This window comes from Microbacterium enclense (assembly GCF_004022425.1).
Lineage (GTDB): Bacteria > Actinomycetota > Actinomycetes > Actinomycetales > Microbacteriaceae > Microbacterium > Microbacterium enclense_A.
Genome location: NZ_RBZY01000022.1, coordinates 1 through 54,165 on the forward strand (window position 1 = coordinate 1; position 54,165 = coordinate 54,165).

At 71.0% G+C, this 54,165-nt stretch carries 55 protein-coding genes; 20 read left to right on the plus strand and 35 right to left on the minus strand.

All coding sequences use genetic code 11. The features are described 5' to 3' along the window. Positions 1-67 precede the first annotated feature (67 nt). Positions 68-1,384 carry an Nramp family divalent metal transporter gene (locus D8Y23_RS07470; RefSeq protein WP_128217534.1) on the plus strand — a complete coding sequence of 439 codons (1,317 nt, stop codon included), beginning with the start codon at positions 68-70 and terminating at the stop codon, positions 1,382-1,384. A 68-nt stretch (positions 1,385-1,452) separates the two neighbouring features. Here D8Y23_RS07470 and D8Y23_RS07475 read toward each other — a convergent pair whose 3' ends face one another. The 9 genes from D8Y23_RS07475 to D8Y23_RS07515 form a co-directional block, all read right to left on the minus strand. After that, positions 1,453-2,409 (minus strand): alpha/beta hydrolase, encoded by a 957-nt coding sequence (locus D8Y23_RS07475; RefSeq protein ID WP_128217535.1) that lies wholly within the window; start codon positions 2,407-2,409, stop codon positions 1,453-1,455. A 23-nt stretch (positions 2,410-2,432) separates the two neighbouring features. Next, positions 2,433-3,695, minus strand: coding sequence for an ABC transporter ATP-binding protein (locus tag D8Y23_RS07480; protein ID WP_128217536.1), 1,263 nt, complete (start codon positions 3,693-3,695; stop codon positions 2,433-2,435). A gap of 12 nt (positions 3,696-3,707) precedes the next feature. Then, positions 3,708-4,556, minus strand: a complete 849-nt coding sequence (locus tag D8Y23_RS07485; protein ID WP_128217537.1) for a carbohydrate ABC transporter permease — start codon at positions 4,554-4,556, stop codon at positions 3,708-3,710. Next, the gene (locus D8Y23_RS07490) at positions 4,556-5,524 is read right to left on the minus strand and encodes a carbohydrate ABC transporter permease (protein WP_128217580.1); all 969 of its coding nucleotides are present in this window, start codon (positions 5,522-5,524) and stop codon (positions 4,556-4,558) included. Before D8Y23_RS07490 ends, D8Y23_RS07485 begins: the two co-directional genes overlap by 1 nt. Before the next feature lie 8 nt (positions 5,525-5,532). After that, the gene (locus D8Y23_RS07495) at positions 5,533-6,798 is read right to left on the minus strand and encodes a sugar ABC transporter substrate-binding protein (protein WP_128217538.1); all 1,266 of its coding nucleotides are present in this window, start codon (positions 6,796-6,798) and stop codon (positions 5,533-5,535) included. A gap of 143 nt (positions 6,799-6,941) precedes the next feature. Further along, a complete protein-coding gene (locus D8Y23_RS07500; RefSeq protein ID WP_128217539.1) occupies positions 6,942-8,315 on the minus strand; it encodes an FAD-dependent oxidoreductase in 1,374 nt (457 codons plus the stop codon). 37 nt (positions 8,316-8,352) lie between these two features. Next, complete coding sequence (locus tag D8Y23_RS07505) at positions 8,353-9,414, minus strand: polyprenyl synthetase family protein (RefSeq protein WP_128217540.1); 1,062 nt, start codon at positions 9,412-9,414, stop codon at positions 8,353-8,355. A 75-nt stretch (positions 9,415-9,489) separates the two neighbouring features. Next, on the minus strand, positions 9,490-10,152 hold the full coding sequence (locus D8Y23_RS07510) for a class I SAM-dependent methyltransferase (RefSeq protein ID WP_240663828.1): 663 nt from the start codon (positions 10,150-10,152) through the stop codon (positions 9,490-9,492). Positions 10,153-10,218: 66 nt separating this feature from the next. Next, positions 10,219-10,782, minus strand: a complete 564-nt coding sequence (locus D8Y23_RS07515; RefSeq protein WP_128217542.1) for a DUF402 domain-containing protein — start codon at positions 10,780-10,782, stop codon at positions 10,219-10,221. 97 nt (positions 10,783-10,879) lie between these two features. On the opposite strand from D8Y23_RS07515, the gene D8Y23_RS07520 reads away from it, so the two are divergent. Further along, positions 10,880-12,094, plus strand: coding sequence for an isochorismate synthase (locus tag D8Y23_RS07520; RefSeq protein ID WP_128217581.1), 1,215 nt, complete (start codon positions 10,880-10,882; stop codon positions 12,092-12,094). Here the strand turns inward: D8Y23_RS07520 and D8Y23_RS07525 are convergent. Genes D8Y23_RS07525 through D8Y23_RS07535 form a run of 3 tightly spaced genes read right to left on the minus strand, consistent with a single transcriptional unit; the run spans position 12,091 to position 15,211 of the window. Continuing rightward, positions 12,091-12,948 (minus strand): polyphosphate kinase 2 family protein, encoded by an 858-nt coding sequence (locus D8Y23_RS07525; RefSeq protein WP_128217543.1) that lies wholly within the window; start codon positions 12,946-12,948, stop codon positions 12,091-12,093. The genes D8Y23_RS07520 and D8Y23_RS07525 overlap by 4 nt on opposite strands. A 53-nt stretch (positions 12,949-13,001) precedes the next feature. After that, on the minus strand, positions 13,002-14,777 hold the full coding sequence (gene menD / locus D8Y23_RS07530) for a 2-succinyl-5-enolpyruvyl-6-hydroxy-3-cyclohexene-1-carboxylic-acid synthase (RefSeq protein WP_128217544.1): 1,776 nt from the start codon (positions 14,775-14,777) through the stop codon (positions 13,002-13,004). A gap of 2 nt (positions 14,778-14,779) precedes the next feature. Beyond that, positions 14,780-15,211, minus strand: a complete 432-nt coding sequence (locus tag D8Y23_RS07535) for a PLD nuclease N-terminal domain-containing protein (RefSeq protein WP_128217545.1) — start codon at positions 15,209-15,211, stop codon at positions 14,780-14,782. Between the two features lie 74 nt (positions 15,212-15,285). On the opposite strand from D8Y23_RS07535, the gene D8Y23_RS07540 reads away from it, so the two are divergent. Beyond that, entirely contained in the window at positions 15,286-15,612 is a 327-nt protein-coding gene (locus tag D8Y23_RS07540; protein WP_128217546.1) for a DUF4229 domain-containing protein, read from the plus strand. A gap of 4 nt (positions 15,613-15,616) precedes the next feature. On the opposite strand, the gene D8Y23_RS07545 is transcribed toward D8Y23_RS07540, so the two are convergent. Genes D8Y23_RS07545 through D8Y23_RS07560 form a run of 4 tightly spaced genes read right to left on the minus strand, consistent with a single transcriptional unit; the run spans position 15,617 to position 19,481 of the window. Further along, positions 15,617-16,588, minus strand: a complete 972-nt coding sequence (locus D8Y23_RS07545; protein WP_128217547.1) for a 1,4-dihydroxy-2-naphthoate polyprenyltransferase — start codon at positions 16,586-16,588, stop codon at positions 15,617-15,619. A gap of 11 nt (positions 16,589-16,599) precedes the next feature. Continuing rightward, entirely contained in the window at positions 16,600-17,748 is a 1,149-nt protein-coding gene (locus D8Y23_RS07550) for an AMP-binding protein (protein ID WP_128217582.1), read from the minus strand. Positions 17,749-17,776: 28 nt separating this feature from the next. Further along, positions 17,777-18,679 carry a 1,4-dihydroxy-2-naphthoyl-CoA synthase gene (locus D8Y23_RS07555; protein WP_128217548.1) on the minus strand — a complete coding sequence of 301 codons (903 nt, stop codon included), beginning with the start codon at positions 18,677-18,679 and terminating at the stop codon, positions 17,777-17,779. Between the two features lie 4 nt (positions 18,680-18,683). After that, entirely contained in the window at positions 18,684-19,481 is a 798-nt protein-coding gene (locus D8Y23_RS07560; RefSeq protein WP_128217549.1) for an LLM class F420-dependent oxidoreductase, read from the minus strand. A gap of 47 nt (positions 19,482-19,528) precedes the next feature. Between D8Y23_RS07560 and D8Y23_RS07565 the strand changes: the two genes are divergently transcribed. Then, positions 19,529-20,530 carry an o-succinylbenzoate synthase gene (locus D8Y23_RS07565; RefSeq protein ID WP_128217550.1) on the plus strand — a complete coding sequence of 334 codons (1,002 nt, stop codon included), beginning with the start codon at positions 19,529-19,531 and terminating at the stop codon, positions 20,528-20,530. Here D8Y23_RS07565 and D8Y23_RS07570 read toward each other — a convergent pair. Further along, positions 20,517-21,143, minus strand: a complete 627-nt coding sequence (locus D8Y23_RS07570; protein ID WP_128217551.1) for a TetR/AcrR family transcriptional regulator — start codon at positions 21,141-21,143, stop codon at positions 20,517-20,519. The genes D8Y23_RS07565 and D8Y23_RS07570 overlap by 14 nt on opposite strands. Positions 21,144-21,266: 123 nt before the next feature. Here D8Y23_RS07570 and D8Y23_RS07575 point away from each other — a divergent pair, with 123 nt between their 5' ends. The 3 genes from D8Y23_RS07575 (at position 21,267) to D8Y23_RS07585 (ending at position 27,068) form a co-directional block, all read left to right on the plus strand. Continuing rightward, complete coding sequence (locus D8Y23_RS07575; RefSeq protein ID WP_128217552.1) at positions 21,267-24,068, plus strand: MMPL family transporter; 2,802 nt, start codon at positions 21,267-21,269, stop codon at positions 24,066-24,068. After that, positions 24,065-26,407: a YhgE/Pip domain-containing protein gene (locus tag D8Y23_RS07580; protein ID WP_128217553.1), complete on the plus strand. Its 2,343-nt coding sequence runs from the start codon at positions 24,065-24,067 to the stop codon at positions 26,405-26,407. The genes D8Y23_RS07575 and D8Y23_RS07580 overlap by 4 nt, the downstream gene beginning before the upstream one ends. 178 nt (positions 26,408-26,585) lie before the next feature. Then, a complete protein-coding gene (locus tag D8Y23_RS07585; RefSeq protein WP_128217554.1) occupies positions 26,586-27,068 on the plus strand; it encodes an endonuclease domain-containing protein in 483 nt (160 codons plus the stop codon). 344 nt (positions 27,069-27,412) lie between these two features. On the opposite strand, the gene ccsB is transcribed toward D8Y23_RS07585, so the two are convergent. The 7 genes from ccsB to D8Y23_RS07620 form a co-directional block, all read right to left on the minus strand. Further along, positions 27,413-28,429, minus strand: coding sequence for a c-type cytochrome biogenesis protein CcsB (gene ccsB / locus D8Y23_RS07590; protein ID WP_128217555.1), 1,017 nt, complete (start codon positions 28,427-28,429; stop codon positions 27,413-27,415). A 4-nt stretch (positions 28,430-28,433) separates the two neighbouring features. Further along, on the minus strand, positions 28,434-30,143 hold the full coding sequence (gene resB, locus D8Y23_RS07595; RefSeq protein ID WP_128217556.1) for a cytochrome c biogenesis protein ResB: 1,710 nt from the start codon (positions 30,141-30,143) through the stop codon (positions 28,434-28,436). A 13-nt stretch (positions 30,144-30,156) separates the two neighbouring features. Further along, positions 30,157-30,906, minus strand: a complete 750-nt coding sequence (locus D8Y23_RS07600) for a cytochrome c biogenesis CcdA family protein (RefSeq protein WP_128217557.1) — start codon at positions 30,904-30,906, stop codon at positions 30,157-30,159. Beyond that, complete coding sequence (locus tag D8Y23_RS07605) at positions 30,903-31,496, minus strand: TlpA family protein disulfide reductase (protein WP_128217558.1); 594 nt, start codon at positions 31,494-31,496, stop codon at positions 30,903-30,905. Before D8Y23_RS07605 ends, D8Y23_RS07600 begins: the two co-directional genes overlap by 4 nt. Beyond that, positions 31,496-32,140 (minus strand): histidine phosphatase family protein, encoded by a 645-nt coding sequence (locus D8Y23_RS07610; RefSeq protein ID WP_128217559.1) that lies wholly within the window; start codon positions 32,138-32,140, stop codon positions 31,496-31,498. Before D8Y23_RS07610 ends, D8Y23_RS07605 begins: the two co-directional genes overlap by 1 nt. An 87-nt stretch (positions 32,141-32,227) precedes the next feature. Continuing rightward, positions 32,228-32,911, minus strand: a complete 684-nt coding sequence (locus tag D8Y23_RS07615) for a DedA family protein (protein ID WP_128217560.1) — start codon at positions 32,909-32,911, stop codon at positions 32,228-32,230. Between the two features lie 112 nt (positions 32,912-33,023). Further along, positions 33,024-33,416: a DUF6264 family protein gene (locus D8Y23_RS07620; RefSeq protein ID WP_128217561.1), complete on the minus strand. Its 393-nt coding sequence runs from the start codon at positions 33,414-33,416 to the stop codon at positions 33,024-33,026. A 68-nt stretch (positions 33,417-33,484) separates the two neighbouring features. Here D8Y23_RS07620 and D8Y23_RS16745 point away from each other — a divergent pair, with 68 nt between their 5' ends. Genes D8Y23_RS16745 through D8Y23_RS07630 form a run of 3 tightly spaced genes read left to right on the plus strand, consistent with a single transcriptional unit; the run spans position 33,485 to position 36,764 of the window. Continuing rightward, positions 33,485-34,228 (plus strand): hypothetical protein, encoded by a 744-nt coding sequence (locus D8Y23_RS16745; RefSeq protein WP_164878161.1) that lies wholly within the window; start codon positions 33,485-33,487, stop codon positions 34,226-34,228. Beyond that, complete coding sequence (locus D8Y23_RS07625; RefSeq protein ID WP_164878162.1) at positions 34,225-35,481, plus strand: adenosylhomocysteinase; 1,257 nt, start codon at positions 34,225-34,227, stop codon at positions 35,479-35,481. The genes D8Y23_RS16745 and D8Y23_RS07625 overlap by 4 nt, the downstream gene beginning before the upstream one ends. Then, positions 35,478-36,764: an amidohydrolase family protein gene (locus tag D8Y23_RS07630; RefSeq protein ID WP_128217563.1), complete on the plus strand. Its 1,287-nt coding sequence runs from the start codon at positions 35,478-35,480 to the stop codon at positions 36,762-36,764. Before D8Y23_RS07625 ends, D8Y23_RS07630 begins: the two co-directional genes overlap by 4 nt. Positions 36,765-36,782: 18 nt before the next feature. Here D8Y23_RS07630 and D8Y23_RS07635 read toward each other — a convergent pair whose 3' ends face one another. Further along, the gene (locus D8Y23_RS07635) at positions 36,783-37,775 is read right to left on the minus strand and encodes a nucleoside hydrolase (RefSeq protein WP_128217564.1); all 993 of its coding nucleotides are present in this window, start codon (positions 37,773-37,775) and stop codon (positions 36,783-36,785) included. A 180-nt stretch (positions 37,776-37,955) separates the two neighbouring features. Here D8Y23_RS07635 and D8Y23_RS07640 point away from each other — a divergent pair, with 180 nt between their 5' ends. The 5 genes from D8Y23_RS07640 (at position 37,956) to D8Y23_RS07660 (ending at position 43,519) form a co-directional block, all read left to right on the plus strand. Further along, positions 37,956-39,194: a sugar ABC transporter substrate-binding protein gene (locus tag D8Y23_RS07640; RefSeq protein ID WP_128217565.1), complete on the plus strand. Its 1,239-nt coding sequence runs from the start codon at positions 37,956-37,958 to the stop codon at positions 39,192-39,194. Beyond that, entirely contained in the window at positions 39,191-40,138 is a 948-nt protein-coding gene (locus D8Y23_RS07645; RefSeq protein ID WP_128217566.1) for a carbohydrate ABC transporter permease, read from the plus strand. The genes D8Y23_RS07640 and D8Y23_RS07645 overlap by 4 nt, the downstream gene beginning before the upstream one ends. Beyond that, positions 40,135-41,013, plus strand: coding sequence for a carbohydrate ABC transporter permease (locus D8Y23_RS07650; protein WP_128217567.1), 879 nt, complete (start codon positions 40,135-40,137; stop codon positions 41,011-41,013). The genes D8Y23_RS07645 and D8Y23_RS07650 overlap by 4 nt, the downstream gene beginning before the upstream one ends. Before the next feature lie 40 nt (positions 41,014-41,053). Next, the gene (gene aspS, locus D8Y23_RS07655) at positions 41,054-42,394 is read left to right on the plus strand and encodes an aspartate--tRNA(Asn) ligase (RefSeq protein WP_128217568.1); all 1,341 of its coding nucleotides are present in this window, start codon (positions 41,054-41,056) and stop codon (positions 42,392-42,394) included. Positions 42,395-42,466: 72 nt separating this feature from the next. Next, complete coding sequence (locus D8Y23_RS07660; protein ID WP_128217569.1) at positions 42,467-43,519, plus strand: ABC transporter ATP-binding protein; 1,053 nt, start codon at positions 42,467-42,469, stop codon at positions 43,517-43,519. 9 nt (positions 43,520-43,528) lie between these two features. On the opposite strand, the gene D8Y23_RS07665 is transcribed toward D8Y23_RS07660, so the two are convergent. The 6 genes from D8Y23_RS07665 to D8Y23_RS07690 form a co-directional block, all read right to left on the minus strand. Next, positions 43,529-43,831: a Dabb family protein gene (locus D8Y23_RS07665; protein WP_128217570.1), complete on the minus strand. Its 303-nt coding sequence runs from the start codon at positions 43,829-43,831 to the stop codon at positions 43,529-43,531. Continuing rightward, on the minus strand, positions 43,828-44,106 hold the full coding sequence (locus tag D8Y23_RS07670; protein WP_128217571.1) for a glutaredoxin family protein: 279 nt from the start codon (positions 44,104-44,106) through the stop codon (positions 43,828-43,830). Before D8Y23_RS07670 ends, D8Y23_RS07665 begins: the two co-directional genes overlap by 4 nt. A 31-nt stretch (positions 44,107-44,137) precedes the next feature. Further along, the gene (locus tag D8Y23_RS07675; protein ID WP_128217572.1) at positions 44,138-44,431 is read right to left on the minus strand and encodes a rhodanese-like domain-containing protein; all 294 of its coding nucleotides are present in this window, start codon (positions 44,429-44,431) and stop codon (positions 44,138-44,140) included. 85 nt (positions 44,432-44,516) lie between these two features. Further along, on the minus strand, positions 44,517-44,615 hold the full coding sequence (locus D8Y23_RS07680; RefSeq protein ID WP_003792170.1) for a 30S ribosomal protein bS22: 99 nt from the start codon (positions 44,613-44,615) through the stop codon (positions 44,517-44,519). Positions 44,616-44,698: 83 nt separating this feature from the next. Then, positions 44,699-44,890 (minus strand): helix-turn-helix domain-containing protein, encoded by a 192-nt coding sequence (locus D8Y23_RS07685; RefSeq protein ID WP_056224003.1) that lies wholly within the window; start codon positions 44,888-44,890, stop codon positions 44,699-44,701. 138 nt (positions 44,891-45,028) lie between these two features. Then, on the minus strand, positions 45,029-45,424 hold the full coding sequence (locus D8Y23_RS07690; protein ID WP_128217573.1) for an ArsR/SmtB family transcription factor: 396 nt from the start codon (positions 45,422-45,424) through the stop codon (positions 45,029-45,031). Positions 45,425-45,518: 94 nt separating this feature from the next. Between D8Y23_RS07690 and D8Y23_RS07695 the strand changes: the two genes are divergently transcribed. Next, the gene (locus D8Y23_RS07695) at positions 45,519-46,934 is read left to right on the plus strand and encodes a TrkH family potassium uptake protein (RefSeq protein WP_164878165.1); all 1,416 of its coding nucleotides are present in this window, start codon (positions 45,519-45,521) and stop codon (positions 46,932-46,934) included. Further along, a complete protein-coding gene (locus tag D8Y23_RS07700) occupies positions 46,927-47,598 on the plus strand; it encodes a potassium channel family protein (protein WP_128217575.1) in 672 nt (223 codons plus the stop codon). Before D8Y23_RS07695 ends, D8Y23_RS07700 begins: the two co-directional genes overlap by 8 nt. A 6-nt stretch (positions 47,599-47,604) precedes the next feature. Here D8Y23_RS07700 and D8Y23_RS07705 read toward each other — a convergent pair whose 3' ends face one another. Both D8Y23_RS07705 and proC read right to left on the minus strand, forming a co-directional pair. After that, on the minus strand, positions 47,605-47,892 hold the full coding sequence (locus D8Y23_RS07705; RefSeq protein ID WP_128217576.1) for a DUF1905 domain-containing protein: 288 nt from the start codon (positions 47,890-47,892) through the stop codon (positions 47,605-47,607). A gap of 1 nt (position 47,893) precedes the next feature. Beyond that, positions 47,894-48,739 carry a pyrroline-5-carboxylate reductase gene (proC, locus tag D8Y23_RS07710; protein ID WP_128217577.1) on the minus strand — a complete coding sequence of 282 codons (846 nt, stop codon included), beginning with the start codon at positions 48,737-48,739 and terminating at the stop codon, positions 47,894-47,896. A gap of 99 nt (positions 48,740-48,838) precedes the next feature. Here proC and D8Y23_RS07715 point away from each other — a divergent pair, with 99 nt between their 5' ends. Together D8Y23_RS07715 and D8Y23_RS07720 are read left to right on the plus strand one after the other, a co-directional pair. Next, positions 48,839-49,951: an alpha/beta fold hydrolase gene (locus D8Y23_RS07715; RefSeq protein WP_128217578.1), complete on the plus strand. Its 1,113-nt coding sequence runs from the start codon at positions 48,839-48,841 to the stop codon at positions 49,949-49,951. A gap of 9 nt (positions 49,952-49,960) precedes the next feature. After that, positions 49,961-50,890 (plus strand): LLM class F420-dependent oxidoreductase, encoded by a 930-nt coding sequence (locus tag D8Y23_RS07720; RefSeq protein ID WP_128217579.1) that lies wholly within the window; start codon positions 49,961-49,963, stop codon positions 50,888-50,890. Between the two features lie 35 nt (positions 50,891-50,925). Here D8Y23_RS07720 and tadA read toward each other — a convergent pair whose 3' ends face one another. Further along, a complete protein-coding gene (tadA, locus tag D8Y23_RS07725) occupies positions 50,926-51,360 on the minus strand; it encodes a tRNA adenosine(34) deaminase TadA (RefSeq protein WP_128217583.1) in 435 nt (144 codons plus the stop codon). Positions 51,361-51,446: 86 nt separating this feature from the next. On the opposite strand from tadA, the gene upp reads away from it, so the two are divergent. Next, on the plus strand, positions 51,447-52,079 hold the full coding sequence (upp, locus tag D8Y23_RS07730) for a uracil phosphoribosyltransferase (RefSeq protein ID WP_076495229.1): 633 nt from the start codon (positions 51,447-51,449) through the stop codon (positions 52,077-52,079). 107 nt (positions 52,080-52,186) lie between these two features. On the opposite strand, the gene D8Y23_RS07735 is transcribed toward upp, so the two are convergent. Continuing rightward, a partial coding sequence (locus D8Y23_RS07735) for a DEAD/DEAH box helicase (RefSeq protein WP_164878164.1) occupies positions 52,187-54,165 on the minus strand: 1,979 nt, incomplete at its 5' end.

Genomic DNA, 54,165 nt, shown 5'->3' on the forward strand with positions numbered 1-54,165 from the left:
CCGGGGGCGGCCCCGGGACGGCCGCCCCTCATGACCCATTACGTCAACGACGACGGAAGGACACCCCATGAGCGATCGCACCACCGCACGGCCCCCCGCGACCCCCGGCACCGGTCACGGCCGCATCTCGACCGAAACCGTGCGCACCCTCGTCGGCTCGCACCGCACGCGCCGCACGTTCTGGCGCCGGCTCGCCCTCATCGGCCCCGCCTTCGTCGCGGGTGCCTGGCAGTTCGGCCCCGGCAACCTGACCACCGCGATGAACGCGGGCGCCCTCTACGGCTATACCCTGATCTGGGTCATCATCGTTTCGACGATCCTGATGATCTTCCTCACCGACATGAGCGTGCGGCTCGGCATCCGCACCCCGGTCTCGCTGATCTCCTCGATCAAGGACACCTTCGGAACCCGGGCGGGAGTCGTCGCCGGCATCGGCGTGTTCCTCATCACGCTGTGCTTCTCCGTCGGCAACGCCGTCGGCTCGGGCGTCGGCCTGGCGATGCTGCTGCCGGGCACGTCACCGGTGATGTGGACGGTCATCTGCACGGTGCTCGTCGGCACCATCCTGCTGCTGAAGAAGATCTACGGCGTCGTCGAGAAGATCCTCATCGCCATCGTGGCGCTCATGGCGTTCTGCTTCATCGCCTCCGCCTTCGCGTCCAACCCCGACTGGGCGGCGGCCGGAGCGGGTCTCATCCCCGTGATCCCCGGCGGTGCGTGGCTGCTCATCATCGGGCTGGTCGGCACCAACTTCTCCATCAACGCCGCGTTCTTCGCGTCCTACGGCACGAAGGCACGCAATCGCGATGAGAGCGAGTACCGCGACATCACGATCGTCGACACGATCCCCGGCATCGTCGCCCCCGGCGTCATGACCGCGCTCGTCATCGTCGTCTCCGCCTCGGTCCTCGGCCAGACGGGTGCCGACACCCCGGGCGCCTTCACCGGTCTCGCCCGCATCTTCGAGCCCGTCGCCGGCCCCGTGGGCGCCTGGATCTTCGCCCTGGGCTTCTTCGGCTCGGCGTTCTCGTCGATGATCCCGAACTGCATCGCCGGCGGGACGATGCTCTCGGATGCCATCGGCCGAGGCGCCTCCGCCGAAACCCTGGCGGCTCGCCTGGGGAGCGCGTTCATCCTCGCGTTCGGCCTCGGGGTGACCATCGCCTTCGCCGGCACCTCCCCGGTGCAGCTGATCGTCCTGGCCCAGGCCCTGACGGTGCTGTTCGCGCCGATCCTGGCCGCGCTCATCATCCTGATGGCGAACAACCGCAAGCTCATGGGGTCGCTGCGCAACCGCTGGTGGCAGAACCTGCTCGGCGTCGTCGGCCTGATCGCCGTGTTCGCCCTCTCGATCCGGTTGATGATGAGCCTGATCGCGGGATGACGGTGACGTTCAGCGGCCCCGGTCCGAGCGGACCGGGGCCGCTGTGCATCACCCCGCGGTTCTCGTGCTCACCACCCCGACCATCTCTCGAGCGCCGCGTAAGCGGCATCCCGAGCCTCCGAACTCGACAGGAAGACGTCGTGCAGCGCCCCGTCGAGGCGGACGATGGTGACCTCCCGGGCGATGCGGGTGGCCGCGCGAGCGATGTCGTCGACGACGAGCACGGAGTCGGACTCCCGCATCGCGTCGCTCCACGACAGCGCCGACGTCGACCGCGCCGACAGCAGCACCAGCGCCGGGCAGCCGATCTCGACCCCGGATGCCACCCGCGCGTGGCCGGCGACCACCGCCGCGAGCCATCCGGGATGCGTCGGGAAGCCTCGCGCCGGCCGCCACCCCTCGGGGCTGTCGGGAAGGGTCCCCACCTCGCGCTGTGCGCGCGTGTAGAACCCGAGATCGACGGCCGGGTGCGTCCCGAGCGGGTCGATGCGGGCGCGCGCGTTGAGGATCGGGGCCAGCGCCTGCCGTCCGAGCGGACCGAGCTGCAACTCGAGCCACGGGCTGTTCAACACGACGGCGTGCGCCCGCCCCGGGTGCCGCGCCGCCCACAGCGTCAGCGTCAATCCGCCCGTGCTGTGTCCGAGCAGCACGAGACGACGGCCGTCGCCCTCGGTGCCCATGGCATCCAGCGCCGCCTCGATGTCGGCGTCGTACACGTCGAGCGCGGCGACATACCCGCGCGTCTGCCCCGGTCGGATGCTGCGCCCATACTTGCGCAGGTCCAGCGCGTGGAACCGCGCGCCGCGATCGGTGAAGAAGTGCGCGAGGGCCGTCTGGAAGAAGTAGTCCGACCAGCCGTGCACGTACAGCACGTCCACCTCGCGCCACGGCCCGAACAGCCGGGCACCGGGGTGCGGCATCGCGCGCACGAGCGTCGCGACGACCTCCCCCTCGTCGTCGGTGCCGAGCGGCAGCGTCTGCTGTTCGAACCCGTTGCCGAGGATGTCCGGATGCCACTCCCCCATGGCCCCACCCTACGGCCGGGGCCTCAGGTGCGCTGCTGCTCCTTCGCCTGGCGTTCCCGGGCCCGCTCGAGAGCGCGCTTGCGCGCGGTACGGGCGTCCTCCTCGAGCTTCTCGGCCTTCGCCTCGTCGCGCGTGAGATTGACGCCGGTCTCCGGGTCGAACAGGTGCAGGGAGTCCGGCGAGAACCACAGGTGGGCGGCATCCCCGGCGCGAATCGCGCTCATGGCATCCAGCGCCACGACCAGTTCGGTGCGCAGGCTCTCACCGTCGAGGTCGCGGTCGAGCTCCGACAGCTTGTCCTTCACCGTCGCGTCGGTCTCGTACGGCACGTAGGCGTAGAGCACCTCGCCGAGCCACTCGGTCATCTCGATGTCGAGCTCCGCGGTGACGCCGCCCGCGAGGTCGCGCTCCGTGGCATCCGCGTCCTCGAACGCGTCGGGACGGATGCCGACGATGACGAGGTCGCGCCCCTCGACCGCGGCCCGCAGACGGTCGTCCAGCGGCACGTCGGCAATCGGCAGCCGCAACACGTCGCCGTCGACGGTTCCGCTGAGGAAGTTCATCGGCGGTGAGCCGATGAAGCCCGCCACGAAGAGGTTCACCGGCTGGTCGTAGAGCCCGCGCGGGCTGGCGACCTGCTGCAACTCACCGCGACGCAGCACCGCCACGCGGTCGCCGAGGGTCATCGCCTCGGTCTGGTCGTGGGTGACGTAGACCGTGGTGATGCCGAGCGAGCGCTGCAGGCGGGCGATCTCGGTGCGCATCTGACCGCGCAGCTTCGCGTCCAGGTTCGACAGCGGCTCGTCGAAGAGGAACGCGCTGGCATTGCGGACGATGGCGCGGCCCATCGCCACGCGCTGACGCTGGCCGCCGGACAGGTTCGCGGGCTTGCGCTCGAGGTGCTCGTCGAGCTCGAGCAGCTTCGACGCCTTCCGCACGCGCGCGTCGATCTCCTTGTCGTCGAGGTCGCTGGATTTCAGCCGCATCGGGAACGCGATGTTCTCGTAGACGGTGAGGTGGGGGTACAGCGCGTAGTTCTGGAACACCATCGCGAGGTTCCGGTCCTTCGGCGCCTTGTCGTTGACCACCTCGTCGTCGATCTTCAGTTCGCCGTCCGAGATGTCCTCCAGGCCCACGATCATGCGCAGGAGCGTCGACTTGCCGCAGCCCGACGGTCCGACGAGGATCACGAACTCGCCGTCAGCGATGTCGAGGTCGACGCCCTTCACGGCCGTGAACCCGTCGTCGTACGTCTTGACGATCCGGTTGAGAGTGATGGATGCCATGGGATCTCTCCTTTAACCCTTGACCGCGCCCTGGGTCAGACCCGAGACGATGCGGCGCTGGAAGATGACGACGACGATGACGATGGGGATGGTCACGACGATGGCCGCGGCCGAGATCGCGCCGGTGGGTTCTTCGAACTGCGACGCCCCGGTGAAGAAGGACAGCGCCGCGGGCACCGGGCGGGCGGCATCCGTCGAGGTCAACGAGATGCCGTAGACGAAGTCGTTCCACGCGATGAAGAACGCGATGATCGCGGTCGTGAAGACGCCGGGGGCGGCGAGGGGGACCACGGTCTTGCGGAACGCTTCGAACGGGGTCGCGCCGTCGACCTGCGCGGCCTGCTCGAGTTCCCACGGGATCTGCCGGAAGAAGGCGGCGAGGGTCCAGATCGAGATCGGGAGCGTGAGCGACAGGTACGGGATGATGAGCCCGAGCCACGTGTCGTACAGGCCCACCACGCGCCACAGGTTGAACAGCGGCGTCACGATCGACACGATCGGGAAGACCGACACCGCGAGCGCGGTGGTGAGGATGATCCGCTTGCCGGGGAAGTCCAACCGCGCGATCGCGTACGCGCACAGGGTGGCGAGCACGACGGCGATGAACGTCGCGATCAGCGAGATGCCGATCGAGTTGCGCAGCGCCGGGAGGAACAGGTCCTGGGCGCTGCCGCCGGGGGCGAGGATCGTGGCGTAGTTGTCGAGCGTCCACTCTTCGGGCAGAAGCGTGCCCGAGAAGAGCCCCGCCGGGGTCTTGAACGACGTCATCGCGATCGAGAACACCGGGAAGAGCGACCAGACCAGCACGACGGCGATGATCACGATCCAGGTGATCCGCTGGGGCCAGGTCATTGCGCGCATCAGGAGTTCCTTCCCGCCGAGAGGTCGACTTTGAAGCCCTTGATGAAGATGCCGGCGATGATCAGGACGCTCAGGAACAGCAGCACCGAGATCGCGGAGCCGAGGCCGATCTCCAACCGGCCGATCGAGGTGTTGTACGCCAGCAACGACAGCGCCTCGGTGTCGTTGGCACCGGCGGTCATGATGAAGATGTTGTCGAAGATGCGGAACGCCTCGAGCGTGCGGAACAGCACCGCGACCATGATCGCGGCCTTCATGTTCGGCAGGATCACGCGGCGCAGCACCTCCCACGCGGTGGCGCCGTCGACCTTCGCCGCCTCCTCCAGGTCGCCCGGCACCTGCGCGAGACCCGACAGCAGCAGTAACGAGATGAAGGGGGTCGTCTTCCACACCTCACTGAGGATGATCACGACCAGCGACGTGCCCTGCGAGGCGAACCAGTTGAGGTTCTCGTCGAACCCAGGGATCCACGACAGCCAGTTGTTGACGTACCCGCCGGAGTTGATGTCGAAGGCGTAGAAGAACGCGAACGCCGAGACGACGGTGATGATGCCGTAGGGCACGAGGATCGCCGTGCGGGCGAAGCCCCGGAGCTTCTTGATGGCCCGGTGCATCACGAGGGCGAACCCGAAACCGATGATGAGCTCGAGCAGCACGGTCACGACGGTGATGAAGAGGGTGACGCCCATCGACTGCCAGAAGGCCGGGTCGCTGAGGATCACCTGGTAGTTGCGGAACCAGATGAACTCGCGGTCGCCGGGGGCGGTCAGCCGCAGGCTAAACAGCGAGTCCCACAGCGCCTGCACGATCGGGTACAGCGTGACCAGCAGCATGATCCCGAACGCCGGTCCCGCCAGCATCCACCCGAGACGCGCCTCGGCGCGGGAGCGGTCGGACCGGCGCTTCTTGGGAGCGGGCTTCGCCCCCGCGCGGTCGGTATCGGTCCGGAGCTTGCCGGCCGCGGCGATTTCGGCGGTCACAACAGCCTCTCCCCTCTCAGCACCGCGAGGATGAAGTCGGTCGAGGTCTGCGGCGTCGAGTCCGGGTTCACCGCGTTGGGCGGATGCCACGTGCGCTGCAGGCCGATGGAGATCTCGTTGTAGTACGGAGTCTGCGGACGCGGAGCCCCGAGATCGAGCGACTCCCGGATGGTGTCGGCCATCGGGAACTTCTCCTGCACCTCGGGGTCGTCGTAGGCCGCGGTGTTCGAGGGCGGGTTGCCGTTCGTGACGAAGTACTGGGCCTGGTTCTCGGGGCTGACGATGCACGCGACCGCCTGCCAGGCGAGATCCGTGTGCTCGCTGTACGCTCCGACGCCGAGGTTGATCCCGCCGACCGGCGGAGCCGCCGGGGTGCCGGCATCCACGCGGGGGTAGACCGCCCAGCCGAGATCGTCCACCACGTCGGGAGCGGCCCCTTGCATCGCGGGGTACACGAAGGGCCAGTTGACCATGAACGAGCCGTCGTCACCCTGGAAGAGGTTCATGCTCGCGTTCTCGTCGGCCGTCGGCAGTCCCGACCCGCCCAGCCCCGAGGATCCGATGCGCCCGATGATGTCGGCCGCTGCACGCCCGGCGTCGGTGTCGAGGCCCAGCTGCATGTCCTCGGGCTTGGCGTCGGGGTTCTCGAGGATCTCGCCGCCGGCCGAGGCGACGAGAGCGTTGATCCACACCGTCATCGATTCCGCGAGCGCACCCTGCACGCCCACCTGCTTGTCCTGCTCCTCGGCAACCTGGATGATCTGGTCCCACGTCACCGGCTGGGTCATGTCGAGGCCCGCGGCCTCGGCGACGGACGTCCGGTACCACAGCAGCTGCGTGTTGGCCCAGAACGGCACGGTGACGAGCTCGTCGTTCCAGCTGGCGGACTGCACCGCTCCCTTGACGACCCCGTCGGTGTTCTGCAGATCTTCCGGCACGGGAGCGAGGAAACCGGGTTCGGCCAGCTCGGGGATGAACGGCGGATCCAGGCTCATGATGTCGAGCGACCGGTCGCTGGCCGCGAGGCGGCGAGCCAGCTGCTCGCGCTGCGACGCCGCATCGCGCGGCAGCAGAGAGGTCTCGATCCGGTAGGCCCCGTCCGCGGCCTCGGTGCAGGATGCCGCGATCTCGGCCTGACCGCCGTCGTCGGGGTTGATGTACCACGTGAGCGTCGGCACGCCGCCGTCCGCGGAACAGGCTCCGAGCGTGCCCGCCAGCGCGAGCGCCGAGGCCCCGGCCACGATCCGTCTCACCGTTCGCATCCGGCCCCCTCGCCTCATCGGGGGCTCCGGCGCCCGCCGTCGTTCACTCCATCCTGCCGATGGGGGTCGATTCCGGTCGCGAGGGTTGCCTCGGCCGTGGGGCGGGTGTTACTCGCGCGCGGGGGCGGAGGCGATGACGCCGGCTACTCGCCGCGCGAGACCCGGATCATCTCGTCGCGCGGGACGACTTTGATACGGGCGCGCTCGTGCGGGGCGCCGAGGGCCATCTCGTGCTCGTCGAGGCGGTGCCAGCCGTCGAGGTCGGTCCAGCGGACCCCGCGCTCGGCCAGGAGCGCCGGGATCGCCTCTTCCTCGGGGTGCGCCGGGCGCCACCACTCGGCCTGGTCGTTGATGACGTGGCGCACCGTCTCCATGGCATCCGACTTGGTGTGCCCGATGAGGCCCACGGGTCCGCGCTTGATCCAGCCCGTGGCGTACAGGCCCGGCATCCGCTCGTTCGAATCGGATGCCAGCACCTGACCCTCGTGGTTCGGGATCACGCCGTGACGCTCGTCGAACGGCACGTCGGTCAGCGGCGAGCCGAAGTAGCCGACGGCGCGGTAGATCGCCTGGATCGGCACCTCGCGGATCTCGCCGGTGCCCGTGACGCCGCCCTCGGCGTCGGGCCTCGTGCGCTCGTACTTCAGCGCGGAGACGCGGCCCTCGGCATCCGTCACGACCTCCAGCGGCTTCGCCCAGAAGTGCAGGTGCAGGCGGCGCGAAGCCTCGCCCCCGGCGTTGTTGACGCCCGGGCGGGTGCGCCACTCCTGCAGGACGCGGTCGATGACCTTGACCTGCTTGTTCGTCTGGATCGCGGTGAGCGACGCCTCGTCGTAGTCGAAGTCCTCGTCGTACACGACCATGTCGACGTCGCGCAGCTCTCCGAGTTCGCGCAGCTCGAGCGGCGTGAACTTCACGTGCGCGGGTCCGCGGCGGCCGAAGACGTGCACGTCGGTCACCGGGGAAGCCTTGAGTCCCTGGTAGACGTTGTCGGGCACCTCGGTGGGAAGCAGGTCGTCGGCGTGCTTAGCGAGCATGCGGGTGATGTCGAGCGCGACGTTGCCGTTGCCGATGACGGCGACGGACTCGGCCTCGAGCGGCCACTCGCGCGGCACATCGGGGTGGCCGTCGAACCAGCTGACGAAGTCGGCGGCACCGTAGGACCCCGTCGCGTCGATCCCGGGAATGTCGAGGTCGGCGTCGCGGATCGCGCCGGTGGCGAAGATGACGGCGTTGTAGTGCTGCTTGAGGTCGTCGAGCGTGATGTCGGTACCGAAGTTCACGTTGCCGAAGATGCGGATGTCGCCGCGGTCGAGCACTTCGCGAAGCGCCGTGATGACGCCCTTGATGCGCGGGTGGTCGGGGGCCACGCCGTACCGGACGAGACCGTAGGGAGCCGGGAGCTGCTCGAACAGGTCGATCGACACGTCGAACCGGCGCTCGGCCTTCAGCAAGATGTCGGCGGCGTAGATGCCGGCGGGGCCGGCGCCGACGATGGCAAGGCGCAACTTCGTCATGGAGGTCCTCTCGATCGCGATCGGGGGTGGGAAAAGATCAGGCGGAGCGGTCGGCCACGGCGCGGGCGAACCGCGTCAGGGCCTCGCGGACGGCCCCGTCCGGCAGCGGTGCGAGCGCGTCGATCGCGTCCTGCGACCACCGGTGGGCGAGGTCGAGGGTCTCGCGCGTCGTCTCGTGCTCGCGCAGCTCGGTGAGGGCGTCGTCGAGGATCGCCGGGTCGGCGCCCGCCGCGATCCGATCCTGGCCCTCGTCGATGCGGGCGCGCAGATCGGCCGAAGCCTGGTCGGAGCGGTGGCCCAGCAACAGGTACGGCATCGTCGGCACGCCCGCGCGCAGGTCGGTGCCGGGGACCTTGCCCGTCTCGGACGGGTCGGGCGACAGGTCGATGACGTCGTCGAGCAGCTGGAAGGCGACACCGGCCTTCTCGCCGAAGACGATCATCGGGGCTTCGAACTCCTCGGGGGCACCCGAGTAGATGACGCCCGACTGCGCCGCCGCGGCGATCAGCGAACCGGTCTTGTCGGCCAGCACCCGCAGGTAGAACTCCACGGGCTCGTCGCCCTCCTGCGGACCGACGGTCTCGTGCATCTGCCCCAGCACGAGCCGCTCGAACGTGTCGGCCTGCAGCTGGATCGCTCGCTCACCACGACGAGCCATGAGCTGGCTCGCGCGCGAGAACAGCAGGTCGCCGGTGAGGATCGCGATGTTGTTGCCCCACACCGTCTGGGCGCTGGGAACGCCGCGGCGCTTGTCCGCCCCGTCCATGACGTCGTCGTGGTAGAGCGAGCCGAGGTGGGTGAGCTCGAGGGCCGTGGCCACCTCGACCACCTCCGTCGTCGTGCCCCGACCGAGCTGAGCGGTGAGGATGGCGAGCATCGGGCGCACCCGCTTGCCACCGGCTTCGTACAGGTAGCGCGCGGTGACATCGGCGAGCTTGTCGGCGCTGCGCACCTCGCGCTCGAGCGCGCTCTCGACGAGGTCGAGGCCGGCCTCGACGGTGGAGAGCAGGGTGCGTGCGCGCAGCCCGCCGAAGATGCGGTCACTCAGGCCCAGCTTGCCCGACAGGCGGGTGCCGGCCGCGGGCGGTCTCGGGGTCACGGTTTCAGCCTATCCTGGCCCGGTCCGGGGCAGCCGCCGGTATCTCGACGGTTGACAGCGGGAGCCTCCTCGCGGCTACGCGCCGGGGGCGATCCCGCGGTGCAGAGCCACGATGCCGAACGTGAGGTTGCGGTAGGCCACATCGGCCCACCCCGCGTCCCGCATCCAGGCCGCGAGCGTCGGCTGGTCCGGCCAGTCGCGGATGGATTCGTTCAGGTAGTCGTAAGCGTCGGCGTTGGAGCTCATGGCCTTCGCGACGACCGGTAGGACGCGGTCGTTGTAGAAGCGGTACAGGCCGCTGAAGGCGCGGGACGGCGGATGCGAGAACTCGCACACGACGATGCGACCCCCGGGCTTCGTGACGCGGCGGAGCTCCCGCAGCGCGCGGCGGGGATCGTTGACGTTGCGCAGGCCGAACGACATGGTCACCGCGTCGAACTCGCCGTCCTGGAACGGCAGGTCGATGGCATCCGCCTGCACGAACTCGAGGTTCGGAACGTCGCCGTGACGGCGACGCCCCTCCGCGATCATGCCGCGCGAGAAGTCGGCGGCGACGACGTGCGCGCCGCTGGGCACGAACGCCATCGACGAGGTTCCGGTGCCGGCGGCGAGGTCGAGGATCCGCTCGCCCCGCTTCGGCGCGACGGCCCGCAACGTCGCGACGCGCCAGAACCGGTCGTTGCCGAGGCTCAGGACGGAGTTGGTGCGGTCATAGGCCGCGGCCACCTGGTCGAACATGCCGCTGACGCGCTGGGGGTCCTTGCCGAGGTCGGCGCGGTTCGGGTCGCTGCTCACCCGTCGAGTCTAGGCGCGGCCGGACGCGTCGTCCCCGGGTTGCGCGAGCGCGGCGAGACGCTGCAGCCACGGACCGGTGACCTCGTCCGAGAAGGGCGCCTCGGCGGCACGGACCCGATGCTCGAGGTCCAGCGCCACCGCCTCGAGGTGCGCGACGATCTCCGCCGGGTATCCGTACCGCACGCGGTGGTCGTCCCACTCGTCGCGGTCGTCGATCCACGTTCCGCGCTCGTCGGTGCGGCGGACGACATCGAGGTCCATGTCGATCCCTACCGGGGCGCCGTCGGCATTCCACCCGGCGTCCCAGGCGAGGTCGATGTACACGGCCACCGGGTGCGGAGCGGCGTTGTGCGTGAAGGCCCAGTCGCCGCTGGCGGGGACGAGCGTCACGTTCGGTTCACGGCAGACGAACTCCCGTCCGGGACGGACGCTGCGCCACCCGATCTGCTGGCCGAACCAGTCGCCCCACTCGTCGGAGCCGAGGTAGACGGAGTCCTGCTCCCAGTGGGGGGACCCGTCCCACTTGCGCCAGCGGAACACGAGCCGGGTGCCGGGTGCGGGGCGGGAGGTCATGCCGCGAGTCTAAGTCGCGGTCTAGGCTGGAACGGTGCAGCAAGCGGCGGATGACCTGGTCCCGCGTCTGCGCGTCGTGACGCGCGAGCTGCATCCGATGGACGACGTGCTGGACTACACCCCCGGCTACGACCCGCTGTTCTGGAGCCGCCGCGGAGAGTCGCTCGCCGGCTTCGGCGACCTGCTGACGCTGCGGTACACCGGCGCTCAGCCGGGGGATGCGACGATCGCGGATCGGTGGCGCCGGATCGCCGCCGCGGCCGAGGTGGATGACCCCCTCTGCCTTCCCGGCACCGGCCTCGTGGCCTTCGGCTCGTTCGTGTTCGACCCCCGTTCGGAGCGCGAGAGCGTGCTTCGCGTCCCCGGCACGATCGTCGGACGCCACGGCGGGCGCGCGTGGGTCACGCGGCTCGCCTTCGCCGATACCCCCGACGAGCCCGAACCCGACCTCCCGCCCCGGTCCCCGTTCGGTCCGCACTGGTCGGCGACGCTCGGTCCCGGTCGGCAGAGCGCGGAGGGATACCAGGATGCCGTCCGCCAGGCGATCGACGCGATCCGGGCGGGCGAGGTCGGCAAGGTCGTGCTCGCGCGCGACATCGTCGGGACGGTTCCCGCCGGCGCGGACCGACGTCGACTGCTGCGGGCGCTCCTAGAGGGCTACCCCGACTGCTGGGTCTTCGCGGTGGACGGTCTCATCGGCGCGAGCCCCGAAACCCTCGTCACCGTGTCGCGCGGGACGGTGACCGCTCGCGTGCTGGCGGGGACCGTTGCGCGCGGGGGCGACGCCGACAGCGATGTCGCCGCGGCGGTCGCGCTCACCGAGAGCGCGAAGGATCAGGAGGAGCACCGCTTCGCCGTGCAGAGCGTCCTCGCCTCCCTCCGTCCGCACACCTCGGCCCTGGCGGCGGGCGAGCAGCCCTTCACGCTGAAGCTTCCGAACGTCTGGCACCTCGCCACGGACGTCGAGGGCGAGCTGTCGGAGGCGGCATCCGCGCTCGACCTGATCACCGTGCTCCACCCCACCGCCGCCGTCGCGGGCACCCCGACCGCCGCGGCGATGGAGGTCATCCGACGTCTCGAGCCGTTCGACCGCGGCCGCTACGCCGGGGCCGTCGGCTGGATCGGGGCGTCCGGCGACGGGGAGTGGGCGATCGCGCTCCGATGCGCGCAGATCGACCCCGCCGCCCCGTCGTCGCCGACCGCGCCGATCACCGCGTACGCGGGGGCCGGAATCGTCGCCGACAGCGTGCCTGAGTCCGAACTCCTCGAGACGCGCGTGAAGTTCCGCCCGATCGTCGAGGCTCTGGCCTAGGACTCCGCCAGCCGCTGCTTCTCGGTCGCGATGTCGTAGTCGGCGGCGGGCCACTGCGGGTCGATGTCGGTGAGAGCGTCGAGAAGCAGCTGCTGCACCGCGAGCCGGGCGTACCACTTGCGGTCCGCGGGCACGACGTGCCACGGGGCGATCGGCGTCGACGTGCGCTCCAACGCCACCTGGTAGGCATCCATGTACTCGTCCCAGAGGGCGCGCTCGTCGACGTCGGACGGGTTGTACTTCCAGTGCTTGTCGGGACGGTCGAGGCGGTCGGCCAGCCGCTCGCGCTGCTCGTCCTTCGAGATGTGCAGCATGACCTTCACCACCCGGATGCCGAGCTCCGCCGCCTCGGCCTCGAAGGCGACGATCGCGCCGTAGCGGCGCTCGATCTCCTCCGCGGGAGCGAGCTGCCGGACGCGTCCGATGAGCACGTCCTCGTAGTGCGAGCGATCGAAGACGCCGAGGCGCCCGGCATCCGGGAGACGCTTGCGGATCCGCCACAGGAAGTCGTGCGAGAGCTCCTCGGCGGTGGGCTTCTTGAACGACGCCAGCTCCACGCCCTGGGGATCGACGGCCCCGACGACGTGCTTGACGATGCCGCCCTTGCCTGCCGTGTCCATCGCCTGCAGGACCAGCAGCACCGAACCGGTGGCCGTCCCCGCGACGCTCTCGGCGAAGAGGCGCTCCTGCAGATCCGCGAGGGGCTCGACGCCCGCCTCCAGGTCGGCCTTGCCCTGCTCCTTGTCTCCGTCATAGCCCGGGGTGGACCGCGTATCGACGTCGGCGAGACGGAACCCCGGCTCGACACGGAGGGCATCGAACGCGGGCGTGGACCAGGTGCTGTGCGAACTCATCGTCACATCGTGACGTGCGGATGCTCGGGATGCCAGCGGTTGACGGACCGTCCTCAGCGCGCCAGCGGCACCTCGATGAGCTGTCGCCCGGCTACCGCCGAAGTGAGCGCTTGATCGAGTGCGACGCGAGTCGTCACGCGACGGTACTCCCAGCCGAACGCCAGGGCGAGGTGCTCGAGCCGCGCGTTCTGGGGCGTGTACTGCACGCGCTCCATCGCGTCGACGCCGGCCACTCCCGCCACCTCCAGACCGTCGAAGATCGTCCCGCCGCCGTCGTTGCCGACGACGACCTGCAGGCGCGGCTCGTGCTCCTCGGGCGGGAGCAGCAAGGCGCCGACGTCGTGCAGGAACGCGAGATCTCCGAGGATCAGACGCGTGACGCCGGGGCGGTCCTCGCCCTGGCTCGCGAGAGCGACCCCGGTCGCGGTCGCGATCGTGCCGTCGATGCCCGCGAGTCCCCGGTTGGCGTGGACCGCCACCCTCTTGCCCGCCAGCAGCTCGTCGGCGACGCGCACCAGACGCGACGACCCGAACACGAGCCGGTCGTGCGGCCAGGTCGCGCGCCAGACGGCGTCGACGAGAGCGGCCCGGTCGACGGGCGCGCGCATGACGGCGACCTCGGCGTTGATCGCCCCGAGACGTTCGTGCGGCACGGCCGAGCTGAGTCCGTCGGCATCGGGCGCCGGCGGGCTGAGGTCGACGGCGGCGGCCCGAGACGCCCGCATCCACTCCCCCAGCCACTCGCGGTCCGACGCCTCGCCTGCGCGCACGGCATCCACCGCCCGGGTCTGGCCGTTCAGGTTCACGGGCTCGCCGGGCCCCCGCACCGCGATCACGTCGACGTCGTCGCGCCCCAGCAGGAGCGCGACCTCACGACTGAGGGTGGGATGACCGAAGACGACGACCCGCTCGACACGACCGCCGAGATGGGCCTCGCGCAGCAGGGCGCGATACGCGTGGACGACGTGCCGACCGAACCGTGCACCGCTGACGATCTCGGCGACCAGCGGGAGACCACCCAGATGGGCGAGTTCTTCGGCGGCCGGGCCCGCGTCCGCTCCAGCCACGACGATGGTGCGCGGCCCCGGGTCGAGGACGAAGACCGCGTCCGATTCGGGGGCGACATCGGCGGTCCCGATCCCGCCGCCGCCCTGGTAGAGCGCTCCCGACGCGTCGATCCCGGTGGCCTCGTCGGCCGGAGCGGAGCGAGTGGCGCGCTCGAGGAGCCACGCGGGTACCGCCCCCGCGAGGGGCTCACGCACCGGGACGTTCAGGTGGACGGGCCCGGCGGCACGCGCACCCTCGCCGACGGACGCGGCGAGGGCCGTCGCCGCGATGGCGTCGAAGTCGTCGGTCTGCGGGGTCGTGGCATCCGGATCCACCACTTCCGGAACCGGGAGGTCTGCTTCGAACCGGGTCGCCGAATGGAAGAGCCCGGGCTGACGCGTCGTCTGATTGGCCCCGACCCCGCGCAGTTCCGGTGGGCGATCCGCGGTCACCAGCAGCAGGGGAATGCCGGAGTGATGAGCCTCCAGCGCGGCAGGCAGGAGGTTGGCGACCGCGGTGCCCGACGTGCAGATCACGGCGGCGGGCACACCGGTTTCGCGGGCGATTCCGAGGGCGGTGAAGCCCGCGACGCGTTCGTCGATGCGTACGTGCAGACGCACGAGCCCGGCACGCTCGAGTTCCGCCGCGACCAGGGCGAGCGCCTGCGAACGCGACCCGGGGCTGACGACCAGGTGCCGCACCCCGCGCGAGACGAGGCCGGCGAGCAGCGCCGCGGTCGCATCGGTGGCCGGGGCCTGCGGCCCCCGTTCCGCCGATTCCACGCTCAGCCGACGGCGCCGCGCTGACCGCGCGTGTCGTCGTCGCCCTTGCCGGGCGTGCCGTCGCCGTCGTCGCCATCGGCCTCGGGGGCCGGGCGGGTGTCGCGGGGATCGTCGGCCTCGGAGTCGAGCTGCGCGAGCTCTTCCTCCAGGCGGCGGATGCGCTCGTCCTGATCGGCGCGGGCATGGGCCGAGAGGCCGCCGAGGAACTCGGGATCGTCGTCGGGCGCCCGACGTGCGGCCTGCTGCGAGGTGCGGCCCCGTCCGACGATGAACCACAGGATGCCACCGAGAACGGGGAGCAGGATCACGATCACCAGCCACGCGGGCTTGCTGACTCCGCGATGGCGGGTCGCCGGTTGAACGGCGCAGTCGACGATCGTGTAGACCCAGAACGCGGTCGCCACGAGCGCCAGGATCAGCAGCAGGCGTGCCATCCTCCGATTCTACCGGCGCTGCCTGGACGGGGGCCGGGCGCCGGGCGGCGATGGCTCGGTCGTAGAGTGGTTGTATGCGTGCCCGTTCCGCCCTCGTCTATACGGTGCTGCGTCTGCTCGCGTTCCTCGTGCCGCTCGGCATCCTGCTGCTGTTCCCGGTCTTCCGCGAGCTGCCGTGGCTGGCCGCGGTCTTCGCCGCTCTCATCGGCCTGAGCCTGTCGTTGCTGTTCCTGCGTCGGCCGCTGGATCACGTGACCGGCGACCTCGCCGAGCGCCGTGCCGAACGCCGCGCCGCGAACCGTCGCACGGCGGCCGAGCGCGACGCCGATGTCGAGGATGCCGTGGTGGACTCCACGCACGACGACCGCGGAGAGGCCGCGGACCCCGAAGCCCGCCGCTGAGCTCTCAGGCCACGAACGCCCAGAACAGGATCGCGCCGTACCCGACCGAGGTGAAGCTCGTGACCTGCAGCGCCACGATAAGTTCGCGGGGCGCGCGGTAGGTCCAGACGATGAGGATCGCCGAGAGCGCTCCGAGCAGCGCGATGAGCGTGAGCCACGCGATGGGGTACACCAGCGCCAGGAACGCCGCGATACCGAACGGCACGAGCACGAACAGCGTGAACAGCACCTGCGTCGCGCGCCGACCGATGAGCACCGAGAGCGTGCGCTTACCCGCGAGCCGGTCCTGGTCGATGTCGCGGAGGTTGTTCGCGAGCAGCACCGCGCAGGCGAGCAGCCCCGCGGCCACCGCACCGAACCACGCCTCCTGCGGCAGCGACTGCACCTGCAGCCACGTGGTGCCGAGGGTGGCGACGAGGCCGAAGAACACGAAGACGAACACCTCGCCGAGCGCGTTGTAGCCGTAGGGTCGCTTGCCGCCGGTGTAGAACCAGGCCGCGACGATGCACGCCGCGCCGACGGCGATGAGCCACCACTGGCCGGTGCGGACGACGAGCGCGAGTCCCACGAGCGCGGCGAGCGCGAAGAACGCCAGCGCCACGATGAGCACCGTGCGCGGCTTCGCCTTCTTACCCCCGGTCAGGCGCCCCGGTCCGACACGGACGTCATCCGTTCCGCGGATGCCGTCGCTGTAATCGTTGGCGTAGTTGACGCCGATCTGCAGAGCGAACGCCACCGCGAGGCACGCGAGCGCGATGACCCAGTGGAGCCGATCGTCGACGAGCGTCGCGGCACCGGTGCCGATGAGCACGGGCGTGATCGCGAGCGGAAGCGTCCGCAGGCGTGCGGCTCCGATCCAGTCGCGCGCGGTCGCGGGGGCCGGTGCGTGCGACACCGGACGGTGCGCCTTCTGGGGGTTGCCGCCGGGACGCCGCTTCGGGGCCGGACGCGAGCGCTTGCGAGACTGTGCTGCCACGGAGAGAGAGCCTAATTCTTCGCGGAGCCGAAGCGTTGCCGCAGGGCGGCGCGATCGGGCTTGCCGGATGCCAGGACGGGCAGCGCCTCGACCACGATCACCCGCGCGGGCCGGGCGGCGGGCCCGATCGCCCGGGCGACCGCCGCTCGCACGCGCTCCAGCGTCTCCTGCTCGTCGAGATCGGATGCGCCGAGGACGACCGCGGAGCCCTGACCCCACCGAGCGTCCTCCGTCGGGATCACGACGGCGCTCTCAAGACCGGGGAGGCCGTGCACCACCGCCTCGACGCGGTCCAGCGAGACGTTCACGCCGCCCGAGACGATGACGTTGTCGAGGCGGCCCGTGACCCGCAGCACTCCGTCGGCGAGCACGCCGGCGTCGCCCGTGCGGTACCACCGGGTGCCGTCGGCATCCGTGGGGAAGATCTCGGCGGTGCGGTCCGGATCGCCGACGTAGCCGTCGGCGAGCGTCGGGCCCGAGACGCGCACCTCGCCGTCGACGATCGCGAGCGCCACCCCGTCGAGCGGGACGCCGTCGTAGACGCAGCCGCCGCTGGTCTCGCTCGAGCCGTACGTGCGCACGATCCGTGCGCCGGCCGCCTCGGCGCGCTCGCGCAGAGAGGGGGCGAGGGCCTGCCCGCCGATGAGGATGCGCTCGAACGACCGCAGCGCCCGGGCGACATCGGGGTCGCTCTCGGCCGCGTCGAGCAGCCGCTGCAATTGGGCCGGGACGAGGGACGTATAGGTGGGGACGCGGGCGCCGTCCTCGTGCGACGCCATTCCGAGGGCGGCCGCGGCGAACGGCTCGGGGCGGAAGGGCCCGGCGAGCACCGCGGGCTCCCGCCCGTTCACGAGCGCCCGGACGAGCACCTGCACGCCGGCGACGTAGGTCGCGGGGACGGCGAGCAACCACGCTCCCGCACCGATCCGTTCGGATGTCGCGAACGCGCTCGCGATCAGGGCGTTGCGCCCGATCGCCACCGACTTCGGAACGCCGGTCGATCCCGACGTCGTGATGACCACCGCGGTCCCCGCCGGCACCTCCCCCGGAAGAGCCGATCCGGCACCGAGGGCCACCGCGGGCCCGGCTCCCAGGACCGCGTGACGCAGGGCGCGCAACACATCGCGCGGATCCTCGGATGCCGCACGCTCCAGCTTCACGAGCGCGCCGGGTCCTGGCATCCCGGGATCAGTAGTGCCACGGGACGTCCGACCAGTCGGGGGCGCGCTTGTCGAGGAACGAATCGCGTCCCTCGGCCGCCTCGTCGGTGCCGTAGGCGAGGCGCGTGGCTTCGCCGGCGAACAGTTGCTGGCCGACGAGACCGTCGTCGACCGCGTTGAACGCGAACTTGAGCATGCGGATCGCGGTCGGCGACTTCGTCAGGATCGTGCGCGCCATCGCCAGCGCCTCGCGTTCGAGGTCGACGTGCGGGACGACCCGGTTGACCGCGCCCATCTCGTATGCGCGCTGCGCGGAGTACTCCTCGGCGAGGAAGAAGACCTCGCGCGCGAACTTCTGCCCGATCTGGCGTGCGAAGTACGCCGAGCCGTAGCCGGCGTCGAACGATCCGACGTCGGCATCCGTCTGCTTGAACCGACCGTGCTCGGCGCTCGCGATCGAGAGGTCGCACACGACGTTCAGCGAGTGACCGCCACCCGCCGCCCACCCGGGAACGACCGCGATGACGACCTTGGGCATGAACCGGATCAGACGCTGCACCTCGAGGATGTGCAGCCGCCCGGCGCGACCGTGGTCGGCGACGGCCGTCTCGTCGTCGGAGTACTTGTAGCCGTCGCGGCCCCGGATCCGCTGGTCTCCGCCCGAGCAGAACGCCCATCCGCCGTCCTTCGGGCTGGGCCCGTTGCCGGTGAGGAGCACGACGCCGATCCGGTGGTCCTGACGCGCGAGATCAAGGGCCCGGTACAGCTCGTCGACGGTGTGCGGCCGGAAGGCGTTGCGGACCTCGGGGCGGTCGAACGCGATCCGGGCCACCCGGCCGTCGTGCGTGACGTGGGCCGTGATGTCGGTGTAGTCCTCGGCACCGGGCGCCAGGGTCCACTCGGCCGGGTCGAAGATGTCGGAGACGCTCACGGGATCAGGCGTTCTTGCTGTCCCGCCAGGCCAGCCAGCGCTCGACGATCGAGTAGTCCCAGTCCGGACCCGCGAACCCGAGCGTGAACAGGCGCGTGCCGGCGTCGTAGAGGGCGTCGGCGACGGTCTCGTCGCGGTCCTTCAGCTCGTTGGACACGACCAGGCCCGACAGATCGCGACCCTCCGTCTCGGCCCAGCGCTCGATGACCCCGAACTTGTGCGGCAGTTCGTCGGGGGTGACGAAGCTGTGCCAGATGTCGGCGTGGCGGGCGACGATGCGCAGCGTCTTCTGCTCGCCCTTGCCGCCGATCATGACCGGGATCTTGCGGGTCGGGGCGGGGTTGAGCTTGCCCCAGCGCTCGACGATGCGGTCGAGGTCGGTCGCGAGGGCGTTCAGTCGCGACCCGGCGGTACCGAAGTCGTAGCCGTACTCGTCGTAGTCGCGCTGGAACCAGCCCGAGCCGGTGCCGAAGATGAAGCGACCGGTGTCGCCGCCCTTCTTGCTGATGTGGTCGACGGTGCGGGCCATGTCGGCCTGCAGGTCGGCGCCGCGGTAGCTGTTGCAGTTGACGAGGGCACCGAACTCGACGCGCTCGGTCTGCTCGGCCCAGGCCGCGAGCATGGTCCACGACTCGAAGTGCTCGCCGTCGGGGTCGCCGTAGAGAGGGAAGAAGTGGTCCCAGTTGAACAGGATGTCGACGCCCATCTCTTCCAGCCGGAAGACGGCGTCGCGGATGTCGGAGTACTGCACGTGCTGCGGCTGGATCTGGACGCCGAGCCGGACCGGGGTGTCGAAGAGCATGCGGCCAGCCTATTCCCGGCGTCCGACGCCGAGGCCAGGATGGGGTGATGAGTCCCCTCCCCCCGCTCGCCGACGTCCTCGCCACCGCCCGCGTGGTCGCCCTCCCCCTGGCCACCCGGTTCCGCGGCATCCGCACGCGGGAGGCCGTCGTGCTCGAGGGACCCGAGGGCTGGACGGAGTTCTCGCCCTTCGCCGAGTACGGCGATCCCGAGGCCGCGACCTGGCTCGCCGCGGCGATCGAGTTCGGCTGGCATCCCACTCCCCCGCCGGTCCGCGCGAGCGTGGCCGTCAACGCGACCGTGCCCGCCGTCGCCGCGGCCGAGGTCGACGCGGTCCTCGCACGGTACGACGGATGCCGGACGGCCAAGGTCAAGGTCGCCGAAGCGGGGCAGGTGCTCGCCGACGATGTGGCGCGCGTGCGAGCGGTGCGCGCGGCGATGGGGCCCGAGGGGCGTGTCCGCATCGACGCCAACGGCGGATGGAACGTCGACGAGGCCGAACGCGCTGTGCACGCCCTGGCCGAGTTCGATCTCGAGTACATCGAGCAGCCGTGCGGGGAGGTCGAGGAGCTCGCGCAGCTGCGCGAACGCATCGGCTACCTCGACATCCCGATCGCCGCCGACGAGAGCGTGCGCAAGGCGGACGACCCGCTGCGCGTCGCACGCGCGGGCGCGGCCGACCTGCTGGTCATCAAGGCGCAGCCGCTCGGCGGTGTCCGTGCGGCGCTCGCGATCGTGGCGGAGGCCGGGCTCCCCGCCGTCGTCTCCAGCGCCCTCGACACCTCGGTGGGACTGTCCATGGGCCTGGCTCTGGCCGCGGCGCTCCCCGACCTCGACTACGACTGCGGGCTGGGCACCGCCGCCCTGTTCACCGCGGACGTCGTCGGCGCCCCGCTCCTCCCCGTGGGCGGATCACTCTCGGTGAGCCGCGCGACGCCGACGACGGCGACCCTCGACCGGGTCGAAGCTCCCACCGACCGGTGCGACTGGTGGCTGCAGCGCCTCGCGCGCTGCTATCGACTTCTCGAGGACGACGTCACTCGAGGATGAGCGTCAGGAGGTGGGAGAGGCGCGCGGCGAGCTCCGGCTGCGCGGCGCGCGGGTCGCGTCCGGCGATGAGCGCGTGCTCGGTCGCCGACACCCACATCGACAGCAGCAGCTCCGTCGCCGCCTCCGGGGGGACACGCAGGCGCAGCCCGCGCGCCTCGGCGACGTCGCTCACGAGCTGCGAGACGTTCTCGCTCAGTCCTCGGTCGAGCGCGAGGTAGGCGACCGCGAAGTCGGTGTTGCGCAGAGCCTGCGTCCGGATCTCCGCGTTCAGCAGCACGTCGAGGCGGTCCTGAGCGGCGACCTCGAGCACCTGCTGCACGAGGTTGCGCAGCTCCGTGTGGGCGTCCAGATCTTCGGCCTCGAGTGAGGCGATGCGCGCGCGCAACGACGCCAGCGTCGTCTCAGCCGACCGCTCGCACAGCGCGAGGAACAGCTCCTCCTTGGAGGCGAAGTTCGAATAGAAGGCTCCCCGGGTGAAGCCGGCGCGCTCGCAGATGGCCTCCACGGACGACGCGTCGATCCCCTCCTCGGCGAACAGCTGGGCCGCGGCATCCATCAACCGGGTCCGGGTGTTCTCCCGTCGTCGCGACGGCGCCGATGCGGTGTCGGTCATTGCCGTGCTCCTCGGGTTTCACGGGCGAGACTCAGGTTGAGCCCGCCCCCTCCTGACTACGATACAGTGTTGTATCCGATACGGTGCTGTATCGACCCACCGCCGACCTCGGGAGCAGCCACCGTGTCCACTTTCCTGTACACCCTGGGCCGCTGGTCGTACCGCCACCCCTGGCGCGTCCTGTCGGCCTGGCTGCTCATCCTCGCGCTCGCCGGTGGCGGGGTGGCGCTCTTCGCCAAGGGCACCGACAACACCTTCGCGATCCCCGGTACCGAGTCGCAGGCGGGTCTCGAGATGCTCTCGCGCACCTTCCCGCAGGTGAGCGGCGCGGGCGCCGACATCGTCGTCGTCTCGGCGGACGGTGCGAGCGTGCGGGATCAGGCGTATCAGGATGCCATCGGCACCACCGTCTCCGACATCGAGAAGCTCGACTTCGTCGAGGCCGTGACCAACCCCTTCGACGAGCGGATCTCCGGCGGCGTATCGGACGACGGTCGGGCCGCCATCGTCCGCATCCAGTTCTCCGGCGAGGCCACCGCGGTGCCGGCCGCCACCGAGGAGGGCCTTCGCGAGGACACCACGGCTCTCGGCGACACCCTGCCCTCCGGCTCGCAAGCGGTCCTCGGCGGACAGCTGTTCGCCACCGAGATCCCGGGTGCGAGCATCACGGAAGCGCTGGGCGTCGTGATCGCCGCGATCGTGCTGATGCTGACATTCCGCTCGTTCCTCGTGGCCGGGATGCCACTGGCCACCGCGATCCTCGGCGTGGCGCTCTCGGTCGCCCTCATCTTCATCGCGACGGGCTTCGCGACGGTGTCGTCGACGACCCCGCTGCTGGCGGTCATGCTGGGCCTCGCCGTCGGCATCGACTACGCCCTCTTCATCGTGTCGCGACATCAAGACCAGGTGCGCGAGGGGATGGACCCCGAGGAATCGGCCGCGCGGGCCACCGGCACCGCCGGGTCGGCCGTGGTGTTCGCGGGGATCACGGTGCTCATCGCCCTCATCGGCCTGGGGTTCGCCGGCATCCCGTTCCTGACGACCATGGGCGTAGCCGCCTCCGTCGCCGTCGCCATCGCGGTGTGCATTGGGCTGACCCTGACGCCCGCGTTCCTCGGCTTCGCGAAGGGCCGCGTCGTCGGCTGGCGCCGACGCACGGCCGCGACGGCCGACAAGCGCGCGCACGGCCCGGCTGCGCGGTGGGTCGGGCTGATCACGAAGCACCCCGTCGTCACCACGGTGTCGATCATCGGGCTCCTCGGCGTCACCGCCATCCCCGCGGGCAGCCTCGCCCTCACCCTCCCCACCGCCGGCCAGCTGCCGCCCGGCAACGAGGCGCGCACCGCGTACGAACTCACCGAGGAGTACTTCGGTCCGGGCGCCAACGGCCCGCTCATCATGACCGGCACGATCGTGACCTCCAACGACCCGCTGACGCTGATGCAGAACATCGGCGACGAGGTCGCGAAGATCCCCGGCGTCGCCGAGGTCGCTCTGGCCACGCCTAATGAGACGGCCGACACCGGCATCGTCCAGATCGTGCCCGAGACGGGTCCGGAGGACCCCCGCACGGCAGATCTGGTGCGGGAGCTCCGCGGCGCCGAAGACCGCCTGTACGACGAGTTCGGCGTCCGCCTGCTGGTCACCGGCTATACCGCGGTCACCATCGACATCTCCGATCAGCTCGGCGCCGCACTGCTCCCGTTCGGCCTGTTCGTCGTCGGCCTCTCCCTCATCCTCCTCATGATCGTCTTCCGCTCGATCTGGGTGCCCCTCACCGCCGCCGGCGGCTATCTGCTGTCGGTCGGTGCGTCATTCGGTGTCGTCGCGGCGGTGTTCGAGTGGGGGTGGTTCGCCGACGCCCTCCACGTTGCGAAGGTCGGACCGATCATCAGCTTCATGCCGATCGTCCTCATGGGTGTGCTGTTCGGACTCGCCATGGACTACCAGGTGTTCCTGGTCTCGCGCATGCGCGAGGACTACGTCCACGCCACCCGGGACGGCCGAACGCCCCGGGAGGTGGCGCTCGGCGCCGTCCGCAGCGGTTTCCAGGGCTCGGCCCGCGTCGTCGTGGCCGCCGCGGTCATCATGTTCTCGGTGTTCGTCGCGTTCGTCCCGGAAGGCGACTCGAGCCTCAAGCCGATCGCACTGGGTCTCGCCGTCGGCGTCGCCGTCGACGCGTTCCTCGTGCGCATGACCCTGGTCCCGGCGATCCTGGCACTCCTCGGAGCGAAGGCCTGGTGGATGCCACGGTGGCTCGACCGCCTGCTCCCCAAGCTCGACGTCGAGGGCGAGGCCGTCGAACGCGAGATCGGCCTGCGCGAGTGGCCGAGCGAGCCGGCCATCGCGGTGGCCGCCGACGAGTTGCGCGCCGCCACCGCCTCGGACGACGACGAACCGGCGTTCGCCGACGTGAACCTTCGGGTCGGGTACGGCGGCACGCTGCTCGTGACCGGTGAGACCCGCGTCACCCGTCCGGTGCTGCTCGCGCTCGCGGGACGCCTCTCCGCCATCGAGGGGCGCCTACGCGTCGACGGGCTCCTGCTTCCCGAACGAGCGGGCGCCGTACGCTCCCGCGTCGGGCTGGCACTGCTCGACGACGCCGAGACCGCTGTCGACGAGGTCACCCGCGCACTGGCGGGCCGCACACGCCTCGCCGTCCTGTGCGACGTCGACCGTCTCGACGCCGACGCGCGCGACGACATCGCCGAAGCCCTGCGGCGGGCGGCCGTCGCCGCGCGCGAACGCGGAGACGACGCGGAGTCCGCGTTCACGCTCGTCGTGTCGGCCCGCGACGAGCGCCGCGCCCTCGCGCTGCTCGCCGACGCGCACCGACCCGATGTGACCTCGCTGGCCCTGCCCGCACCGCACCGGCACCGCCCGGCCCCCGAGTCCTCCCCCGATCTCTCCGAGGTGTTCGCATGACCGTCCCCGTCGAGCGCTCCCGCTCGCGTCGCCCCGTCACCTGGCTCACCCTGATCGGCGTGCTTCTGCTGCCCGCCGTGATCGGCGGCATCCTCGTCGGTGCGCTCTACAACCCGACAGACCGTCTCGACAACATCACCGCGGCGATCGTCAACGACGACGAAGCGGTCGAGCTCAACGGCCAGCTCGTGCCACTCGGACGTCAGCTCACCGGCGGACTCGTCCAGGGCGCCGACGACCAGCCGAGCAACATCGACTGGGTCATCTCCAACGACGACGACGCCGCGTCCGGCCTCGCCGACGGCACCTACACCGCGGTCGTGACGATCCCCGAGAACTTCACCGCGGCCGCCCTCTCCACCCGACCCGGCGAGACGCCGGAACAGGCCACCATCGGAGTCCAGACCGCGCCCGACGCGCGCGTCGTCGACGGGGCGATCACCGCGCAGCTGGCATCCACCGCCTCCTCCGTCTTCGGCAGCGAGCTGTCGTCGCAGTACCTGACCAACGTCTTCCTCGGGTTCACCACGCTCGGCGAGCAATTGGGCGACGCCGCCAGCGGTGCGCAGCAGCTCGCCGACGGCGCCGGCCAGGCGGCCGACGGGGCGTTCGCGCTGCGCGACGGGTTCGGGCCCCTGTCGTCCGGAGCGCTACAGCTCTCCAGCGGCGTGGGCGCCCTGGCCACCGGGACGGATCAGCTCGCCGACGGAGCGGGTCAGGCAGCGACCGGCGCCGAGCAGCTCGCGGCCGGAACGGTCCCCCTCGCCGCCGGCGCGGCTCAGGTCGCCGACGGCGCGGGTCAGCTCTCGAGCGGTGCCGCGCTCCTCGCCCCCGGCGCGACGCAGCTCGCCGACGGGGCCACCCAGCTCGGCGTCGGGACGCGGGACGCGGCCGCCGGCGTCGGACGCCTGGGCACGGGCATGGATGCCGTCGCCGACGGCAACCGGCAGCTCGCGACCGAGGTCAGCGCGATCGCGGATGCCATTCCGCCGGGGTTCGAACAGGCCGCCAAGGACGTGGCCGCCGCCGCCCCGCGCGTGAACACCGCGCTCGCGACCGCCGCCGCCGACCTGCAGCGGCTCGCGGACTCCTGCGACTCGACGGCGACACCGGAACTGTGCGCCCAGCTGCGCGCCGCGTCCGACCGCGCGAACGCCGCCCTGCCCGAGGCGCAGCAGACCGTCACCGACATCGGCGACATCGCGGGGCAGGCCGCCGAACTCCCCGCCGGGGTGCGCGCGATCGCCGCCGCCAACACCCAGCTCGCTGACGCCTCGACCGAGCTGGCCGCGGGCGCGCGCGACGCCGAGAGCGGGCTGAACGACATCGCCACCGGCGTCGACGGCCTCGCCGCCGGAGCCACCGGGCTCGCCGACGGCGCCCGTCAGGTGCAGTCGGGCGCGGCAGCCCTCGACACCGGCGCGCAGGGCGTCGCCGGCGGACTCGCGCAGACGCGCGACGGCGCCGCGCTCGTCGCGGGCGGTGTCCGGGGCCTCTCCGACGGCGCGTCACAGCTCGCGACGGGTGCCCAGGATGCCGCGTCCGGGGCGTCGCAGTTCGCGACGGGAGTCGACAGCGCCGGCGACGGAGCCTCTCAGCTGGCCGACGGCGTGGAGCAGGTGGCATCCGGCACCTCCTCCCTCGCTGACGGCCTCGACACCGCCGTCGCGCAGATCCCGACGTACACCGACGACCAGGCCACGAGCCTTGCGAAGGTCGTCGCCGATCCCGTCTCGACGACCGGCGTGAGCGACTCGCTGTTCGGCGTCTCTGCCGTGCCGCTGCTGGCGATGGCCGTGCTGTGGTTCGGCGCTCTCGCTTCCTTCGTGGTGTTCCAGGCCGTCTCGGCGCGGGCGCTCACGAGCCGACGCGCCTCCGGCCTGGTCGCCCTCCGCGGCTTCGCCCCCGCGGCGATCGTCGGCGCCGTGCAGGGCCTGCTGGTCGCGGGCGTCGTTCAGGTGGCATCCGACTACGACTGGAGCGACTGGGCTCTCTTCGCGCTGGTGTGCATCGCCGCCGGTGTGGCGTTCGCCGCGGTGAATCAGGCGCTCGTGGCCGTGTTCGGCGGGGCGGGTCGCTGGATCGCGGCGATCGTGGGAGCCCTGGCGCTGGCGGCCAACATCGTCTCGACGGTGCCGCCCGTTCTCGCGGGGCTCGCGTCGCTGCTGCCGACCTCCCCGGCCTACAGCTCGATGCTCGGGGCTCTCGCCTCGTCGGGCGGCGTCGGCGCCGGGATCGTGGGCCTCGCGGTGTGGGCGGTGCTCGCGCTGATCGTCACCACGCTCGTCGTGATCCGGCGCCGCACCGCGTCCCTCCGCGCCGCCGCCCAGCCCGTGTAGCGGCCCGGGGGCGAGTGTCGTGTGGAGTCGTGCCGTGCTGCGCGCGCGATCGGACCGCGACATGGGTTGAGTGTCCAAGACACGCGGACGACCCGACCGTTCGTCCGCGTGTCGTGGACACTGAACGCGGGCGGGGTGGCGGACACGCACCTTCCTCCCCAGGGTGCAGCTCGGCGGAATGATCCCTCTCGACGCCCTCGTGGCCGTTGCCGACACGATCTTGACCCGCGGGGACGCAGACGGCGACGATCTTCGAGCGGCTACCGAGCGCTTACGTCGACGCGGCGCCGCCGACCTCGACGCGGCTCTCGACCTCGCCCGCCCCGGCTGCGAGTCCCCACGCGAGACGGACCTCCGCCTTCTGCTTCACCGCGCCGGATTTCCCGAACCTGAACTGAACGGGGATCTCTTTCACGAGGGACGGTTCATCGCGCGTCTGGACCTGGCCTATCGCGAGTACCGCGTCGCCGTCGAGTACGACGGTCGCCAGCATGCCTCGATGGAACAATTCCGCCGGGATGCCGACCGCTGGCCAGCCATCGCGGGTGCCGGCTGGCTCCTCATCCGCGTGCTGGACCACCACCTGCAAAACCCTGAGCGCGATGTCGTCGCGCCCGTGCGCGCGGCTCTGTTCTCGCGTGGTTGGCACCCGAACTCCTGATCCCCATATCGCGAGATCTTGAGTCCGCGCATCGCCCCGTTCAGTGTCCAGGACACGCGGATGCCACCGAGCCACATCCGCGTGTCTTGGACACTCAACACGGGTGGCGCTGGCGCACCGGACCGCCCCGCACCGCCCCGCACCGCACCGGACCGCACCGGACCGCCCGGACCGCCGGGCGGCGCTCAGCCCCGTCGCCCCACGTTCGGTGTCCAAGACACGCGGATGCGATGCGAGCGCGTCCGCGTGTCTTGGACACTGAACAGGTACGACGAACGCCAGGCCGACTCCCGGCCGAGTGTCTTGGACGCTCGACTGAGTACGCGAGGCCGCCCGCGCCGGGGTCAGGAGGTCAGGCCGCTGTAGGCGTGCAGACCCTTGAAGAAGACGTTGACGATCGTGAAGTTGAACAGCACCGCGACGAAGCCGATGATCGACAACCACGCCGAGCGGGTGCCGCGCCAGCCGCGGGTGGCGCGCGCGTGGATGTATCCCGCGTACAGCACCCAGATGACGAACGTCCACACCTCTTTGGTGTCGAAGCCCCAGAAGCGGCCCCATGCGTCGTTGGCCCAGATCGAGCCGGCGATGAGAGTGAAGGTCCAGAAGATGAACCCGACGATGGCGAAGCGGTAGGCCAGCGACTCCAGGGCGTCGGCGTTCGGCAGCGTCTGCAGGAAGCTCCGGCGCGGGGGCGCGGCATCCGTCGAGGCGGCGATCGCGAGCTTGCGCTCACGGCGCGCCTGCAGCAGCTGCATCACGGAGAGGCCGAACGCGAGGGCGAACAGCGCCGTGGCGAGGGACGCGACGAAGACATGGATGACGAGCCACACCGACTTCAGCGGGTCGGCGAGCGGCACGACCTCGACGTGGAACGCCAGCGTCGCGCCGCCCAGCAGCACCACGGCCAGTCCGCTGATGAGCGAGCCGAGGAAGCGGAGGTCGAAGCGGGTCAGCGCGACGAGGTACACCGCGACGACGAGCAGCACGCCGGTGAGGGCGAACTCGTACATGTTCGACCACGGCACCCGCTCGGCCGCGATGCCGCGCAGCACGGTCGCGGCGAGGTGGAAGAGGAAGCCGAGCGCGATGAGGGCCGTGCCCATGCGGGCCCACAGGTAGCGCGGCTTCGTGACCGAACCCCCGGATGCCGAGGCCCCGCCGGACGCGTCGATGACGCCGCCGCCTCCCGCGGTGACGAGCTCGCGCGCGACGACCTCGTCCTTGGCCTTGATCGCCAGGTCGGAGCGGCGGGCCAGATCGATCGCGTACGCGATGAAGGCGAGCACGTAGATCGCGACAGCCGTCCACACGAGGAGGAGGGAGATCTCGTCGAGCAGGAGCGGGTCGGTTCCGGGCATGGTCTCAGTCTACTTTTCCGGTGTCGGGGCGGCTCTGGTCGTCCGGAGCCGGGAGCGAGGAACGGTGCCGCTCGACCACCTGGTCGACGGCGGCGGCGAGCGTCGGGTCCTCGCCGCGGGCGAGGCCGGCGTACTCGACGCGGATCGCGGATCCCTCCGGCGTCGCCTTGACCCACATGCGGCGGCGCGGCACGAAGAGCGCGGCGAGGAGGCCGAGCGTCGCGAGCGTCGCGAAGGCGAGCACCCAGGGTCCGGCGAGATCGCGGTGGATCGACAGCGACGCGAACCGTTTGACCGACCCCGCGTAGCCCGTCGCCCCCTCGGGCGCCTCGTTCTCGAACGTGATCGAGCCCAGGCCGTTCGGGAGGTCCTGTGTGTCGCCCGGCATGAGGGTCAGCGCGGGGGTGCCGCTGTCGCCGCCGGCGATCTGGGTCATGTCGGTCGGGTCGAGGGTGTACACCGACCGCGGGGTGCCGTCGTCGATGCCGAGGTCGCCGGCGTAGACGCGCAGCGTCAGCACCGGGTACTCGAGATCGCCGTACGTGGAGGTGAGGGCGCCCGAGGTCAGCGTGTCCATCGTCGGGTAGAAGAACCCGATGAGGCCGAGCTGCTCGGGCATGCCGTCGGCGACCTTGATGACGCCGAGCGAGGTCATGTTGGCATCCTGAGGGAGGAAGGCCACGGAATCGTGGAACACCTCGACGCCCTCGGCGTTGCGGATCGTCACGGTGGGCGCGTAGCCGTTGCCGAGCAGGTAGACGCGGTCGCCCTGCACGTCGAGCGGGTGGTTGACGCGCACCTGCCCCTCCTGGCGCTCGCCGCCCGGAGTGAGGGTGGTGACGTTGGCGGCGAAGTCGCCGGCCTGCCCCGAGCCGGGCTGTCCGGGAGGGACGTAGGTGACGTCGAAGCGGTCGAGCGTCATCGAGTAGGGCGCCAGGGCGTTGCTGTCGACGAAGCGTCCGGGGTTGAAGGAGGAGTAATCCAGCAGGCTGTTGGTGAACGCCTGCCCCTCCACCAGGACGCGCTGCCCCGTGTAGGTGAAGCCGCCGCCGACGCCGACGGCGATCAGCACGCCCACGAGCGCGGCGTGGAAGACGAGGTTGCCGGTCTCGCGGAGGTACCCGCGCTCGGCGGAGACCGAGAAGGTTCCGCGTCCGTCGTACCGGGCGACGCGGTAGCCGCTTTTGCGCAGCTGCGCGGCGGCGGTGTCGACGGCGGATGCCGCCACCTCGGAGGCATCCTGCCCCTCGGGCACCGACACGGTCACGGTGCGGTGGTCGTCCAGACGCGACAGCCGCGCGGGCGTGCGCGGGGGCTCGGAACGCAGCGCCTTCCAGTGGTGCTTCGTGCGCGGCAGGACGCACCCGATCAGCGAGATGAAGAGCAGGATGTAGATCGCCGAGAACCACGGCGACGTGTAGACGTCGAAGAGGCTGAGGTTCTCCAGGACCGGCGCGAGGTCGGGGTTGTCGGTGAAGTACTGCGTGACACCGTTCGGGTCGGCGCTGCGCTGCGGCACGAGCGAGCCCGGGACCGCGGCGATCGCGAGCAGCAGCAGCAGGACCAGCGCGGTGCGCATGCTCGTGAGCTGACGCCACCCCCACCGCAGCCACCCGACGACGCCCAGGCGCGGCGAGGCGATGTCGTCGCCCGAGCCGGGAGCCGCGTCGGCGTGGTCGGACGGACGCAGCACGCCGTCGGCGGAATCGGTCATGGTGGTCCCTCGGTCAGAGCGGGAGTTCGACACCGCGCATCACCCCCTGGAGATTCGACATCCAGGTGCCCCACGCCCCCGTCACCATCAGCAGGCCGAGGACGATCAGCAGCGCGCCGCCCGCGAGGTTGACGACGCGGATGTGGCGGCGGATGAACGCCACCGACCGCGTCGCCCAGCCGAAGCCGAGGGCGAGGAGCAGGAACGGGATGCCGAGACCCAGCGAATACGCCAAGCCTAGGAGGGCGGCCCGGCCGGGGTCGCCCAGGTTGTACGACACCGAGAGGATCGCGGTGAGGGTCGGGCCGATGCACGGGGTCCACCCCACGCCGAGGGCGATGCCCAGCAGCGGGGCACCGATGAGCCCGAGGTTGCCGCGGGCCTGGAACCGCACCGACCGCTGCGCGAGGCCGAAGAGGCCGATGAACACGAGTCCGAGCAGGATGATGACGACGCCCATGACGCGCGTGATGACGTCGGCGTAGCGGATGAAGAACGCCCCCGCCGTCCCGCCGAGGACGTTCACCGCCATGAACACGAGCGTGAAGCCAGCGATGAACAGCAGCGTGCCGAACACGAGGCGGGAGCGTCCGGGAGCGGATGCCGAGCCCCCGCGCGGCGTCACCGAACCGCCGATGAAGCCGAGGTACCCGGGCACGAGCGGCAGCACGCACGGCGAGAGGAAGGAGATCAAGCCGGCGGCGAGGGCGACGGGGATCGCGAGCCACAGGGCTCCGTCGAAGACGAGGGCTCCGGGAGTCACGCGCTCTCCGCGGCGACGGTGCGCACCATCGCTTCGAGGATGGATGCCTCGGGGAGTTCACCGATCACGCGGGCGGCGACGCGCCCCTCGCGATCGAGGACGAGCGTCGTGGGGGTGGCGTTGATCGGCGTCTTGTCGGCGAAGGCGAGTTTCAGTTCCGCGTCGCCGACGGCGATCAGGCTCGGGTACGACACGCCGTTGTCGCGCGCGAACGACAGCGATGTCGCGGGCTGGTCGTACGTGTTGATCCCGAGGAACGCGACGTCCTGCCCCTCGAACGTCTGCGCGGCCTGCTCGAGACGCGGCGCCTCGATGATGCACGGGCCGCACGTGGCGTACCAGAAGTTCACGACGAGGACGTCACCGGCATAGTCGGCGCTCGTCGCGGTCGCCCCGTTGTCGAGCGTGCCCGTGAACTCGACCGGTTCCCCTCGGTTCTCCGGGGCGATCTCCTGCGTCTGGAAGCCGTTCGCGGCGATGTAGCCCTTGTTGTCGCCGGCGCGGTACTGCTCGGCGAGCGGGTCGGCGCTGCACGCGGCCAGCGACACGGCGAGCGCCGCGACCGCGGCGAGGGAGAGGATTCGGCGCATCAGACGGCTCCTACGTCGACGGCTCCGGCCGTCGCGGCCGGCTCGGCGTACGCCACCTCGACCCAGCGCGACGCACCGGCGGCGCCGTCTCGCCGCTCGAAGCTCGTCACGCTCGACAGCGCGCACCGGCGCTTGCGGGGATCGTGGCGGGTGGGTTGGCGAGAGAGGGCGAGGTGCGTCACCCAGATCGGGAGTTGGTGCGAGACGACGACGACGTCGCCCGACGGCACCCGCTCCCAGGCGTCGGCCATCGCCTCGGTCATGCGCGCGACGATGCGCTCGTACGGCTCCCCCCAGCTGGGGACCGCGGGCCGCGCGAGGTGGCGCCAGTTCATGGGGTTCGCGAGCGCCTGCTTCATGCGCCGCCCCTCGAAGACGTTGGTGGGCTCGATGACGCGGTCGTCGATGAACGGCTCGATACCGAAGAGCGTCACGAACGGTTCCGCGGATTCGCGCGTCCGCTGAAGCGGCGAGACGACGAGTGCACCGATCGGGCGCTCGAGCCCGTGGACGTAATCCGCGGCCTGCCGTGCCATGCGACGTCCGTCGACGCTCAGACCGAACCCGGGGAGCCGACCGTAGAGCACGCGGCGCGGGTTGTGGACTTCCCCGTGGCGCACGAGATGGAGGCGGTCGGCGGGCACGGCGTCCAGTCTACGGGCGGGTGTTGTGGGCCGGCTGAGCGAGGGGCGGCGTTGCTTCGACGGTGACGTACCCGGCCGCTCCGGCCGTCAGACTTCGCGGCGCGACGCCAGCAGCGACCGGACGCGGACGTACAGGAACCACGCGACGCCGATGGCGACCGCCGCGATGACGACGTACTGGAGGATGTCGGCGTACTGCTCGATGATGTGCCAGTTCTCGCCCAGCAGGTAGCCGGCGAGGACGAAGATCGTGTTCCAGATGAGGCTTCCGGCCGCGGTGAGCAGCCCGAAGCGCCAGAGCGGCATCTTCGCGACGCCGGCGGGGATCGAGATGAGGCTCCGGAAGATCGGCACCATGCGGCCGAAGAAGACCGCCTTGCCGCCGTGTCGCTCGAACCACGCGACGGTGCGATCGACGTCCTCGGGGTGCAGCAGCGGGACCTTCGCCGCGACCGCGCGCAGGCGCGCCGCACCGAGCCAGCGTCCGAGGCCGTACAGCGCGAAGGCGCCCACGACGGAGCCGATGGTCGTCCACAGCAGCGCCTCGAACAGGGTGAACGATCCGCGGCTGGCGGTGAGCCCGGCCATGGGGAGGACGACCTCGCTGGGCAGCGGAGGGAAGAGGTTCTCGAGGGCGATCGCGACGCCGGCGCCGACCGGCCCGATGATCTCCATGAGCGAGACTGTCCAGTCGGCGAGCGACGTGAGCCAGGACTGGTCGCCGGGGGTCTCCGCGGACGCACGCGGAAGCGTGAGGGTGGTGTCGGTCATCGGGTGCCTTCGCGCTCGGTGATCGGCCGCCCGTCCGGACGCCCGCCCGAAGCCTAGGGCCGCCGCCTTCGCGCGACCTGTGAGGCGGGGGTCGCGGCCGGTGAGGCGGCGGTCAGGATGCCGAGACCCCGGCGCCCACGATGGCGGCGGCGATGAACCACGTCGCGGCCATGAGGACGATGCCCACGAGAGGCACCCAGAAGGTGATGCGGTGCCGCACCAGCCGGATGATCGCGACCACGAGGGCGAGCAGGAGCACGACCCACGGGGCGATGACGGCGAACCACAGACCCACGTTCATGACGTCGTAGTTGCACGTCACCGGGCCGCACGCGTCGGAGGCGAAGGCGAGGAAGAACCCGGCGTAGGAGCACGCCAGGGCGGCGAGCGGCAGGAGGACCAGCAGCACCACCGTCAGCACCAGATCCCATCCCCGGCGCGGTGAACGCGGCGAGCGCTCGGGTCGCAGCGTCCGGTACGAATCCGGCGAGAGGGAATAGGTCACGGGCCACATCCTAGAGACGCGGCGTCATCGATTCGCGCGGGACCGCCCGCGCACCTTACGTTCGAGCCGTGTCGTCCTCCTCGTCCACCGCCCCCGCCGGGCTCGACGACGTGTTCCCGACCGCGCGCAGGGTGCTCGACGCGCGCGCGGACCGACCCGTCGTCCTCGCCTACGCCGGCGCTCTGCCGCCCCTGCCCGCCGAGCTCCGCGCCGCCCTGCGCGCGACGTGGGGAGTGGACGTCGTCCACGACCCCGCCGCATCCGACCCGCTGGAGTCCCGGGCCTTCGGCATCCTGTACGCCCACGTGCGCGCCGAGCAGGTCGTGCTCGCGCTCTCGGCCCGCACGAACCTGACGCTCGCGGGCGGCACCGTGCGTGTCGTGGGCGACGGCCCCGTGGCCGCCGCGCTCACGACGCTCCTGCGGCGCCTGGGCGCGGCGGTCGTCCGCGCCACCGACGACCCGGTCGAGCGGCTCGCCGCCCGGCTCGACGGGATCCGGGTCGAGGCGGTCGCGGCGAGCGGCGCCGGATCGCTGACGCTGCTGACCGGAGTCGGACACGACGGCGTCACCGCGACCGCCGTGGGCGGACTGGTCGCGGACGTCTCGCCCCGACCGGTGGATGCCACCGACCTGCCGTCGCCGCGCCCGCACGTGCGCACGAGTGCGAACGGATCTCTCGTGGAGATGCCCGGGCCGCTGCCCTCCGAGGGCGAACCGGCCACCGCGATACAGCTCCGGATCGCCGACGCCCTCCTCGCGACGCTTCTCGCGGACACCGACGACGCGTTCGCCACGGCGGTGACCCCGTGACCGGCCGCATCGCCGATCCGGGCCTGTGGCGCGCCGGACAGGACCGGATCGAGTGGGCCCGCGCGCACATGCCGGTGACCACCGCCCTCGCCGCGCGGCTGACCCGTGACGGCACCGTCGCGGGTGTTCGCATCGGCGTCTCGGACGTGCTCGAGCCCAAGACCGCCACGATCGCCCTCGCCCTGGCCGAGGCGGGCGCCGACGTGACGGTCACGTCCGCCGGCCGCAACACCGACGACGCCGTGGCTGCGGCGCTGGACCACGCCGGCATCCCGACGTACGCGCGGGCCGATGCCGACAACGCCGCGGACCGCGCGAACGCCCTCGCACTGCTGGACCACCGGCCGCACGTGATCGTCGACGACGGCGCCTCCACGATCCGTCTCGCACACCTGGAGCGGCCCGGCGTCGTAGCCGAGATGCGCGGCGCCACCGAGCAGACCACCTCGGGGGTACGGCCCCTGCGTCGGATGCAGGCCGAGGGGGCGCTGCGCATCCCCGTCGTGGCCGCCAACGACGCCCGGTCGAAGTCGCTGTTCGACAACATGCACGGCACGGGCCAGTCGGTCGTGTTCGCCGTCGCCGACGTGTCCGGTCGTTCCTTCCGCGGCGCCACCGTCGCGGTCGTCGGGTTCGGACGGGTCGGCACCGGCATCGCCCAGCACGCCGCGGCTCTCGGTGCCCGGGTCGTGGTGACCGAGACAGACCCCGTCGCGGCGCTGCAGGCGGTCTTCGCCGGATTCGAGGTGCGGACCCTCGCGGAGGCGGTGCGGTTCGCCGACATCGTCATCTCGGCCACCGGCATCCGGCACACGATCGACGTCGCCCACCTCGACGCGCTCCGCAGCGGAGCCGTCGTCGCGGTCGGCGGCGGCGTGGGCCAGGAGATCGCCCTGGATGCCGCACGCGCGGCGGGGGCCGTCGAGATCGCCCGGACCGGCCCGGTCTCGGTCCTGCGGATGCCGAGCGGAGCGAAGGTCCACGTGCTCGACGACGGCAACTGTCTGAACGTCAGCGCCGCGGAGGGGAACCCCGTGGAGATCATGGACCTGTCCTTCGGCGTCCAGCTCGCCTCGGTTGCCCACGTGCTCGCGACCGGCGACCTCGCCCCCGGCGTGCACGAGCTGCCACGGGCCGCGGACGACGAAGTGGCCGCGATCGCCCTCGCCTCGTTCGGCGGGACGCTGGACACGCCCTCCGCGGCGCAGCAGGCGTTCCTCGCCGCCTGGAACCCCGAGGACGGCGAGGAGTGACCGCCGTCGTCCATCGCGCGCCCGTCGTGCTCTCCCCCGGCTCCGTCGCGCTGACGGACGGCGCCGTGGCCGTCGCGGGTGACCGCATCCTGGCCGTCGGCCCCGCGGACGAGGTGCTCGCCGCAGCAGGTCCCGACGCCGAGGTGCACGAGTGGGACGGTGCGCTGACCCCCGGCCTGGTCAACGCCCACACGCACCTGCAGTACAGCGACATGGCCGCGGTCGGCCTCGCCGAGCACGCCGGGTTCGAGGCGTGGATGAGCGCCTTCATGGAGCTCTATCCCGTCCCCCGCGACTGGGGCGCGTCGGCCGCCGCCGGCGCCGCCCTGGCCCTGCGCTCCGGCACGACCGCGGTCGCCGAGATCGTCACCGACGCCGCCGCCGGTTCCGCAGTGCACGACGCGGGGCTCCACGGCATCGCGTTCTGGGAGGTGCTCGGGTGGACCGATCGGGCGTGGGCCGACGGCGGCGAGAGCACCGTGCGCGCGCAACTCGCGGCCCTCCCCACCCCACCCGCGACCGGCCTCTCGCCCCACGCGATCTACTCGCTGGACACCGGTGTCATCCGCGATCTCGCGCGTCTGGCCCAGCAGCTGGGCGTCCGCCAGCACATCCACGCGGCCGAGTCCGCCTGGGAGGACGCCTACGTCCGCACCGGCACGGGCGATCTCGCCGAGCGCTGGCGCGCGAACGGACGGGGAGAGTTCGCGCTGCTCCGGCATGGCGGCGTCGGCACGGGCGTCCTCCGCTACCTCGACGATCTCGGCGCCCTCACCCCGACGACGCATCTCGCGCACGGGATCTATGTGGATGCCGACGACCGGGCGCTTCTGCGGACCCGCGGCGTCAGCGTCGCCCTGTGCCCGCGGTCGAACGCCGTGATCGGCCTGGACGCGCCGCCGGTCGCCGCCTACCTCCGCGAGGGCAACGCGATCGCCGTCGGCACGGACTCGCTGTCGTCGTCACCGAGCCTGTCCCCGTGGCAGGACGTCGCGGCGCTGCACGACATCGCCCGCGCGCAGGGCTACCGCGACGACGACCTGCACGCGCGCCTCTTCGCCGCCGCGACCGCGGGCGGTGCCCACGCGCTCGGGCTCGACGACACCGGAGTGCTGCGCGTCGGGGCCCGCGCCGACCTCGCCGTCTTCCCGGTCGCCGCGTCCACCCCGCGCGAGGCGCTCGCCGAGCTCGTCGAAGCCGGCCCCGCCGAGGCATCCCTCACCGTCGTCGGCGGACGCGTCCGCTGGGACCGGACGCGCGTCGCGGCCCGCGCGATCGCCTGACGGGGCGCGGCGCCGCGGTCAGCCCCGCGGCGCCGGCCCGGTCGACAGCGCCTGCACGAACCGGCGGAGGAACTCCGTGCCGTCGAACGACGTGACCGCGCGGACCGTGGGGCCCTCGGGCGTCCCCCACACGAGCGGCAGCCCGTCGTGGGTCAGCGCGATGCGCGTCGCGAGCGATCCCCCGTACGGCGTGTAGTCGACGGGCCCCTCGATCCAGCCCGTGACGATCTCGGGGCGATGCAGGATCACGGTGGCGAGACCGTCGTGGGCGGACGAGATCCGGCGGCCCCACTTGTACTGGTAGAAGTCGTTGTACGCGTCGAGCACCTCGCCCGCGAACGTCGCCCACGGGGTGCCGATCCCGCGCAGGACCGCGAGCACGTGCTCATCGAGGATCGCCGTGGCCGTGACGTTGACACCGACCATGATGACGTTGCCCGCGTTGCGCGCCCCGAACACGATCTCGGCCGCACGGCGATCGTTGGCGGTGTTGGCGTCCGTCAGGGTCGCCCCACCCGGCGCGGGGTACGGTCCCGCCCCGCCCATGATGACGACCGAGCGGTACTTGAGGAACAGGTCCGGGTCGCGCTCGAGGGCACGGGCGATGTTGGTCAGGGGTCCGAGCGGGTGGAGGTCGACCTCGCCGGGATGCTCCGCGGCGATGCGCACGATGGCATCCACCGCGCTCTCCTCTTCGACGCGCAACTCGGCGCGTTCGAAGCGGTCGCCGAGGCCGTCGGTGCCGTGCACGAAGTCGGCGATGGACGCCTCGCCCTCGAGGGGAGCCGCCTCCCCCAGATGCACCGGGATGTCCTCGCGCCCGGCCAGCCGCAGCACCGTCCGGACGTTGCGCGCCGAGTCGACCACGGGAGTGTTGCCGTAGATCGTGGTGACGGCCTCGATCTCGACGTCGGGCTGGGCGAGCAGGTACATCAAGGAGTGTGCGTCGTCCAGACCGGTGTCGGTGTCCACGAGGACGCGGCGGACGACGGAAGAAGAAGGGGATGCCATGCTCTCACCCTGCCCGCTTCTCACCGAGGACACGGCCGGGTGTTACATCGCGTGACACGTTCGTTCCCTGTTCGACACGGGGAGACCGCAGAGTGAGGGGTGGCACGGGCGGCCCCGACCCGTGTCCCTCACAGCACATGTCGATCGGCGCCGCCGGCGTCGTCGGGAACGGACACACCCATGGCATCCACGTCTCAGCGGCTGCGCCGCGTCGCCCTGCCCGCCGCGGGCCTCACCGCCGCTCTCGCTCTCACCGCCTGCTCCGGCGGCCAGGCCGGCCCCGCCCCCACCGATGGGTTCGAGGGCGTCAGCCTGACCGTGTGGAACAACATCGACTTCGAGCCCTACCAGGGTCTGCAGAAGCAGTACTTCGAGTCGTGCGCCGCCGACCTCGGCATCACGGTCGATGTCCAGACCCAGTCGGGCGACTACACGACCAAGCTCCTGCAGGCGGCGGGCGCGAAGGCCCTCCCCGATGTCGCTCTCCTGTCCACCGACACGCAGCTCCCGCAGCTGGCATCGCAGGGCGTGCTCGCCGATCTCAGCTCGTACGACGTGACCACCGACGGCCTCGCCGACAGCGCGGCCGACCTCGGCCGCTACGACGGAACGCTCTACGGCCTTCCCGTCCAGGTCGAGGACTACGCGATTTTCTATAACAAGGCCGCCTTCGCCGCCGCCGGCGTCCCCGAGACCGCGCCGGAGACGTTCGACGACCTCGCCGCGCTCGCGGCTTCGCTCACGACGCCGTCGCAGAAGGGCATCGTGCTCCCCGGGATCGGCGGAGACGGATCGACGCCCGTGTACTTCCTTCCGTTCCTCCTCTCCGCCGGCGGCGACCCCGCCGACCCGACCGGCACCGGCGCCGTCGAAGCGGTCGACCTGTACAAGAAGCTCGTCGACAACGGATCGCTCTCGCCCGAGTTCGTGAACTGGGGCTGGGACTCGATCGACCAGTGGACCTCCGGCTCCGCCGCCTTGACGGTGTCGGGCCCCTGGAACCTCGTGGACACCTCGATCCCGTTCGAGTGGGGCACGTTCCCGTTCCCCACCCCGACCAGCGGAGAATCCCCGAAGGTCAACCTGCTCGGCTACGCCTACGGCGTCGCGGCGAACGCGGATGCCGCGAAGGAAGCCGCCGCGGCAGCCCTCGTGAAGTGCCGCGCGTCGGAGGAGAACCAGATCGACACCGCCGTCCAGGGCGGTTACATCCCCGCGCTCACGAGCGCGCAGGATGCGTTCGTCGAGCAGGTCCCGGCCGCGGCCCCGTTCGTCGATGCCGTCGACGGCGCATACAACTCCGCGCAGCTGGGCACCGAGTGGAACACGCTCCAGCAGCAGTACGTCGACGCCATCCAGAGCGCGACGGTCGGCGGACAGACGGCACAGGCCGCCCTGGAGCAGGCCAGCGGCCAGTGACAGCGGACACGCTGACGACGACCGGCCGGTCGGGGGCACGCGCCCCCGGCCGGTTCCGGCGTTCCCTGGCCGCGCGACAGCGCGGCGAACTGTGGGGGTTCCTCGCCCCCGCCATCGTGTTCTTCGTCCTGTTCTTCCTGTTCCCGCTCGGGTACGGCGTGTTCATGAGCACGACGAACTTCACCACGGGGACCTTCATCACCGGTCGCGCCCCGTTCGTGGGGAGCGCGAACTTCGAGGCGATCCTCTCCGAGCCGGTCACGTTCCGCGCCCTCGCCAACACGATCACCATCACCGTCGTGTCGGTCGTCGTGGAGCTCGTGCTCGGGCTCGCGCTGGCGCTGCTGTTCGCACGCCGCTTCCCCGGCAGCCGGTGGCTGCCGACCCTCATCCTCCTGCCGTGGCTCCTGCCCGCGGTGGTGGTGGCGACGGTCTGGAAGTCACTGCTCGCCGGTGACGGACCGATCAACGACGTCCTCGCCACTGTGGGCCTCCCCGCCGAAGCGTGGCTGGCGAACCCGGCGACGGCGCTGCCGGCCGTGATCGTCGTCGCCGTCTGGGCGAGCCTGCCCTACTGGGCGACGATCCTCGGAGCGGCACTGAAACAGGTGCCGGCCGAACAGTTGGAGGCGGCCCAACTCGACGGTGCCGGTGCCTGGCGCCGTCTCGCCTCCATCGTCCTTCCGACGATCTGGCCGGTGATCTCGGTCCTCGTCGTCATGAGCGTCGTGTACACGTTGCTCATCGTCGATCTCGTGCTGGTCCTCACCGCGGGCGGCCCCGCCAACAGCACCGTGACCCTGGGGCTGCTGTCGTACCGCCAGGCGTTCCAGCAGTTCCAGTTCGGCCTCGGCGGCGCGTACGGGATGCTGCTGCTGGGCATCAGCATCCTCTTCGCGATCGTGTACACCGTGATGTCGATGCGTCAGGAGCGCGACGAATGACCGCCACCCTGCCCGCCGCCCCCGCCGCGGTCACACCCGAACCCACCGCCGCCCCCGCCGAGCGCCGGCGCCGGCGCGGCTGGATGTGGACGATCGTCACGATCGTTGTGCTCGCGGTCTACCTCTTCCCGGTCTACTGGATGATCTCGGCGTCGCTGCAGCCGACGGCCAACTCCGCCGACACGGCCTGGTTCCCGGCCGCGCCCGGGTTGGGCGGGTACGAGACGGCCCTCGATGACGCCGGACTCGGTGGGCTCCGCGTCTCGATCCTGGTCTCGCTCGGGTCGGTGCTCGTCACGCTCCTGGTCGCGATCCCCGCCGCGTACGCTCTGAGCCGGCTGCGGTCACGGGCGGTGAGCATCGCGCTCATCCTGCTGCTGCTCGCCCAGATGATCCCCAGCGTCGTGCTGGCCACCTCGTTCTACGCGATGTTCAATTCCTGGGGTCTGCTGAACACGTTCCTCGGACTCATCCTGGCCAACTCCACCGCGGGGGTCCCGTTCGCGGTGATCGTCATGCGGGCGTTCATGCTGCGCCTGGACACCGAGGTGATCGAAGCGGCGACCGTCGACGGACTGGGGCCGATCGGCACGCTGTGGCGCATCGTCGTCCCGCTCTCGCGGAATGCGATCGTCACGGCGGGCGTCTTCGCGTTCCTCTTCAGCTGGGGCGATCTGCTGTTCGGCCTGACCCTGGTCAATCGCAACGAGATGTACCCCATGTCGGTGCTGATCCTGGCGTTGGCGAATTCGAACCTGAACACGTGGGCGGCGACGATGGCCGCGTCCCTCATCGCCAGCGTGCCGGCCCTCGTCGTCATCCTGGCGGCCCAGCGTCACGTGAAGGCGGGGTTGAGCGCGGGCGCCGGGCGCTGACGCACAGGGCGCGCCCGGCCCGCACGTAGACTGGCTTCTCGTGAGCGAACGCGTCCTGGTCCAGCAGCTGAAATCCCTTCCCGCCGGCCCCGTCTCGGTGTCGGGGTGGGTCGAGACCGTCCGCGATCAGAAGAAGGTCCAGTTCGTGGTCCTCCGCGACGAGACGGGGGCGGTGCAGCTGGTCAACCCGGCGACGCGCCCGTCCGACGAAGCCGAAGAGCAGGATGCCACGGCCCTCGCGCTGACCGAGACGATCGGGGCTCTCGCCACCGGGACGTTCCTCACCGTTCACGGCGAGCTCAAGCACGACGAGCGCGTGAAGCTCGGCGGCGTCGAGATCAAGGTCGGCGAGCTCGACATCGCGGCGGCCGCCAACCCCGAGACCCCCATCGCGGCCGACAGCAGCCCGGACAAGCGCATGGACTGGCGCTTCATCGACCTCCGCCAGCGCCGCAACAACCTCATCTTCCGGGTGCAGACGACGCTCGAGCACGCCATGCGCTCGTACTGGGTCGAGCGCGACTACATCGAAGTGCACTCGCCCAAGCTCATGGCATCCCCCTCCGAATCCAACGCCGAGTTGTTCGAGGTGCCGTACTTCGAGGACAAGACCGCCTACCTCGCCCAGAGCCCGCAGTTCTTCAAGCAGATGGCGCAGGTGGCGGGGTTCGGCAAGATCTTCGAGATCGCGCCGGCCTTCCGCGCCGACCCGTCGTTCACCAGCCGCCACGCGACCGAGTTCACCTCGATCGACGCCGAGATCAGCTGGATCGACTCGCACGAGGACGTCGCGCGGATGCAGGAGGAACTCCTGCACACCGCGTTCCAGGCGGTCAAGGACAAGCACGGCGACGAGATCCACGAGCTCTTCGGCGTCGAGGTCGAGGTGCCGGCGATCCCCTTCCCGCGCATCCCGCTCGCCGAAGCGCGCGAGATCGTGGCGGCTCGCGGCTACGACATCCCCCGCACGGACGGCGACCTCGACCCCGAGGGCGAGCGTCAGATCGCCGCCCACGTGCGCGAGGCCTTCGGCCACCCGTTCGTCTTCATCACCGACTACCACCCCGAGATCCGGGCGTTCTACCACATGCGCGACCCGGAGACGGGGCTCACGAAGTCGTACGACCTGCTGTTCAACGGTGTCGAGATCACCACGGGTGCGCAGCGCGAGCACCGGGTCGACGTTCTGATCGAGCAGGCGAAGGAGAAGGGTCTCGACCCCGAGCACCTCGACTTCTACCTGGACTTCTTCCGCTTCGGCGCCCCGCCGCACGGCGGTTTCGGCATGGGTCTCGCGCGCGTGCTCATGCTGCTGCTCGGCGAAGCGTCGATCCGAGAGGTCACGTACCTCTTCCGCGGACCGACGCGCCTCGCGCCCTGAGTTCGCCCTCCCGACGCCCGAGGTTCACTCCCTGTGGCCGGGGAGGTCATGCAGCTCGCTTAACGTGACGTCATGGTCGTCGACAGCGCCGCGCTGATCGTCCCCGAGGACGGTGCGTTCGGCGCGGGGTGGAGCATTCACCTCACGGGCGTCCGCCGGATGCGCGGAGGCGAGCGCGTCCTCGGCGACGTGGATCTCGACCTCGCCGCCGGCAGCATCACCGCGATCGTGGGCGAGTCCGGCTGCGGTGCGACCACCCTCGCCGGCATCATCGCGGGCCGCGAACGTCCCGACCGGGGTGATGTGCGCATCGACGGACGTCTCCGCCCGGACGCTCCCCGACTCCCCGCCGTCTTCGACGATGTCATGCCGCGTTTCGGCCGTGTCCGCGACGCCGTGTTCCCCCGTGGCCGCCGCCCCCGTGCCGCCGACGACGTGTCGCGGCTGCTCACGCTGGTCGGGCTGACCGCACCGAACGCCCTGGTGCGCCGACTGTCACGAGGCGACCGTCAACGACTCGCGATCGCTCGGGCCCTGGCGACCGAGCCGCGGGCGCTGGTCCTCGACGACGCGCTCAGCGCGCTGCACACGTCGGGTCGCGAGAGGGTGCGCGACGCGCTCGTCCGAGAGCTGCGCCGCCGGGGGACCACCGCGGTCTGGGTCACACGCGATACCGCCGAGGCCATCGCGGTCGCTGATCGGGTCGTCGTCCTCGCCCGCGGCGCCGTCGCGGCCGACGGCAGCCCCGAGCAGGTCTACGCCCGTGCCGGTGAACCCGCGGTCGCGGCGGTGCTCGGACCGGTCAGCACCGTGCCCGGCATCGTCGAGGGCGTCGTGGTCGACGTGTGGGGGCAGCACCTCCCCCTCGCCGAGTCGGCGCACGACGGACACTGCGAAGTCCTCGTGCGTCCCGAGAACGTCGTGCTCGTGTCCGCGGACGCCCCCGGGATGGATGCCGTGGTGGAAGAGAGCACGTTCCTGGGTCACGTGCGACGGTCGCTGGTGCGGACCGCCGACGGCATCCTGGTGCACGTCGACCACTCCGCCGACGCGCGGCTCGCCGATCGTGCACGGGTGCGAATCGCCCTGGCGCCGGTGCCGGTCGCCACACGACCGCTCAGCTGAGGGACGGATTCAGCCGGGGAAGTCGATGCCCGCGCGTTCGGTGACGACCGAACGGACGAACGCCGCGACCTCTTGGTGCGCGGGATGGACCTGGTAGCGCTCGAGCGCCTCGACGTCGGCGAACTCGCTGATGAGGGCCACGTCCCAGTTCGTCTGCGGGTAGGCGACGTTGCGCCCCACCTCGAGGTGCTCGATCTCGGAGATCTCCGCCCGCAGCGACAACAGTCGCTCCTCGATCTGTTCCGCGTGGAGAGCGCGGGTATCGGCGTCGTCCGCCGCGAGCTTCCACAGGACGATATGACGGATGCTCACGCGGAGGCTCCTTCGGGGTCGGCCGCGAGGAGCGCGGCTCGCAGGCGATCGGCCGAGACACGCCAGTGCGCGTGCAGTTCGCCGTCGATGAGCACGACCGGGATCTTCTCCCACCACCGCTCGTACAGGGCGGTGTCGTCGGCGATCGACGCGCGCTGAACGACGACGCGGTCGGCGACATCCGACGGGAGGTCGGCGACGACGGTCTCGACGATCTGCTCGGCGACGTCGCAGAGATGACAGTCGGGCTTGCCGATCAGCGTGAGGGTCGTCACTCCACCCATCCTAGGAGGGTGAGCCGACCTCTCAGGACTCGACGTCGTATCCCGCCGCGATCCACTCGCCCGTGCCGCCCTCGACGTTCGTGGCGTCGTGGCCGCGTGCCGTCAGCGCTTCCACGACGCGCGCCGAGCGCCCGCCCGCCTGGCAGATCACGTCGAACGCGCCGTCGGGCAGCTGGTCGAGGTTCTCGCCCAGCGTCGACATCGGAAGGTTCACGGCACCGGGCACACGGCCGGCGGCGAACTCGTCGACCTCGCGGACGTCGATCAGCGGACGATCGCGTCCGGCGTGCAGGTCGTGGACCGAGATGGACTGCATGTGTGCTCCTCGAAAGGACGTCGGTGATCGGATGCCGCATACACGAAGCGCCCGTCGGATGACAGGCGCTCGGTGTGGTGGTCGCTTACTTCTTGTTGCGACGCTGGTGACGAGTCTTGCGAAGCAGCTTGCGGTGCTTCTTCTTCGCCATGCGCTTACGGCGCTTCTTGATGACAGAACCCACGGAAAACCTCACTAAGTCGGGGTCTGGGTGCCGATGTCGGCTCCCGGGAACGGGCAGGCGTTGGAAAAAGGCCTCGGATCAGTCTAGCCGACGTCGGAGACCGGGCGTTGCACGGCCTCGGCGACGGCGGATTCGGGAACCCGGTAGCTGCGCCCGAAGCGGACCGCGGGCAGTTCGCCCGCGTGCACGAGCCGGTAGACGGTCATCTTCGAGACCCGCATGAGTTCGGCGACCTCGGCGACCGTCAGGAAACGCACGTCGGGCAACTCTGCCATCGTTCACCCTTCGCCGCGGGTGAGCCTCACCCTCTGATGTGCGACACACTCTAGGGTCTGCCCGGGACGGCTGTAAACCTCCGGGACTCGTGTGACGGATGTGCTCACGGTCGGCCGTGTTGCCGCCGGCACGCCAGATCAGCGCCCGGGGAGCTTGCGGAACGCCGAGGCGACGGAATGCTTCACGGAGGCGGCCGCGCGACCGACCACTTCGGCCGCGTGCACGGCCGATTCGGGGAGCGCCGGCTCGTTCTCGACATCGACGGAGAAGAACGGCACCAGCCAGTCGTCGACCTCGTCGAGCGGAGCCACCGCGAGACTGTAGTAACGGTGCTGGCCCTCTTCGCGCACCGACACCAGCTCCGCCTCGCGCAAGACCTTGAGGTGCTTGGAGACGGTCGGCTGACTCACCCCGAGGGCATGCACGATCTGCGAGACGCTCGTGCCCCGTTCCCCACCGGTCGCCCGGTCCAGGAGCAGCTGAAGGATGTCGCGACGCGTGCCGTCAGCGATCACGTCGAAGATGTCCGCCATGGCATTAGGTTAGCCGCGAGCCCGCCCGAGTACCATGATGCGAGACCGGCTGCGAAGGGAGTCACGCATGGCGGCGACGCCCGAAGAGGTGCGTATGTCGGTTCGCGTACGGCGCATCGCTTTCCGGGCATGGGATGGGCTCCGTGATCTGACGACGGCATCCCCCGCTCGATTCGCGGTTCTGGTCTTCGTGATCCTGATCCTCCTGTTCACGGCGCTGTTCTCCCTCCCGGCCGCGGCGGCCGATGGGCGACGCACCCCGCTCGCGGATGCGCTCTTCACGGCGGTCTCGACGATCTGTGTCACCGGGCTGTCCACGGTGAACATGTACAGCGACTGGTCGCCGCTGGGACGTGCGATCACCTACATCGGCGTGAACGTCGGCGCCCTCGGCGTCCTCACGCTCGCGTCGATCCTGGGCCTGGTCATCTCCAAGAGACTGGGGCTGCGCGCCAAGCTGATCGCCGCGGGCGACAGCAATCCGCTCCGCGTGCACGGCGGCCCTGTCAACGAGGGTCAGACGATCCGCCTCGGCGAGGTCGGCCAGTTGTTGCGCACCGTCGCCCTGTCGACCCTGGTGATCGAGGCGGCGCTCGCGATCCTCATCTACCCCGCGCTCCTCATCGGCGGCATCGATCCTCTGGTCGCCCTCTGGGAGGCGCCCTACTACGCCGCCATGGCGTTCACAAACACCGGATTCGTCCCCAACGCCGAAGGTCTCCTCCCGTTCGCGCAGGACTACTACCTCCTCACGGTCCTGATGATCGGGGTGTTCCTGGGCTCGATCGGCTTCCCCGTGATCTTCACGCTGTGGCGTCACTGGTGGCGGTTCCGGCTCTGGTCGCTGCACGCCAAGCTGACGATCATCACGACCGTCGTCCTCTTCTTCGCCGGAGCGGGCGTCATTCTGCTGCTGGAATACGACAACCCCCTGACGTTCGGGAGCATGGACGCGTGGGACACCACGTTCCAGGCGTTCTTCCTCTCCGCCATGACCCGGTCCGGCGGCTTCTCGGTCGTGGAGGTCGGCGACCTCAACGGCGCCACACTGGTCGTGGGGTCGATGCTCATGTTCGTCGGGGGTGGCTCGGCATCCACCGCGGGCGGCATCAAGGTCACGACCCTGGCCATCCTCGCCCTCGCGGTGTGGTCCGAGGCCAAGGGGCGCCCGTCCGTGCAGGCCTTCGGCCGCCGCATCCCGAGCGACGTGCAGCGCGTGGCCCTGTCCGTCGTGGCCTGGGGTGCAACGATCGTGGCGCTGTCGACGGTGACGATCAGCCGCATCACCGACGCGCCGATCGAGTACGTCCTCTTCGACGTCATCTCCGGGTTCGCCACCGTCGGCCTGTCGACCGGGCTCACCGCCGAACTCCCCGATCCCGCCGTCTATGTGCTGGCTCTGACGATGTTCATGGGGCGCATTGGTACTGTGACACTCGCCGCGGCCGTCGCGGCGTCCTCCCGTTCGCAGCTGTACGCGCTGCCCGTCGAAAGGCCGATCGTTGGTTGAACGGATCCGCAGCGACGCGCCCGTCCTCGTCGTCGGTCTGGGGCGCTTCGGCGCCGCGTGCGCCGGCGAGCTGGACCGACTCGACCGCGAGGTGCTCGCCGTCGACGGCAATCTCGACCTCGTGCAGAAGTGGTCGGAGCGCGTCACGCACGCCGTGCAGGCCGACGCCCGCAACATCGACGCGCTCCGACAGATCGGGGCCCAGGATTTCCAGGTCGCGGTCGTCGCGGTGGGCTCGCTCATCGAGGCATCCGTCCTCATCACCGCGAACCTCGTCGACCTGAAGGTCCCGCAGATCTGGGCGAAGGCCGTGTCGCAGTCGCACGGCAAGATCCTCGCCCGTGTCGGCGCGAACCACGTCATCTACCCCGAGGCCGAGGCCGGCGAGCGGGTCGCGCACCTCGTGAGCGGCCGCATGCTCGACTTCATCCGCTTCGACGACGATTTCGTGCTGGCCAAGATGTACCCGCCGAAGCTCGTCCGCGGCGTCGGCCTGAACGAGTCGGGCGTCCGCACGAAGTACAACGTGACCGTCGTCGGTGTGAAGAGCCCCGGCCGCCCGTTCCGCTACGCCGAGGCGAACACCGTGGTCACCAACCACGACCTCATCATCGTGTCGGGCACGAACAGCGACATCGAACGCTTCGCCCGCCTCGACCGCTAGGCACAGCTACGCGTCGATCTCCAGCTCGAGCGTCACGATGTCGTCCACGTCGAGGTGCTCGGCATCCTGGAGCACCTTCTTGATCGGCACGACGTAGGCGCCGTCCTTCGGCCAGAGCGAGGTCGTCACCCGCGTGGCGCCGACGGTGACGGCGGCGGGGATCATCCCCCAGCCGTAGGTCACGACGGGGGCGACCTCGGCGATCGCCGCGGCCTCGGCGGGCGGCACGGTGACGAAGTGGTACGGCGCGGGTCCGCGCCAATACCAGATCGGCCCCTCGAACCGCAGCCGCATGTCAGGCCCCGGCGGCGAGTTCCCGCGCCCGGGCGAGCGCGGCCTCGGCGGCCTCGGTGAACGTATCGGCGAGGTGCGCGTCCTGCAGCACCGCGACCGCGCGCTCGGTCGTGCCCTTCGGGCTCGTGACGCGACGGCGGAGCTCGGCGGGATCGACGTCCGAGGATGCCAGGAGCGCGGCCGCCCCCACGAAGGTCTGCTCCGCCAGCAGACGCGCGGCGGCGTCGTCGAAGCCCATGCGGGCCGCGGCCTTCGTGAACTCCTCGATGAGGAGGAAGACGTAGGCGGGGCCCGACCCGGAGATCGTGGACAGCGCGTCGATCTGCGACTCGGGCACCTCGACGACCTGACCGACCGTCTCGAAGAGCGCTCGGACGAGCGCGACGTCACCCGCGGTCGCGGCGGCACCCGCGGCGAGACCCGTGACCCCCTTGCCCACGAGCGAGGGCGTGTTCGGCATCGACCGGAGCGTTGCGACGCCGTCCCCCAGGTGCGTTGCGAAGGTGTCGAGGGTCACGCCGGCGGCGAGGCTCACCACGACCGCCCCCGGGCGCAGGTGCGGTGCGATCTCGTCGAGGAGGTCGGGCACCATGCCGGGCTTCACGCCGATGAGGATGACGTCTGCGGATGCCGCGGCCGCAGTGTTGCCGTCGGGGGCCACCTCGAGCGCGACACTCGTGACACCCTCGAGCTCGGCCAGCTCGGCCGCCTTGGCGACCGAACGGTTGGTGGCGGTCACACCGCCGCCGGTGAGTCCCGCGGCGACGAGTCCGCGCAGGATCGCCCCTCCCATGGAACCGGCGCCGAGGAAGGCGAGCGGGGGCAGCGAGGAAACGGCATCCGTCATGAACGCAAGTCTACGAACCCTGAGTGCGGCCGATAGGGGCGCGCGTTAGAGTCGGAGCGCGCCCGTAGCGGAGCGGACGCGAGCGACACGGAGGACCCCATGACTCTCTTCGACGGCATCACCTCACGGATGATCGAGACCGGTCGCCTGAGCGTCAACGTGCTCGAACGCGCGGCCGACGACCCCGCCACCGCGCCCGACCAGACGGTGGTCTTCGTTCACGGCAACGTCTCGTCGTCGCTGTTCTGGCAGGAGATCATGCAGGACCTGCCGAGCGACCTGCGCGTACTAGCGGTCGACCTGCGCGGCTTCGGGGGCACCGAGCACTCCCCCATCGATGCCACCCGCGGCGTGCGCGACTTCAGCGACGATCTGCACGCGACCCTCGGGGTCCTCGGCATCCCGACCGCCCACCTGGTCGGCTGGTCGATGGGCGGCGGCGTCGTGATGCAGTACGCGCTCGAGCACCCGGTCCTCTCGCTCACGCTGCAGGCGCCCGTCTCGCCCTACGGCTTCGGCGGCACGCGGCGCGACGGGTCGCGCCTCACCGACGACGACGCCGGCGCCGGAGCCGGCGGGGCGAACCCCGACTTCGTCCAGCGCCTCATCGACCACGACACGACCGACGAGGCCCCCACCTCGCCGCGGTCGGTGTTCCGCTCGGGCTACGTCGCTCCCGGGTACACGAGCGAGCACGAGGACGTGTGGGTCGAGTCGATGCTCACCACCTCGACGGCCGGCGGGAACTACCCCGGGGATGCCGTGACCTCGCCGAACTGGCCGGGCTTCGCCGCCGGGACCACCGGCGTGCTGAACACCATGGCGCCGAAATACTTCGACGTCTCCGGGATCGTCGGCCTCGCCGAGAAGCCCCCGATCCTCTGGATCCACGGCACGGCGGATGCCATTGTGTCGGACGCCTCGTTCTACGACCTCAACCACCTCGGCGCCCTCGGCATCGTCCCCGGCTGGCCGGGCGAGGACGTCGCCCCGGCACAGCCGATGGTGTCGCAGACGCGCGACGTGCTCGACGCGTACGCCGCGGCCGGTGGCGAGGTCACCGAGATCGCCGTGGACGCAGCGGGGCACGCCCCCCACCTCGAGCGGCCGGCGCTCTTCCGCCAGGCTCTGCTCACCGTGATCGGCTATGTGGGTCGTCCCGCCGATCCCGCGCCGCCCACCGAGGCGATCATCCTGCGCTCGGCCGACTGAGAGAAGCCCGTGGAGTACTGCCTGTTCACCGAGCCCCAGCAGGGGTTCTCGTACGACGACCAGCTCGCCTTCGCGCGCTCGGCCGAGACGCACGGCCTCGACGGTTTCTTCCGTTCCGACCACTACCTCCGGATGGGCGACGGCAACGCTCTCCCGGGCCCCACCGACGCCTGGACGACCCTCGCGGGGCTCGCGCGCGAGACCTCCCGCATCCGCCTCGGGACCCTCGTCTCGTCCGTCACCTACCGCGTCCCCGGGATCCTCGCGATCCAGGTCGCCCAGATCGACGCGATGTCGGGCGGTCGGGTCGAACTGGGCCTGGGCACCGGCTGGTTCGAAGCCGAACACGCCGCCTACGGCATCCCGTTCCCACCCCGCCGCTTCGACCTCCTCGAGGAGCAGCTCGCGATCGTGACGGGCCTGTGGTCCACCCCGGTGGGCGAGACCTTCTCGTTCGCCGGCGAGCACTACCGCCTGGATGCCGCGCCCGCCCTGCCGAAGCCCGTTCAAGCGCCCGTCCCGGTCATCGTCGGCGGCGGTGGCCCGAAGCGCACGCCGGCTCTCGCCGCCCGCTTCGCGACGGAGTACAACATCGGATTCGTGGCCGAGAACGTCGTCGCCGAGAAGTTCGCCGTCGTGCGTGCGGCGTGCGAGGACATCGGCCGTGACCCCGCGACGCTGAAGTTCTCCGTCGCGCTGCCCACGATCATCGGCGTCGACGATGCCGCGATCGAACGACGCGTGGCCGCCATCGGCCAGACGCGCGCCCAGTTCGACAACGGCGCCAACCTCATCGGACGACCCGAGGAGGTCGCCGATAAGGTCGAGCGGCTGCGTGCCGTCGGGGCGGAACGCGTGTATTTCCAGCTCCTCGACCTGCGCGACATCGACCACGCCGACGAGGTCGGTGCCGAGCTGCTGCCGCTGCTCCCCCGCTGAGTCGGGGGCGGCGCACCGCTCCGTCGGCGCGGCCCTCAGTCGCGGCGGTGTTCGAAGAAGTCCCGCAGCAGACGGGATGCCTCCGCCTCGGCGACCCCGCCGACCACCTCGACGCGGTGCGGCAGACGCCGGTCGCGCAGAACGTCGTAGAGCGACCCGGCGGCGCCCGCCTTGGCATCCCACGATCCGAACACGACCCGCGACACGCGAGCCTGCAGGATCGCCCCCGCGCACATGACGCACGGTTCGAGGGTGACGACGAGCGTGCACCCCGCGAGGTGCCACGTGCCCGAGTGCCCAGCGGCCGCACGCAGCGCGACGACCTCGGCGTGCGCGGTCGGGTCGTTCGTGACCTCTCGCAGGTTGCGGCCCTCGCCGATCACCCGGCCGTCCGCGTCGAGCACGACCGCACCGACGGGCACGTCCTCGTGCGCCGACGCGTCGTCGGCGAGCGCGAGCGCGCGCTGCATCGCGGCGAGGTCGGCGGCGGTGGGGGTCACGGTGCTCCGGAAAGACGGGGGCGGAGTCTCGGGGTCGAGCGGCTAGCCTTGAGCCTATGCGTGTCCACGTCGCCGACCACCCCCTCATCACCCACAAGCTGACGGTGCTGCGCGACCGGCAGACCTCGTCGCCGGTGTTCCGCCAGCTCACCGAAGAGCTGGTGACGCTGCTGGCCTACGAGGCCACGCGCAACGTGCGCGTCGACCCCATCGAGATCCAGACGCCCGTCACCACGACGCAGGGCGTGAAGATCAGCGAGCCGCGTCCGATCGTCGTGCCGATCCTGCGCGCAGGTCTCGGCATGCTCGAGGGCATGGTGAAGCTCCTCCCCACCGCCGAGGTCGGCTTCCTCGGTATGGTGCGCGACGAAGAGACGTTCCAGCCCACCACCTACGCCGAGCGCCTGCCCGACGACCTCAGCGACCGCCAGTGCTTCGTGCTCGACCCGATGCTCGCCACCGGTGGCTCCCTCGGCGCGGCGATCACATTCCTGTTCAACCGCGGCGCGCAGGACGTCACCGCGATCTGCCTGCTGGGGGCGCCCGAGGGCGTCGCCGCGATCGAGAAGCAGGTCGAGGGACACGACGTCACGCTCGTGCTCGGCGCGCTCGACGAGCGTCTGAACGAGAAGGGCTACATCGTGCCCGGGCTCGGCGACGCCGGCGATCGCCTGTACGGCACCGCCTGACGCTCGCACCTGTTTTGGGGCGCGATCCGCGCTTTGGGGCGGATGTCATGCGCCCCGAAGCGCGAAATGCGCCCCGAACCCACGAGGTACGAGTGCGGCGCGGCGCGTCAGCCGTCGGCGCCGACCAAGCGCGCGAAGGCACTGAGGCGCGCGACCCCCTCGGGAGTGCGAGGCAGGTCGTCGAGCAGGGCGGGTGAGTACAGCACGTAGGCCGCCTGCATCGCCCGCGAGATCGCGACGTTGATGCGGTTGCGCAGCAGCAGGAACTCGAGCCCGCGCGGAGCCTCGCGCCCGGAGGATGCCGCCAGGGTGAGGACCGCGACGACCGCCTCCTTGCCCTGGAACCGATCGACCGTCCCCACCGGCACGTCGGAGAAGCCCGCCGCCGCGAGGGCCTCTTCGACCGCGACCTGCTGGGCGTTGTACGGGGTGATCACGATGATGTCGTCGGCGCGCAACGCCCGAGGTGCCTGCGGGATCGCCTCGTCGCCGACACCGCCCTCGGCGCCGGTCCACTCGCGGCCCACCAGATCGGCGACGAGCGCGACGACGGTCGCCGCTTCCTCCGGCGAGGACGTGGCGTTGCCGTGGTGCCGCACCGGCACAGGGTGGACCCCGGGCTCGACACCGTCGAGCGCTCGCACCGCCGTGGAAGGGTGGGCGGCGAGGCGCCCCTCGTACGACAGGAGCGACACGGGCCCGGCGACGGCCGGGTGCATGCGGCGGGTGCGGGCGAGGAAGTAGCCGAACTCCGGCGGGACGACCTCGGCCCCGTCGATCACCCACCCGAGCGCGGACGTGTCGACCGGCTCGGGGTGCGTGCCCTGGCTGACCTGTGGCAACTGCTGAGGGTCACCGAGGAGCAGGAGACGCGAGGATGCCAGGGAGACGGCGATCGTGGATGCCAGGGAGAACTGACCCGCCTCGTCGATGACCAGGAGGTCGAGGCTGCCGCGCGGGATGCGGCCCTCGTGGCTGAAATCCCAGGCCGTGCCCCCGACGACGAAACCGTGCGCGGCGTTCTCGGCGGCGAACGCGGGAATGCCGTTCTTGGGGAGCACGGTGAACGGATGATCGGCGCTCGGGTCCTTCGGGGCTTTCCCGACGCGGGCCGCCGGGACGCCCGCCGCGATGACCCGGTCGAGCATGTGCTCGATGGTCGCGTGCGACTGGGCCACCACACCGACGCGGAACCCCCGCTCGGCGACGAGGCGCGCGATCACGTGCGATCCGACGTAGGTCTTCCCGGTTCCCGGAGGCCCCTGGACGGCGAGGTAGCTGCGGTCGAGGTCGGCAACGCTACGGGCGATCGCTCCGACCTCGTCGTCTCCGGCTCCGCCGTCGATGGACGTGACGGATGCCAAGGCACCGGACAGTGTGCGCGGGGGTCGCCGACGGAGGATGTCGGCCGCCGGTCCGTCGGGGAGCGTCGGGGCCGCGGCGAGCACGGCATCCGCCCAGGTGTCGATGGCCTTCTGCTGGTTGCCCGCGCGCGGCGGAGCCGGTGGCGTGAGGGCGAGTGGAAGCTCGTCCCACGTGACGCCGTCGGCAGCGGTCTCTTCGATGATCGCTCCGTCGTCGAGCACCTCGCGAACGGTGACGTAGCGGGCCGCGTGGATCCAGCGCGGACGCGTCTCGACGGGGAACGACACCGGGAGCTCGTACACCGCGAAGGGTCCGCTGTCGACGCTCAGCCGCGTGCCCGGGGCGAGCTCGCCGCGGATCTCGAGCACCCGGCGTTCCGCGCCCCGCCCCGACTCGGGGAAGTGCCAGTCGGCCACGACGCGCGACCGCGCGGGATCGACGACGACCACATCGCGATTGTCCTCCCAGATCGATACTGGCTCGCGCAGCCGCAGATAGTGGGTGGCCCAGAAGGTCTTGGCTTCACGGGGGTAGTAGTCGATCGCCGCGGCGGCGAGGCGCAGAGCCGTGGCGTCGGGTTCGGGGGCGTCGTCCGCCCAGTGCTGCAGCGCGATGGCCTGGGGAGACGGCTCGTACGCGTGCTCGTCGGGTTCCGCGCTGCGCGCGGGCATCGCCCCACCCTCGCGTGCCCGCTCGACGAGCCAGTCGCGCAACCGGCGGG

What these genes read in the sequence shown, in the direction of transcription:
- D8Y23_RS07535 (WP_128217545.1), bottom strand. Translation starts at nt 15,211, where the DNA reads ATGGCACGCCTGCTGCTGATCCTGGCGCTCGTGGCGACCGCGTTCTGG.
- D8Y23_RS07525 (WP_128217543.1), bottom strand. Translation starts at nt 12,948, where the DNA reads ATGAGTTCGCACAGCACCTGGTCCACGCCCGCGTTCGATGCCCTCCGT.
- D8Y23_RS07660 (WP_128217569.1), top strand. Translation starts at nt 42,467, where the DNA reads ATGGTCGTCGACAGCGCCGCGCTGATCGTCCCCGAGGACGGTGCGTTC.
- upp (WP_076495229.1), top strand. Translation starts at nt 51,447, where the DNA reads ATGCGTGTCCACGTCGCCGACCACCCCCTCATCACCCACAAGCTGACG.
- D8Y23_RS07495 (WP_128217538.1), bottom strand. Translation starts at nt 6,798, where the DNA reads ATGCGAACGGTGAGACGGATCGTGGCCGGGGCCTCGGCGCTCGCGCTG.
- D8Y23_RS07520 (WP_128217581.1), top strand. Translation starts at nt 10,880, where the DNA reads ATGGACGACGTGCTGGACTACACCCCCGGCTACGACCCGCTGTTCTGG.
- D8Y23_RS07685 (WP_056224003.1), bottom strand. Translation starts at nt 44,890, where the DNA reads ATGGCAGAGTTGCCCGACGTGCGTTTCCTGACGGTCGCCGAGGTCGCC.
- D8Y23_RS07560 (WP_128217549.1), bottom strand. Translation starts at nt 19,481, where the DNA reads ATGCTCTTCGACACCCCGGTCCGGCTCGGCGTCCAGATCCAGCCGCAG.
- D8Y23_RS07715 (WP_128217578.1), top strand. Translation starts at nt 48,839, where the DNA reads ATGACTCTCTTCGACGGCATCACCTCACGGATGATCGAGACCGGTCGC.
- resB (WP_128217556.1), bottom strand. Translation starts at nt 30,143, where the DNA reads ATGACCGATTCCGCCGACGGCGTGCTGCGTCCGTCCGACCACGCCGAC.
- D8Y23_RS07515 (WP_128217542.1), bottom strand. Translation starts at nt 10,782, where the DNA reads ATGACCTCCCGCCCCGCACCCGGCACCCGGCTCGTGTTCCGCTGGCGC.
- D8Y23_RS07475 (WP_128217535.1), bottom strand. Translation starts at nt 2,409, where the DNA reads ATGGGGGAGTGGCATCCGGACATCCTCGGCAACGGGTTCGAACAGCAG.
- proC (WP_128217577.1), bottom strand. Translation starts at nt 48,739, where the DNA reads ATGACGGATGCCGTTTCCTCGCTGCCCCCGCTCGCCTTCCTCGGCGCC.
- D8Y23_RS07640 (WP_128217565.1), top strand. Translation starts at nt 37,956, where the DNA reads ATGGCATCCACGTCTCAGCGGCTGCGCCGCGTCGCCCTGCCCGCCGCG.
- D8Y23_RS07695 (WP_164878165.1), top strand. Translation starts at nt 45,519, where the DNA reads ATGTCGGTTCGCGTACGGCGCATCGCTTTCCGGGCATGGGATGGGCTC.
- D8Y23_RS07570 (WP_128217551.1), bottom strand. Translation starts at nt 21,143, where the DNA reads ATGACCGACACCGCATCGGCGCCGTCGCGACGACGGGAGAACACCCGG.
- D8Y23_RS07500 (WP_128217539.1), bottom strand. Translation starts at nt 8,315, where the DNA reads ATGACGAAGTTGCGCCTTGCCATCGTCGGCGCCGGCCCCGCCGGCATC.
- D8Y23_RS07540 (WP_128217546.1), top strand. Translation starts at nt 15,286, where the DNA reads ATGCGTGCCCGTTCCGCCCTCGTCTATACGGTGCTGCGTCTGCTCGCG.
- D8Y23_RS07705 (WP_128217576.1), bottom strand. Translation starts at nt 47,892, where the DNA reads ATGCGGCTGCGGTTCGAGGGGCCGATCTGGTATTGGCGCGGACCCGCG.
- D8Y23_RS07650 (WP_128217567.1), top strand. Translation starts at nt 40,135, where the DNA reads ATGACCGCCACCCTGCCCGCCGCCCCCGCCGCGGTCACACCCGAACCC.
- D8Y23_RS07510 (WP_240663828.1), bottom strand. Translation starts at nt 10,152, where the DNA reads ATGTTCGACCAGGTGGCCGCGGCCTATGACCGCACCAACTCCGTCCTG.
- D8Y23_RS07470 (WP_128217534.1), top strand. Translation starts at nt 68, where the DNA reads ATGAGCGATCGCACCACCGCACGGCCCCCCGCGACCCCCGGCACCGGT.
- D8Y23_RS07585 (WP_128217554.1), top strand. Translation starts at nt 26,586, where the DNA reads ATGATCCCTCTCGACGCCCTCGTGGCCGTTGCCGACACGATCTTGACC.
- D8Y23_RS07635 (WP_128217564.1), bottom strand. Translation starts at nt 37,775, where the DNA reads ATGGCATCCCCTTCTTCTTCCGTCGTCCGCCGCGTCCTCGTGGACACC.
- tadA (WP_128217583.1), bottom strand. Translation starts at nt 51,360, where the DNA reads ATGCAGCGCGCGCTCGCGCTCGCCGACGACGCGTCGGCGCACGAGGAC.
- D8Y23_RS07605 (WP_128217558.1), bottom strand. Translation starts at nt 31,496, where the DNA reads ATGCGCCGAATCCTCTCCCTCGCCGCGGTCGCGGCGCTCGCCGTGTCG.
- ccsB (WP_128217555.1), bottom strand. Translation starts at nt 28,429, where the DNA reads ATGCCCGGAACCGACCCGCTCCTGCTCGACGAGATCTCCCTCCTCCTC.
- D8Y23_RS07565 (WP_128217550.1), top strand. Translation starts at nt 19,529, where the DNA reads ATGAGTCCCCTCCCCCCGCTCGCCGACGTCCTCGCCACCGCCCGCGTG.
- D8Y23_RS07690 (WP_128217573.1), bottom strand. Translation starts at nt 45,424, where the DNA reads ATGGCGGACATCTTCGACGTGATCGCTGACGGCACGCGTCGCGACATC.
- D8Y23_RS07580 (WP_128217553.1), top strand. Translation starts at nt 24,065, where the DNA reads ATGACCGTCCCCGTCGAGCGCTCCCGCTCGCGTCGCCCCGTCACCTGG.
- D8Y23_RS07675 (WP_128217572.1), bottom strand. Translation starts at nt 44,431, where the DNA reads ATGCAGTCCATCTCGGTCCACGACCTGCACGCCGGACGCGATCGTCCG.
- D8Y23_RS07480 (WP_128217536.1), bottom strand. Translation starts at nt 3,695, where the DNA reads ATGGCATCCATCACTCTCAACCGGATCGTCAAGACGTACGACGACGGG.
- D8Y23_RS07485 (WP_128217537.1), bottom strand. Translation starts at nt 4,556, where the DNA reads ATGCGCGCAATGACCTGGCCCCAGCGGATCACCTGGATCGTGATCATC.
- D8Y23_RS07615 (WP_128217560.1), bottom strand. Translation starts at nt 32,911, where the DNA reads ATGACCGACACCACCCTCACGCTTCCGCGTGCGTCCGCGGAGACCCCC.